Origin of the sequence: Gordonia namibiensis NBRC 108229 (assembly GCF_000298235.1) — a bacterium.
GTDB classification, from domain to species: domain Bacteria; phylum Actinomycetota; class Actinomycetes; order Mycobacteriales; family Mycobacteriaceae; genus Gordonia; species Gordonia namibiensis.
Window position 1 is genome coordinate 56,310 of record NZ_BAHE01000007.1, and the last position, 56,876, is coordinate 113,185.

A 56,876-nucleotide genomic window follows, 5' to 3' on the forward strand; every position below is an offset into this window, starting at 1 on the left:
CCGAGGGCCGCCAGTATCGGTGCGAACGGGAACGGGATGCCGAGATGGGTGTTGAGCACCGACAGCGAGTAGGCGCCGACACCCGCAAGGGTCAACTGCGCCAACGACACCTGGCCGGCGTACCCGGTGACCACGACCTGGGAGAGCGCGACGATGCCGAAGATCATGCTGGTGATGATCGCCGCGCGGTAACTGCCGCCGGTCACCAGCAGTGCGATGACCGCGGCCGCGATCGCCACGAGCGCCGGGAGTAGAACGTGGTCGGGGCGGGGCGCCCGGCCGAGTGCCGGTCGGGCGACCGCACCGCGGTCGGGTAGCGGCCGACCCCGGACGACGAGGAAGGCCATGATCAGGATGAGCGGGATCGCTTCGCCCATACCCGTTTTCGGAAGCCAGTCGAAGGAGTTCTGGAGGTTGGTGACCTCGGACTGCAGGGCGCCGATGGCGATACCGGCGATGACGGTGAGCCAGATCGACGAGAAGTTGCCGACCAGGGTGGCGGCGAGCGCCGGCACGATGAACATGGTGTAGGCCACCGGGTTCAGGGTGACCAGCGGTGCGATGAGGATGCCACCGAGACCCGCCAGCACCGAGGACAGCGCCCAGTTGCTGAACGCGATCCGGTCGGGCGACAACCCGGTCAGGTAGGCACCCTTCTCCGATTCCGCGGCCGCCTCGGTGGCGATGCCGAATCGCGTGTACCGGAAGACCAGTGTGGTGACCACCGCCAGGCCGACGACGCAGCCGGCGAGCCACATCCGGTCCGTCGGGGCCCGGCTGTCGCCGATGGTGATGGTCTCGATCGGGAAGATCGGCTCCACGAGCGGGATCTCGGTTCCCACCCGCTGCGCGATGAGCGCCTGGAGCACGATCATCAGACCGATCGATGCGACCGCCTTGGCGACCACCGAGGCGTTGCGCATCGGACGGAAGATCAAGGCGTAGAACAAGAGTCCGAGGACAGCGGCGATCACCAGGGCGATCGCCATGGCCGGGACGACCCCAAGAGGCCCACCGAGATGGACCGTCTTGGGGAGTCCCGGTATCGGGACCATCAGCTCCCCTGTCCTCAGCAGGACATAGGTATAGGCGGTGTACAGAGCCACGGCGCCGGTCGCGAAGTTGACGACGCCGGAACTCTTGAAGGTCATGACGAGCGCGAGCCCGATGGCCGCGTACACCGCCCCGTTGCCGAGGCCGAGTACGAGATAGGAGAGATGGTCGGTCATGAATTGTCCTCGTGTGCCGGGCTAGGCGGCCGGCTGCTGGCCGGCCAGCTTCAGGTCGACCGGCACGCCTTCGTCGTTGACGGTTCCGTAGAGCATCTGGCTGGAGCACAGCGCAGGCATCTGCGGGAACGCCTTGCCATTACAGGTCACCGTGATGCCGCCGCCGGCGGGCATCTCGACGTCCTTGGCGGCCTTGATCGCCGCACCCAGCGAAGCCGGGGTCACGTCACCCTGGACACCACCGGCGGTACGCACGAACCCGAGCAGCACCTGGTAGCCCGACGCACCGGCGCCGGTGATCGACAGATCGGGTGCGTACTGACCCAGGACCGATCGGTACAGCACCGAGTCCGGGTTGTCGGACAGGTAGTCGGTCGCGGTGATACCGACGTTGCCCTTGACCGCGTCGAGGCCGATCACCTTGGTGACGTTGGGGTCCAGGCAGGTGGGGATCAGGATCTTCTCGACGTTCGGGTCGGCGGTCTGGACGGCCTTCAGCACGCCCGCGCAGGTCGCCGCGTCGGCGATGATGCTCACGCCGTCGGGCTTCTCGGACAGACCCGCCGACACCATCGGGGTCGGATCCGGCACGCCGAGCGGCAGGGGCACGACCTTCAGGTCCACACCGTAGGCACCGAAGACGGGCGTTCCCATCTGGGTGATGACGTTGCCCATCCCGCCGCCGTCACTGGCGAACAGGGTGACCGACTTCATCCCCTTGTCCTTGGCCCCACTGGCCATTGCGGTCAGCGTGCCGGGCAGCCCCGCCGACAGCGCGGCGACGTCGGGCGACGTCAGCTCGATCGGCGACACCGCATTGAGGGTGACGTAGGGGATCTTGGCGCCGGAGATGATCGGCACGATCACCTGTCCCATCGAGGTGCCCGGCGACAGCACCGCTGCGACCTTCTTCTCGACCAGTTCGTTGGCGCACTTGGTGGCCGAGGTCGGCTCCTCCTGCTGCTTGCAGACCACGAGTTCGATCGGCCGGCCGGCGAGGCCGCCGGCATTGTTGTTGACGTACTGCACCGCGGCTTCGGCGCCTTGTCGGTACTCGGGAATCGACACCGCGGCGCCGCCCTCGGGTGAGACGAATCCGATCTTGATCGGTTCGCCGGACGCCGGCTCCGAGGGGAGCGATGACGTCGAGGCCGACGAGGCGCTGTCGCTGGTGGAATCATCACTGCCACAGGCGGTGGCGCCGAAGGTGGCGACCAGGGCCAGGGCACCGACGCCGACGATGGTCCGCCGGTGCCGAATCAGTCCGCCGAGTTTCATATCGGGCTTCTCCTTCACGAGATGTGCGAGAACCCGCACCGGACGAGACATCCGACACGCACAGTTCCTCGCGTGATGCACATCACCCTCCGGGTGGCGGCAGTGAATTATGTGCGTACCGCCACGTGCCGGCGATGAGGCGTTCCCATTGACTGGGAGGTCGGAAAATCCGAGCCTGGAACGTCGCGTCGTTTGGTCAGACGACCCGAAATCAGGCCTGCCGCAGCCACTTCAGTCAGCACCCACGACAACGACCCGATCGGACGAACGCGCCGCCATATTATTGACAGTCCTCGCCAAAAATGGTGATGTAGCTCTCATGACGCTCGCCCCCGGCATGCCCCGGCGCCGTGGACGGCCGTCTGTCCTCGACACCGACGACGTCGTCGCCAAGGCATACCGCCTCTGGTCGACGCACGGTTTCGCGGCCACGAGCTGGCAGGACCTGGCCGCCGCGACCGGAGTGAGCGCGCGGACACTGTTGCGTCACTTCCCATCCAAATCCGACATCGCCTGGCTGGGCGTCGAACCGGCGACCGAACGCCTCACGGCCGCACTGGCCGCCACCGCCGCCGATGTCCCCCTCGGCGACGCCGTCCGCCACGCGATCGCCGAGTCCGTCTCACACGAACCGCACGTCCAACGGGTGAGCGCCGACTGGTTGCGGCTGATCTCGTCCGAGCCCGAACTCGTGGCGATGGCCCCCGCCGCGTACCGGCCGTGGATCGACGAACTCGCCGGCTACATCGGCAGACGACTCCCCGAGGCGCCGGCCTCCGTGTGCCGCGCGATCGCCACGGCGTACCAGGCGGCCACCTTCGACGCCCTGCTCAGCTGGGCCGAGCTCGCCCCGGACATCGACTCGGCCGACGCGGTGGAAGAGGCGCTTCGCTGGCTCACGATCACCGTCCCGGCCCCGTGACACACCGGGGACCGACCCCACTCCCCCTCCGACCACAGCCCGATCCGAAAGGAACCTCCATGACCGTCGAGAACCATTCCCCCACCACTTCGTTGCCGATCACGGAGTCCACTCCACCCGCACCTCCGCATCCCGACCCGCTGGCCCCGGCGAGGATCGGGCCCGTGGAACTGCGGAACCGGGTGATCAAGTCGGCGACCTTCGAAGGCGTGACCACGAATGCACTGGTCACCGATGCCCTCATCGACTTCCATGTCGCCGTCGGCGAGGGCGGTGTGGGCATGACCACGGTCGCCTACCTCGCGGTGGCACCCGAGGGAAGGACCGAACGCGACCAGATCTACTGGCGACCGGAGGCGCTACCCGGCCTACGCCGGCTCACCGAGGCCGTCCACGCCACCGGCGCGAAGATCTCGGCGCAGATCGGGCATGCCGGGCCGGTGGCCAACTCCCGCTCCACCGGCCTGCCGTCGATCGGACCGTCGACCCGGCCCAACCCTCTTGCGATGGCCCTCGACCGGGCTGCGACACCGGCCGACATCGCGCGCGTCATCGAAGCGCACGCCCAGGCCACGCGATACGCCAAAGAGGTCGGCTTCGACGCGGTCGAGGTCCATCTCGGCCACAACTACCTGGCGAGTTCGTTCCTGAGTCCGAAGCTCAATCACCGCAAGGACTCCTGGGGCGGGTCACTGGCCAACCGCGCCGAGTTCGCGCGCCGCATCCTGGCGGCGGTCCGCGAAGCCGCCGGCGACGACATCGCGGTTCTGGCGAAGATGAACATGGCCGACGGCGTCCCCGGCGGATTGTGGCTCGACGAATCCCTCCGCGTGGCAACGATGTTCGAGGCCGACGGCCATCTCGACGCACTGGAGCTGACCGGCGGGTCGTCCCTGCTCAATCCGATGTACCTCTTCCGCGGCGACGTGCCCGTGCGCGAGATGGCGGAGACCCAGAAGGGCATCGTCAAGCTCGGGATGAAGATGTTCGGCAACGTGGTGTTCTCCCACTACCCCTATGAGCCGCTGTACTTCCGCGACTTCGCGCGCCAGTTCCGCGACGCGCTCACGATGCCCCTGGTCCTGCTGGGCGGGATCACCGACCTCGAGGCCATGAACACCGCGATGTCGGACGGTTTCGAGTACGTCGCCATGGCGCGCGCGCTGCTTCGGGAGCCGGACCTGATCAATCGGATCGGCAAGGATCGCGAAGCGACCTCACTGTGCATCCATTGCAATCTGTGCGCGGCCAGCATCTTCACCGGCACCAGGTGCCCGCTGGTGGTCGAGCCGGCCCACTGACCCACGGGAAACCGGGACCAAGTTGCGTGACCTGCTTCACAAGCACACTCCGCTGTGGCATATTCCTAATCGAAATAGCGATGTCAGAGCGTTAGCTGCTGAAGGAGTGCCGACATGACGACGCTTGCCGACCCCGCCCCGATCTCGTGCGACCGGCCGGTGACACCCGTGAACGACGCGGCCCCGACCGCCGTCCTCGATCGCTTGTCGCTGGTCCTGGAGGCGTTCGCCGGGCGGGAGACGCTCAGCCTCGCGGAGGTCGTCGTCCGCACCGGGGTACCGAGGTCCTCGGCGCATCGCATGCTGGACCGTCTGGTCGCGATGCGGTGGCTCCGACGACAGGGCCGTGACTACAGCCTGGGCATCCGCCTCGTCGAGCTGGGGTCGCTGGCAGTCCACCAGGATCGGGTGCACTCGGCGTCCGCCGATCATCTCCACCACCTGTACCGGATCACCGGCATGGTCGTGCACCTCGCAGTTCTCGACGGCGACGACATCGTCTATCTGGACAAGATCGGCGGCCGGCTCGCGGCTCATGTGCCGACCCGGGTCGGTGGTCGCCTGCCGGCCGAGCGGACCGCGTTGGGGAACGCCCTGCTCGCCTTCAACGGCCGCAACCTCCCCGGTGACGCACTGGTCCGGGAGCGCGGGTTCGCCACGCACCGAGACGGGGCGCTCCGCGGGTTCGGGTGCATCGCCGCCCCCATCGGCCCCGCCGGTGAGGCGACGACCGCCGTGTCGATCTGTGGACCGTTGCGGGACATGGCTTTCGACCATCGGATGACCAGCCCGGTACAGCTCGCGGCCGGCGCGATCTGGCGGAGCCTGTCGGCCGGGGTGCGGGTGACACCGACACTTCAGCGCCGCGATCTCCTGCGTTCGCTACCCACCGCCGCGAGCGTGCTGTCCGAGGGATAGCCGCCGACCTCGCGCAACCCGTCAGTCCTCGACGGTCGACCGCCAGGTCCCCGGGTCCCGCGGGATCGGCAAACCGTTCTCGCCGTGTGCGGCGGACTCGCGGTAGCGGGTCGCCGCCGCATCGATGTCGTCGAGAAGCTCTCTGGCCAAACGGATCTCGGACTCGAAGTAGCGCTGCGACCACCGCAGACTCATCTGCGAGAAGGCCCAGGCCGGTTCGTCGTCGGAGTGCTCGGCGTGGACCCCGGCGCGGCGGGCCTGCTCGGTGAGATTGTCAATGTGGGCGTGCACCAGCTCCTTGAGTTGTTCCGGTTCCTGCAGATGACCCATCCAGAGGCGAAGCATCACACCGTGTTTGAGAACCGGCAGCTCCACGTCGGCGTCACTGGACCAGCTCCGCAACGCCGACACCCCCGCGTCGGTGATGCCGTACAGGCGCCTTCCCCGCTCACCGTCACCGGCGACCATCCGTGAGGTCACGAGCCCACGATCCTCGAGCCTCTTCAGTTCGGTGTACACCTGGCTCACCGAGGGACTCCAGTAGAAGAACCCGATGCTCCAGTCGGCCCACTTCTTCAGGTCGTTGCCCGTCAGTTCCTCGCCGAACGACAGCATCCCCAGCACCGCCCAGCTGGTCGCCGGGAGGTGCGGATGAGCAGCGCGGTCAGGTCCCATGGTCGTCTACCTTACAAAGCGCACCATGTCCTCGCGGTGGGTCAGCTCCCGGCTACCGGGAACCGTTGTCCGGAGCGGTGATACGGGCACCTACCGTGGTCACATGCCCGACGCCACCATCTACATCGTCGATCAGGTCGTCGTCCGACCCGGCCGCGCCCCGGAGTTCATCGACGCGTACCTGCACGAGTACGCGCCGTCCGCCCGCGAACGCGGCCTGACACTCGACCGGGTCCTGGTGAGTCCGCCGGCGTGGATCGACGGGGAGAACAACACGGTGACGGCGACGTGGACCGTGTCCGGGCCCGGCGACTGGTGGGCCGCGGCGGTCCGTGGCCGGCACGACCCCGAACCGTCCCGATGGTGGACGTCCATGGAGCCACTGATCGTCGAGCGCACCCGTTCGATGGCGGCCTCCGCCGACGATGTGGAGAAGCTGAACGATGTATAAGGTCACCGCGCTCCTCCACCTGGCCGACCCAGGAGACGACCTCGAGACCGCGGTCCTCGTCAAACGTCTCCGCGGCGTCGCCGAAGAGTCTCGGGCGCAGCGCATCCTGATCGAACCGACCCTGCCCGGGGTCCGCAACGGCGGGGATCTGCTCGTCCATCTCCAGTTCGCCGACGCCGGGGACTGGGAGGACACACGGGCGGTGCTCGACGCGGCCCTCGGGCACAGCGCGGTGCGACATGTCGATGCGGTGGAGTACCTCGGTGCGGACGGTCCGGGCACCACCGGCCGACGCGACGACGGCCCCTCGCCCACCGTCTACCGGACGCTGCTCCTGCGGGTCGACGAGACCGCACCGGCCGCCGAGGTCGACCGCTTCGAGAACGCCACGCTGGCGATGCCCGATCACCTGTCGGGAATCAGGGCATGGCAGTTGAGCCCGGTGATCCGGGCACGTGGCGCGTCGACGTGGACCCACGTCTGGGAGCAGGAGTTCGCCGATGTCGACGCTCTCACCGGCCAGTACATGATGCATCCGGTCCACTGGGGACTGGTCGACCGTTGGTTCGACCCGGAATGCCCGGATCGGATCATCTCCGATCGTGTCTGCCACAGCTACTGCCGGCTGCGGGCCCCGGTCATCTGATCCACCGACGAGACGACCGGGACCCGCACCTCCCTAGCGGGCCAGGAACGCCAGGACCACCGACTCCCAGGCTTCTTTCTGCTCGATCATCACCCAGTGGCCGCAGTTCGGGAAGATGTGGATCTCACCGTGGGGGATCATCCGCATCGGCAGGATGGACATGTCGACCGGGCTGACCCGGTCGTCACGTCCCCACGTGATCAGCGTCGGGACGGACAGCTTGCGCAGGTTCGCCCATCCGGGTGTCGCCTCCGACGACCGCATCGCCTGCGCCATCCGGTCGAGTGCGGCCCGCCCGTACATGGCCCTCGAACTGGCCAGCGTGTCCGGGTCGGTGGCCTGCTCCCACCGTTCGTCGATCATCTGATCGGTGATCAGCGATCGGTCGTAGACCATCGAATTCAGCCAGGCCACCAGGGATTCGCGGGACGGGTTGTCGACGAACTCGCCGAGCCGGATGATGCCCTCACCCGGTTGCGGGCCGAACAGACTCGTCCCGGCACCGCCGACCGTCACCAGCTTCTCCACCCGCTCCGGATCGGAGAGCGCGAAGTCGGTGGCGACGAAGCCGCCCATGGAGTTGCCGATGAGTCGCACACGGTCGAGGCCGAGGCCGTCGAGGAGAGCCCGGACAGCGGTCGGGGCCGAGTGCATCGGGTGAGGCGCGCCGAAACTGTCGCTGACCCCGAAGCCGGGGAACTCCAGGACGATGGTCCGGTAGTGCCGGGCGAGAACCGGCATGTTGCCGCTGAAGTTGCGCCAGCCGGTCACTCCGGGGCCGGAGCCGTGCAGCAACAGCAGAGGTGGTCCGTCGCCGGCCTCCCGATATCGCAATGTGCCGTGTTCGGTGGCGAGTTCACGGAGTTCGGGGACGCCCGACGTCTCCGTCTTCTCGCTCGCTCCGGTTGTCTCGATCGCGCTGTCGGTCACCATACTCGCAGAGTCCCACCTCCGCGACCGGCGTGACGGCACCCTTCCCATTCACCGGGCGTCGTTCAGTGCAGACGCGGAACGTTTTGTCCCACAGGGAGTTCGATACCACTCTCGGTGAGGGATTGCTCCGCGAACGCTTGATCGATGGTGCGGAGGAGCTGCTCGCACCCGTGGGTGTTCGCGCCGAAACCGGCACCGCTTCCGGCGTTCTCACGGGCCGCGATGAAAGGGCACTCGCGTGCGTCGAACGGCCACTGGATCGAGGTGTGCGCCGCGCTGAACTTCTCGACCAGCACCTCCCGGCCGCACCCGTGGCACGAGATGGGTTGCATGGTCATACAACGCCTCCGGCCGGATCCTCCGGACGAGCGATCCGACCGTAACCGCCGCGGTAGAACAACAGCGGCTCCTGGTCGGACGCGCGGAGATGATGCGCCCGCGCCACGACGATGGTGTGATCGCCCGCTGCGTGCTCGGCATCGAGCTCGGCGTCGATCCAGGCCAGTGCACCCGTCAGGACCGGGGCGCCCGAGGGCGCCGGTGTCCAGTCGACGTCGCGGAACTTGTCCGCACCGGGTGACGCCAGACGACGACAGACCGCTTCCTGCGAGTCGGCGAGGATGTTGATCGTGAACCGGCCTGCGGCACGCACGAGAGGCCATGACGTGCTGGTCAGGCCCACGCAGAACGCCACCAGCGGCGGATCGAGGGACACCGAGGTGAACGAGTTCGCCGCCAGCCCGACCGGTTCCCCGGAATCGGGATGGATACCGGTGATCGCCACGACGCCGGTGGCGAAGTGGCCCAGCACATGTCGCATCGATGCGCCGTCGACGATCGGCCCGTCGGTCATCTGGCTCACCGTGTCACCCCGCGAGCCGGCCGGCCGCGCTCAGTGCGGCGATGTACCCGTAGACAAGGCCCTGTCCGATGGTCGCGCCCGCACCGGGGTAGGTCGCGCCGAACGCATTCGCCGCGGTGTTGCCGGTGGCGTACAGACCGTCGATCACCGATCCGTCCTCGCGCAGCACACGAGCCCGGTCGTCGGCCTGCAGACCGCCGCACGTCCCGAGATCGCTCAACTCCAGGCGTACGGCGAACAGTCCGCCGCCGAGCGCGCGGAGCGTGGGATTCGGGCTGATGGTCGGATCGCCGTAGTACTGCTCGTAGGCGTTGGTGCCGCGCCCGAACTCATGGTCGACGCCGACGGCGGCCGCCGCGTTGAACGCGTCGAAGGTGTTCCGGAACGCGGTCTCGTCGACACCCATGTGGATGGCCAGGTCACCCGGATCATCCGCGCGGACCGCGATGCCGTGCTCGTACCACGCTCGGGGCAGCGGCTGCCCGGGGAAGAGGCTGCCCGCCATGAGGTAGCTGTTGCGGTATCGCTGGTCGAAGACCAGCCACATGGTCCCGACCGGGTCGCCCGCCTGCTCCCGGGCGAGTACCCGCTGCCCGAAGGTCATGTAGTCGAGTGCCTCGTTGATGAAGCGGCGCCCGGACGCATCGACGATGAACGACCCCGGCAGTGACCGCTCGGCCAAGAGCACCGACGGCGACCCGCCGGGTACGGCCGCGACCGCGGGGAACCACCACGCCTGATCCATCGACGCCACCCCCGCGCCCAGGTCCTGACCGATCTTGATCGCATCGCCCGTGTTCGTCGTGCAGCCCAGGCTGCTGTTCGCCGACAACGACTCCGATTGGAACTTGTGCCGCATCTCCATGTCGTGATCGAAACCGCCGGCCGCCAACACAACGCCTCGGCGCGCCCGCACGGTGACGTCGACGCCCTCCCGGTTCACCACGGCCCCCACCACCCGGCCGTCCTCGACGACGAGATCGACCATGGGGGTGTCGGTCCAGATCGGGATGTCCGCGGCCAGCGCGCCCGCGAACAGCCCGGCGGCGATCGCCTGTCCGCCGGCGGCATACCGGCGCTTGACGACGAGCCCCCCGAGCCCGATACCCAATGCCTTCACGATGCGGCGGAGCGAACGACTCGGCGTGCTGCGCAACAGGTTCAGCCATTTGTAGTCGGCACCGGTGATGGGCATGGGCAGGGGTGATTCCATCAACCCCGGTCGCAGACGTGCCTGTTCGGGGCCGAGCGTGGCGACGTCGAAGGGCTTGCACTCGCAGGTGCGGCCGACGGCGGAACCGCCCGGCTCGTCGGGGTGGTAGTCGGAGTAGCCGCGCGCCCACATGAACGTCATCGGCGTCGTCCGCTCGAGCATCGCGATGGCCTCGGGACCGTGTTCGAGGAAGGCGGCACCCCTCTCGGCAGGGGCGCTGTCGCCCACCACCGCGCGCACGTAGTCGGCCGCGGCCGCCGGGCCGTCGTCGGGTTGCTCACGGCGCAGGATCGGATTGCCAGGCACCCAGAATGCCCCGCCGGAGCGCGCCGTCGAACCCCCGACGTACTCCGACTTCTCCACCACCAGCGTCGACAGGGCTAGTTCGTGGCCGGCCAGGGCGGCCGCCAGTCCGGTACCCGAGCCGACGACCAGGAGATCGACGGTCGCAACGGTCTGTCCTACGGTCTCGCTCATGACCGGACCGCCTCGGCGGCTGGACTGCGGACGGTGGCGTCGACGAACGTCAGATCCTCGGGGTGTGGTTCTCGCAGCATCGTCCAGTAGTCGACGAGACGCCACGGGCACGGCACCACGGCCCGGCCGGCACTGTTCCGGTAGTAGCTGTTGACCTGACCTCCCGGATGCATCCACACCGTCTCGTCGAGCGCTTCGTCCACCCGCGCGTTGTACTCCGCGAGCGCCTCGGGTCGCACATCCATGGACTGGTGATCGTTCTCGATCAGGTACTGCAGGCACTCGACGATGTAGTGCACCTGCTCCTCGCTCGTGATGTTGTGCCCGGCACCGTGATTGGGTCCGGAGTTGGGTCCGGAGGTGACGAACAGGTTCGGGAATCCAGACACCTGCACGCCCAGGTATGCACGCGGGTCCTCGCCGCCGTCCCACACCTGCGCCAGGCTCCTGCCGTCGCGGCCGACGATGTCGATCGCGGTGGTGAACTGCAGTTTGAACCCGGTGGCCAGGATGATGACGTCGGCCTCGAGGAACTCCCCCTCGGTGGTGCGCACCCCGTCGGCGGTCACCTCGGCGAACGACGCGCGATGCAAGGAGACGTGATCGCGTTTGAGGGCCGCGTAGAAACCGGGGTCCTTGACGATCCGCTTGGCGTAGGGCCGGAAGTCGGGGGTCAGCTTCGCCATGAGTTCGGGATCGTCGGCGAAGTTGTCCTGCAGATACTTCTGCGCGTTGCGGAGCACCATGTCGTTCTCGGCCGAGGCCGAGAAATGCGTCGCCGCCCATTCCGGGTCCACTCGCGGCAGGCGGTACAGGTTGTCCGACGCGAACCAGTAGGACCGCAACCGGAACCACTCGTGGTAGAAGGGCAGGTGAGCGAGGGCCCACCGTTGTTCTGCGGCAACGTCGTTGACGACTGCTCGCTCCGGAACGATCCAGTGGGGGGATCGTGCGACGACGTCGAGAGAGGCGACCTGGTCGACGATGCTCGCCACCACCTGCACCGAGGTGCACCCGGTGCCGAGAACGATCACCTTCTTGCCGGCCAGATCCAGCGCCGGATCCCATTGCGCGGTGTGCACAACCGTCCCGGCGAAGGTGTCGAGGCCCGGGACGTCGGGGATGTTGGGTGCGTTCAACATGCCGAGTGCACTGACCACCGCACGCGCCGAACGCGTCGAGATCGTGCCCGCGGCATCGCGGATGACGACCTGCCACCGCTGATCACCCTCGGACCAGGTCGCGGAGACCACCTCGGTGTTCAGCCGGATGTGTTCGCGGAGGCTGTATTTGTCCACCACGGACAGCAGGTACCGCTGGTACTCGGGTCCGGTCGGGTAGTACCGGGTCCACTCGGGGTTGAGTTCGAACGAGTAGGAGTAGTAGTGACTCGGCGTGTCGACCGCTGCACCGGGGTAGAGGTTGCGGTGCCAGGTGCCGCCGATGTCGCTGCGCGCCTCGAACACCGTGTAGGAGAAGCCGGCCTCCCCCAGCTTGATCGCCGCGTTGATACCCGTGATCCCGGCGCCGATGACGATGACATCGAAGTCGGCGGGAGGAGCCACCGTCACCGGGACGTTCCGCCGGTCGCTGACGAATCCGGCCTGCTCCAAGAGGAGAGGGACGAACTCATCGTCGACCACCTGCGAGGTCGCCACCCGAGCCATGTCGGCGAAGACCTCGTCCGGCGGCACCCCCATGACGGCGGTCAGGTCGGAACCGACGAGGAGTTCGACGGCGCGTTCACGGATGTCGGCGACCACGTCCGCGGGGTACACGCCGGCAGGCAGGGCGTTGCTGTTCGCCGTCTGGTAGTGCGTTCCCGGTACGGAGATCTCGAGCCTGGACCCGAACTCCTCGAGCAGACCCAGATCGCCGGTCACGTGGATCAGTGACATCAGCAGGGGCGCCGGATCACAGTTCGCGATCGCGGCTCGCAGGGCTGCCTCGTCGACGGATGCCGAATCGGCGGCGCCTGAGTGGGTGGTCGCAGATACTGCGTTGGTCATCATGCACCTTCCGGTACTGGCACACCCATTCGGGTGAGCATGTCTCGTGGGTCGGCGGGCGGGGCGAGGTCGAGCAGTTGCCGGCCCCGCCGATGCGCTGCGGCCATGCACATCTCGTCGTCGGAGTGGATCCAGAACTCACCGGCCGCGATCTGATCGAGCATGTGGGCAGCGGCGTCGAGGGGATCGAGTCCGCGTTCGACGTTGTCGCGCTGCATCGCGGCGAACACCGCGTTGGCCGTGGGATTGTCGGTCGGGGCCTCGCGCAGTGCCGACCGGAAGATGTCGCTGCGGATCGAGTGCGGTATCACCGCACTCACCTGGATCGGTGCGCCGACGATGGACAGGTCCTGGTGGAGGCACTCGGTCATCGCCAGCACAGCATGCTTGCTGACGATGTACGGGGCCTGCACCGCAACGGCATTCAGGCCGCCGACCGAGGAGAGGTTGGCGATGCACGACGGGGTCCCGGCCGCGATCATCCGCGGCACGAACGACTTGATGCAGTAGAAGACACCGTCGACGTTGATCTGCATGAGCCGCCGCCACCGGGCGTCGTCGATCTCCCAGATCAACCCGGCCGATTCGATCCCGGCGTTGTTGATCAGCAATTCCACACTGCCGTGGCCCTCGAACACCGCGGCCGCGAACTCCTCGACCCCGCGGGGGTCACCGACGTCGACGGCGTAGGCGCTCGCCCGACCGCCGGCAGCACCGATGCCGTCGGCGACGGCCGCGGCGCGATCGCGATCGATGTCGGCCACCACCACGTGCATCCCGAGAAGGCCCACGCGACGCGCGAATCCCTCGCCGATACCGGCCGCGGCACCGGTGACCACTGCAGTCCCCGACGAAAACCGCTGTGCTGCTTCGTTGGTCATGATTCCTGTCTCGCTCGATTCTGATCGTGGCCCGTCACGTCTGTTCGGCGTTCACACGCCGGCCGGCACGATGTGGGGGTTGGCCCAGGACGGTGGTTCGAGTGGCGGGAGCTGGGTGCGGCCGTCCACCGAGAACACCGGTGTCCCGGTGGCCCACGGATAGTGGAGGCTGAAGGCGACGAGGCCTGTGCGCTCGGCGGCCGGGAGCGTGCACATCTCCAGGACGGTCTGTGCCAGATAGTCCACCGGCTCGGTCTCGTAGCCGGCCGGCAGCAACGCCTCGGCGCCGGGGGTCATGATCGCCGTCGACGGTCCGACCGCGTTGACCGCGATGTTGTCGTCGAGCAACTCGGCCGCGAGGCCCTGGGTGAACCGGTGCTGCGCCGCCTTGGCCGATGCGTAGATCACGTCGCCGGAGGTCTTGTTGTACTCCCGGAACGGCCGGATGGGGCTCAGCCCGGTCGAGGAGCCGATGTTCACGATCCAACCCGCACCGTTGCGCCGCATGTGCGGGATCGCCTTCTGGGACAGGAGGAACGGCACCTTGAGGTAGTGCTCGATCGTCCGGTCGAAGGTCGCCACGCTCATGTCCTCGACGGACGAGTAGTCGGCGAAGCCGGCGTTGTTGACCAGGATGTCGATGCCGCCGGCGGCCTCGACCACCTCGTCGACGAGGCGGTCGCGCTGTGCGGGATTCTCGAGATCGGCGGTGATCGCGTGGGCGGTTCCCCCGGCCTCCTCGATCAGGTGCACGGTCTCGTCGAGGGTTCCGGAGATCAACAGCTTCTCGCCGTTGCGGATCGACGGCGACGGCGTCGAGGATCGCGCGGTCACCACGACGGTCGCCCCGGCGCTCGCGAGCCGCCGGGCGATGCCGCGCCCGATCCCGCGGCTGCTGCCGGTCACCAGCGCGACCTTGCCGCTCAACTGCTGTGTCCCCGACTGCTGCGGTGTCACGGTGCGCTCCTGACATCGTCGTCCGCAGGAGTCGCCGCGAGAACGTCGCGGATCATCTGCCAGACCTTCTCGCGAGCGGGTGGCGTGAGCGAGAGTTGCGGAAAGGTGAGGAAGCCGTGGAAGAGTCCGTCGAATCGATGAGCGATCACCGGGACACCGGCGGCCTCGAGCAATCGGGCGTACTCCTCCCCGGCCGAACACGGCGGGTCGAGTTCGGCGGTGGCCACCACCGCCGGGGGCAGACCGGCCAATGTGTCTGCGCTGGTGGGGATCACCAGGGCGCTGTGCCGCCCCTGGGGTGCGTACTGCTCCCAATACCACCGCATGGCCTTGGTCGTGTTGTAGTACCCGACTCCGTAGTCGCGGTACGACGCGGTGTCGAAATCGTCGTCGATCACCGGGTACAGCAGGACCTGGGCGCACACCTTCGGCCCGTTGCGGTCGCGGGCGGCCAGACTGGTCGTGGCGGCCAGGTTTCCGCCCGCGCTGTCGCCGGCGAGCGCGATGCGGTGCGGGTCCCCACCGAACCCGGAGATGTTCTCCGACGTCCAGCACAGTGCCCGATAGACATCCTCCATCGCTGCCGGGGCCCGGTGTTCGGGCGCGAGACGGTAGTCGACCGCCACCACGACCGCACCCACTTCCGCCGCCATCGATCGACAGAACTCGTCGTGGCTGTCCAGGTCGCAGAAGACGAACCCGCCGCCGTGGGCGAACACGACGACCGGCAGACCTCCGCTCCTGTCCGCGTCGTCGGAATCGCGGTGCGGCACGAACACTCGCAGCGCCAGGTCGCCGCCCGGTCCGTCGATCGTGAGATCGCGGGCGGTCGCCATGTCCGGCTGTCGGGTGAGCGGAGCACGCCGAGACACGATGATCTCCCGCAGCTCGCGGGGATCATGTTCGGTCACGTCGGGGAATCCTGCTTCGAGGGCGGTCAGCATCGCTTCGACGTCGGGATGCAGGTCGCTACGACGACTCATGTCGGTGTCCTATCCGTCGGTGTTCCATCCGTCTGGATGGTGTGGGATCGCGTCATCGGGTCAGGTGATCTCGAAGCCCTTGTAACCGGCCTCGGCCACCTCGGCGCACACGTTCGCGTAGTTCCCGAACCCGCCGATGTACGGCATGAAGACGCGGGGTTTACCCTCGATGTTGGCGCCCATGTACCACGAGTTCGCCGAGGGGAACAGGGTGCCGGCCGCCTTGGCCGAACACTCGGCGACCCAGCTGTCGACCGCGTCGTTCTCCGCCTCGATGGTCGCCGAATTGTGTTCGTCGAGATGACGGATGGCGTCGGCGACCCAGTCCACATGCTGTTCGGCACCGAGGACCATGTTGGCCAGGACGCTCGGGCTCCCCGGCCCGGTGAGGATGAACATGTTCGGGAAGCCGTGCACCGCCAGGCCGAGGTAGGTGCGGGGCCCCGCGGCCCATTCCTCGGTGAGAGTGCGTTCGCCACGTCCGCGGATGTCGATGCGGGACAACGATCCGGTCATCGCGTCGAACCCGGTGGCGAAGATGAGCATGTCGAGCTCGATGTTCTCCCCCGAGGTCCGGACCCCGGTCCTGGTGATCTCCTCGATCGGGGTCTCGCGCAGGTTGACCAGGGTCACGTTGCTGCGGTTGAACGTCTCGAAATACCCACTGTCGGTGACGATCCGCTTGGTGCCGATCGGGTGATCCGTCGGGATCAGGATGTCGGCGACGGCCGGGTCCCGGACGATCTCCCGGATGCGCGCCTCGACGTATTCACGCGCGGTGTCGTTGGCCGCGAGGTTGGTGGTCTGGTCGGGGAACGCCTTGGCGAACAGATAGCCGCCGCGTTGCCACCACTCGTCGTAGACGCGGGTACGTTCCGCCTCGTCCACCTCGAGTGCACCCTTGGGGTACGGAGCGTTCGGGGTCCCTCCCCCGCTCATCCGGGAGAGCCGGCGGCGTTCGGCGTAGTTGGCCTTGACCTCGGCGATGGTCTCCTCGGACAGCGGCCGGTTACCCGCGGGGATGGAGTAGTTGGGACTGCGCTGGAACACCACGAGGTGTTCGGCACTCTCGGCGATCACCGGGATCGACTGGATGCCCGACGACCCGGTGCCGATGACACCCACGCGTTTGCCGGCGAAATCGACGTCGTGATGCGGCCATTCACCGGTGTGGTAGGTCTCACCGGCGAACAGATCACGGCCCGGGATGTCGGGTTTGTTGGTCGCGGAGAGAACGCCGGTCGCCATGATCAGGAACCGCGCGGTCACGGTGGAGCCGGTGTCGGTGCTCACCGACCACTGCGCGAGTTCCTCGTCGTAGGTGGCCGCGGTGACCCGTGTGAGGAAGTCGAAGGCACTTCGGAGGTCGAACCGGTCCGCGACATGACGCAGGTAGGCGAGGATCTCCGCCTGCGTCGCGAAACGCTCGGTCCAGGTCCATTCCTGTTGCAGGTCTTCGTCGAATGAGTACGAGTAGTCGATGCTCTCCACATCGCACCGCGCCCCGGGGTACCGATTGTGGTACCAGGTTCCGCCGACGTCCGCGGCGGACTCGAAACCGTGCACGTCGAGGCCCTCGCCGCGGAGCTTGTGGACGGCGTAGAGGCCGGAGATGCCCGCGCCGATGACGATCACGTCGTGATCGGTCGTCCGCGCCCCCTGCGTGTCTGAGATGGTCACGATGCTGACTCCTTGGCCTGCCGGGCCCACATCCACTCGTGGCCCCAATAACTGTCGGCGGTGATTTCTTCTGCGGTGTAATGAGTTTCGTCGACCAGCATCCCGCCGGTGCCGTACTCGATGTCCCAACCACCCGGTACCCGGACGTAGAACGAGACCATCTTGTCGTTGGTGTGCCTGCCCAGAGTCGATGAGACCGGGAAGTCGCGGGCCATGACCTGGTCGTACGCCCGGCCGACGGCGTCGAGTTCGTCGACCTCGACCATCACGTGGATGAGCCCGGGGTCACGCCCTTCCAGCGCCGGCATTATGGCGAGGCTGTGGTGCCGCTGGTTGATCCCGAGGAAGCGGATCCTCGACGGCGGCATCCCGGGCGGCGTGGGCATCCGGAACGCCCCCCGCGGCAGGAATCCCAGTGTCTCGGTGTAGAACACGTAGGACTCGTCGAAGTTGGCCGTCGGCATCACGACGTGCCCCAGCCCCTGGGGGCCGGTGATGAACTTCTGTCCGTACCTGGTGAGAACCGGGCTGTGGTCGAGCACCGGGCCGTGGAAGATCTCGAGCGGCGTTCCGCCGGGATCCTTCAGGCTGATGCCGGCCTCGATCCGTCGGTGATCACACAGGTCCTGGTCCATCTCCGAGTACGGGGTCCCGGCCTCGTCGAGCACTCGCCGGAGTTCGGCGAGTGCGAGGTGGTCGCGCACCTCCCAGCCGACTGCCGTGACCCGGTCGGCATTGCCTCGTTCCACAGTTATCCGAGCTGTGCGCTCGTCCATCCGGAAGTGAAGCGCATCCTCTTCGGGTCCGGTCCCCGGCGCGAATCCTAGTACCTCGAAACCCAACTCGCGCCACCGATCGATGTCGGTGGCCATCACCCGTACGTAGCCGAGCGCTGCGATCAGACCCATCGTCGTGATCCCCCGGCTCAGATCATCACCCGCAGGGGACCTGCGGGGACCTCGACACCCAGGGACGCCAGCGCGGCGGCGTGATAGGTGGTGCTGGTGACATGGATCGCGTGGTGCAGTCCGGCGTGCGCGTCCCGCCAGAACCGCTGCAACGGATTGTCCATCCGCAGCGCGTTGCCGCCAGACCGATCGAAGATCTCGTCGGCCGCGCGGACCGCGCGCCAGGCGGCACGGATCTGATTGCGTCGCGAGGTGGCCCGCATCTCGAAGTCGATCTCGGTACCGGCGTCGACGAGGTCGTAGATGCGATCGACGTTGCCCAAGAGCTGTTGCCGGGCGGCGTCGATCTCGGCGGCCGCCTCACCGAGTGCGTGCAGGACGTAGGGGTCGTCCTTGATCGCGCCACCCGTTGCGGCCACCCGATCGCGCTGATAGGCGATTCCCGCTGCCAGCACACCTTCACAGATACCGATGGTCGCCGAGGTGATCCCCAGCGGGAACATCGTCGACCACGGCATCTTGTAGAGCGTCTCGGTGACGCCGTACTCCTTCGCCGCAGTGCCGTCGATGACGTCCCCGGAGCGCATCACACGATGTGCCGGGATGAAGGCGTCCTCGACGATGATGTCCTTGCTGCCGGTTCCCCGGAGCCCCACCACATCCCAGGAATCCTCGACGATCTGGTAGTCCGACCGCGGCAGGATGACATGCAGACCGACCGGCGGCATCAGCGGTTTGCCGTCCGCGTCACCGGTGAAGGCGCCGAGGAAGATCCAGTCGCAGTGGTCGGTGCCGGAGGAGAACTGCCACCGCCCCGTCATCCGGTAACCGCCCTCGACGGGTGTTGCGACACCACCGGGCATGTAGGGCGACGCCTGCCAGGTGTCCGAGTCGCCGCCGAGCACTTCGTCCTGGACCCGCGGGTCGGCGAAGGCCAGCTGCCACGGGTGGACGCCGACGATCCCGCCGATCCATCCGGCCGACCCGTAGATGCCCGCCGTCCCCATCACGGTTTCGGCGAACTCCCTCGGGTGCGCCTCGTACCCGTCGTAGGTCTTGCGCTGGAGCAGCCGGATGATGCCGGATTGCTTGAGTCCCTTCGCGACATCGTCGGAGAGTCGTCCGAGTTTCTCGGACTCCTCCGCACCCGCGCGCAGTTCGTCGGCCATGTCCATGACCTTGTCGAGCACTTCGTGGCTCATAGGTGTTCTCCTCAGAAGTGAGCGCCGGCGGCGCTCGGTGTTGTCGATGGGGTCAGGACACGGACTGGCCGGCGCCCTCGCGGTTCGGTGCCGAGGCCGGGTTCTGCGCCAGGGCGCTTCGCCCGGCGGCGAGGTTCTCGTCGACCTCGGCTTGCCAGCTCTTCAGTGCGCGTTCGGTGTCGATCTGGTACTCGAATCGATTGACCATCTCCGGCGCGATGTCCTCGACGTCGACGTAGAACTGCTCGTACCAGCGCCGGAGCTGGTAGACAGGCCCGTCTTCTTCGCACAGCAGAGGATTGTCGATGCGCGACTTGTTCTTCCAGATCTGCACGTCCTGTTCGAAGCCGATGGCGACTCCCTTCGCAACGGCCTGTGCGATCTGGTTCGCCTGCTCGTCGGCCATCCCCGCGGGCTTCTCGACGAGCACGCCGTACTGCAGCCGGAACGATGTCGGCGAGATCGGATAGTGGCAGTTGACCAGGTAGATGTTCGGGTCGCCGTCGTGATCACGGCCGCCGCTCCAGAGCTTGTCGATCATGTACGAGGGTCCGAAATACGATGCGTCGGACTGGCTCTCGGTGCTGTAGTTGGTGCTCTGGCTCACCCCGGCCGCATCCGCGCGGGGTCGCGACCGCATGACCTGACTGGCGATGTGCCCCTCGAAGACGTTCTTGAAGTAGGTCGGCATGCCGTAGTGCACGTAGAAGAAGTGCGCCATGTCGACGACGTTGTCGACGATCTCGCGGCAGTGCGATCCGGTCACGTCGATCGAGTTCCACACCCAGTCGGTCCAGCCCTCGTCGCCGTAGGTCGGGATCTCCGGGATGGCGAGCTCGGGGGGCGGAACCGATCCCTGCGGATCGTGCCAGACGAACAGCTGGCCACTCACCACCGTGGACGTCCAGGCCCGTGTTCGCGCAATGGGCGGAACCCTTTTCGCGTACGGGATCCCGGCGCACTTGCCGTCGCCGCGCCAACGCCAGTCGTGGAAGGGGCAGGCGATCGTGTTGCCCTTGACGGTTCCGAGCGCCAGGTTGCCGCCCATGTGCCGGCAGAAGGCGTCGAGCACGTTCAACGTGCCGCCCTCGCCGGCGAAGACCACGAGTTCGGTACCGAACGCGGCCACCTGGTGCGGAGCTCCGTCGGCGAAATCGCGAACCAGTCCGAGGCAGTGCCATCCCCGGGCGTAACGCTGTGGCGGCGCACCGGTGTCGATGTCCCTGACTTCGCCGCTGGGTTCGATGGTCGTACTCACAACGCCTCCTGATCGGATGATCGCGACCGTGCCACTCGTCGCGGTGTCCTCAGCTTGGCAACCAGGGCGCCCGGTGTGACGTGGGTCTCCCATCGAGTGGGAGGGCTTTTCGGCACCACCGCGAGTTCAGTACTCGATCGTGATCTTCTCGCCCACCGACTCGGCCTGGCAGGCCAGGATGTATCCCTCGGCGATCTCGTCGTCGGACAGAATCTCGTTGTGCGCCAATCGAACCTCACCCGAGGTGAGACTGCAGACGCACGCGCTGCACGCCCCTTCCCGGCAGGAGAACGGCGCATCGAGACCCGCCTCCAGCAGCGCGTCGAGGAGCTTCTTCCGGCCCCTCCAGGGCACCACGTGCGATTCGCCGTCGAGGTGGACCTCGACCGAACACCCCGGATCGTCGTCGTCCTCGGGCGCCTCGTCCCCGACGGGGCCGGCGGCGTCGAAGGGGTTGCCCTGCAACGAGACGAACCGCTCCGCATGAACCCGACCACGCTCGATGCCCAGCGCCTCGCACACCGAGGCGACGAGGTCCATCAGCGGCGGCGGTCCGCACACGTAGACCTGCCGGTCGAGGTATGGCTGCAGCAGAGCAGACAGGCCCGCACCGGTCGGCCGCCCCTGGACGGAGTCCAGCAGGTGGACGACGCTGAACCGGGTGCCGTGGCGATCCGCGAGCTCACGCAGCTCCTCCGCGAAGACGACCGACCGCTCGTCGCGGTTGGCGTAGATGAGCGCGACGTGTCCGGAACCCGCGACGAGGATCGACTTCGCGATCGAGATCACCGGGGTGATGCCGCTCCCGCCGGCGATGAGCACGACCGACTCGTCGAGCGACTTCGGGCCGAACGTACCCGCCGGCGGGAGGACCTCGAGTTCATCCCCCGACGTGATCGTGTCGCAGACCCAGTTGGAGCCGTGACCGCCGTGCACGCGTTTGACCGTGACCTTGAGGGTCGTGTCCACGTGAGGCGAACTCGCGAGCGAATAGCATCGCGCTCCCCCTCGGCCCTGGTCGGGCACCCGGATGGTCAAGAACTGGCCCGCGGAGTAGCCGAACGCCGCAGTGTCCTCGGGCGCGGGTTCGACCAGCAACGACCTGGTGTCGTGCGTCTCGTCGACGACACCGACGACCCTGACTCTCCGGCCGCGCCGATCGTCACGGCCGTCAATCCTGTCCCAGATCATGGTGCCCACCCATCCGATGTGTCATGTACCGTTTCGACATCCGATCGAGTGACCCAGGCCACTCGAAGCGCCGAACAGACGGGAATCATACGAATCGGCGCCCCCGATTCCGGCGGTCGTTCCGCTGGACGGGAAGCCCATCGGCGGAGGCCGTCCGCCGGGGCGAAGATGGGCAACCGGACCAGCACCCCGTGGCGAGAGCCACAACACGCGGGGTACTGTGACGAGCATCACGGAGGAGGATTGGTGAGGACGACACAGACGAGCGACGGACCCATCTCGGTCGTGGATCGGATCTCGGCGGTACTCGAGGCGTTCAACGGATCGGCCCCGATGACACTGGCGCAGGTCACTGCGCGCACCAAACTACCCCGATCGTCCGTGCATCGGCTGCTCGAGCAGCTCGCCAGTGCCGGCTGGCTGGCCCGGTCACCGGAACAGACCTACGAGCTCGGGGTCAAGGCCTATGAGATGGGCCAGGCCGCACTCAACCAGAATCGTCTGCTCCGAGCCGCACGGCCGGTGATGCACGCATTCGCCCAGCGGACGGGTTACACGATCCAGTTGGGCGTCGTCGACGGCGGTGACACCGTCTACCTCGCGAAGGTGAACGGGCGGCTCAGCGGCCCGACACCCACCGCGGTGGGCCAGCGGGTTCCCGCCCATCTGACCGCCCTCGGGAAGGTCATCATCGCGTACGCGGAGGTCGCCCCGCGGCAATCTCCCCGGGGTCTGCACAAGCTCGACGACGGCACGCTCGTCAAGCAGACCGCCCTGTCGATCACGAGCCCCGCCCAGTTCGACGCCGAGCTCGCCCAGATCCGGGACCGCGGTGCAGCTTTCGACCGCGGTGAGGCCTTCCCCGGCGTCGCCTGCGTGGGCGTCTCGATCGGACCGCACGATCACATCTACGGCAATCTCGCCGGCCTCTCGGTCTGTGCTCCGGTGGGCGCGGTTGATCTCCGAAAGCTCATGGGGCCGGCCCGTATCGTGGCCGGTGAGATCTGGGAACGTTGCGTCGCAGCAGATCTCACCGACCACTGAGGACCCTCTACGTGGTGGTACCCGGGGCGCCGGCCAGATGGGCCGCCATGTCGGCGACGGCACGGTAGGCGAACACCATCCCCGATCCGAGTGGTGTACCGGGCCCCGGATAGACCTCACCCGAGACCGAGGCCGAGGAGTTCCCCGCCGCGTACAGACCACGGATCACGCTGCCGTCTGCTCGACACACCGCGCCCTCGGTGGAGATGACCGCACCACCTTTCGTACCGAGGTCACCCAGCACCAGGCGGACCGCATGGAATCGCGAACCGTCGAGGGACGGCAGGCACTGTGCGGCGTCCTGCGCCCCGACGAAGAACCGGCCGTAGGGATCTTCTCCGCGCGCGAAGTCCTCGTCCCGGCCCGCTACGGCGAAGCCGTTGTACCGATCGATTGTCGCCGTGAGCTTCTCGACGTCGAGGCCGGTGGCCGCCGCGAGCTCTCCCACGGTCGAGGCGGTGTGCCACAGGCCCGCCTCGGTCATCGCGGCGCGCTCCGGCGCGGGCACGCAGATCGCCGGGAGTTCGTCGCCGAACCGGTTGTCGAAGACGAACCAGAACACCTCGCCGGCCCCGTCGCGCATCCGCTGCAACATCGCCCGGCCCATCTGGTCGTAGGGCAACATCTCGTTGGCGAACCGCTGCCCCGTCGAATCGACGATGATCCCCGCCCGGACCCCGAGGGTGAACGCGGCGCGGCCGTTCGGGAACAGAGTGGCGGGACACCACCAGGACTGGTCGAGCAGGTCCACCTGCGCCCCCACCTCCGACAGCATCCGCAAGGCGTCACCGCTGCCGGTGTCCGGATGGGACGCCGACCAGTCTGCGGTCGGCATCTGCTGGTGAACGCGCCGCAGTTCGGCGTTGCGCTCGTAACCCCCTGCGGCAACGATGATCCCGGCCCGGGCCCGGATCGTCCGTCGGTGTGCGCCGGCGCTGACCTCGAGCCCAACGACGTCCCCCGCGTCGTCGACGATCAAACGCTCCGCCGCCGTGCCGAGATGCAGGTCGGCACGGCCCGACTCGTCGAGCGCCAGCACCATCCGGGCTATCCAGGCCTGGCCACCGTCGAGTACGGAGCGGTCGACCTCCATGCCGAACTGATCGGCAGGGACCGGCGGCCGGATGTCCCGCAGGCGGTCACCCAGCTCGTCGGCCGAGATGGAGGCCGCGAAGATGCTCCGGCCGTGGTCCTTCCGGCCGGGGGCCGCGTAGTAATCCGGAAATGGGCGGTGCTCCAGGGGGATTCCCACCTCGTCCTCCAGGAAACGCGCCACCTCCGGGCCGGTTTCCAGGAACGTCCGCTGCAGGGCCTCGGCGGTGCGGTCGCCCACGAGTGACCGAAAATAGGCCAGCCCGTTTTCGACGGAATCGTCGACACCCTGCCGTTCCAGTACGTGGTTACCCGGTAGCCACACGCTTCCACCGGAATACGCCGACGTACCGCCGAAGTACGAACTCTTCTCCACCACACACACCGACAGCCCGCGCTTCACCGCGGCCAGCGCACCGGCGAGCGCGGCGCCACCCGAGCCGATCACGACGACGTCGTAACTGCTGTCCCACTGCTGATCATCCACGGCCATCAGGCGCCACACCCCTGCTCGGAATCATCGCCGATCGCGCATCGATCGGCGCCACATCACGAGACGCTAGCCGCGGCGGCCGCAACCCACGTGGGGGTCTCCCGCTCAGAGGGAGCCGTTCCTGGAGACCAGCTCCAGGCGGTGGCCGTCGGGGTCGGCGAGGACGCCGATCGCCATCCCGTAGGAGGCGTGCTCGACCACCGGGGACACCTCGGTCCCGCCGCAGTCGACCCCGCGTCGCAGGGCGGCCGCCGCGTCGGCGACGTTCAGGACCAGCTTGTTGAACATGTTCCCGTGATCGGGTTTTTCCTCCCCCGCGGCACCTTTCGGGCGGATCAGCTCGATCCCCGCCGTGCCGGCGCGCAGGATGACCGCATCGAATGCCGGAGTGGCGAATTCACGCTCGACGACGAATCCCAACCCGCGAGCGTAGAAATCGGTCGATCCGCGCAGGTCGGACACCCGAACCGCGGCGAGCGACAAGACGATCCCAGTCTCGTTCGGGGCCGCTGGGCTCGGGTTCATCGGGTTTGGGACCCGCCGTTGAAATCGAGTGTCTGGCCGGTCATCCCGCCGGCCTCGTGAGAGGCGAGGTACGCGCAGAAGGCACCGACCTCGATGGGATCCCCCAGCCTCCCGATCGGGATCTGGGTGAGGATTCGTTCGATCATCTCCGGAGGCATCTTGTCCTCGAGATTCTTCTGATGGCCGAGTGCCACGATGTTCGCGGTGACCCCGTACTGGCCGGTCTCGGCTGCGAGGTGCCGGATGAATCCCTCGATCCCGCTCTTGCCCGTGGCGTACATCGTCTGGTTGATGTTCTGACCGGTCCGTGCCGAGCCGGAGGAGATCTGCACGATGCGTCCCCAACCGTTGTCGCACATACCGTCCAGGACGACCTTGATGCAGTTCATGGCGCCGAAGATGTTGAGGTCGATCGGCGCACGCCACTCCTCCGGGGCGAGGTCACGGAAGGGCTTGATGACCCGACCCTCGGCCACACCGGCGTTGTTCACGAGGATGTCGACGTGCCCGCCGAGTTCGGCCTCGGCCGCCCGCACGGCCTCCGCGGTGGCGTCGATGTCGGTGACGTCGAAGGCGGCGGCGATCCCGCGATTGCCCTCCTCGGCGATGGCCGCGGCGACCTTCTCGGCCCGGTCGGCATGCAGGTCGTTCACGATCACCGAAGCGCCTTGGCGTGCCAGCACTTTGGCGATCCCCTCACCGACGCTCTGTCCGGCACCACTGACCAATGCGATATGTCCGGTCAAATTGAACAAGGAAGTCTCCTTCGAAGAATGGAATCGGCCAGAGGGTCTCGCGGCGGTGCGCGGAGACGACGATCGGCTCGTGCAGTCAGTTCACCGCAGTCGCTCCGGCAAGTCAATGATTTTGGATCGCTTTTTGAATCCAATCAGCTACGCTCCCCTGCATGACGTCCGATACAGCTCCCAGCGCGCAGCCTTCCGACGACGAAGCAGCGTCGATCATCACGTCGTTCACCGACGGCGTCGCCCGGCTGACCCTGAACAATCCGCGTCGCAAGAACGCCATCACCCTCGACATGGCCGCCGCCATCGAGCAGTTCTGCGACCAGGTCGCCGCCGACGACAGCATCGGCGCAGTCGTCGTCGACGCCGCGGGCACCTACTTCTGCAGCGGTGCCGACACCCGCATCCTCGCCGCCGCCTCCGCCGATCCCGCCTCGCCGGAGTCGGTCGTGCAGTTGTCCGCGGTCTACAAGGCCTTCATGCGCGTGGGTTCGCTGCCCGTGCCGACCGTCGGCGTGGTGGTCGGCGGGGCGGTGGGCGCGGGCCTCAACCTGGCACTCGCGGTCGACCTGCTCATCGCCACCCCGGACGCCAAGCTGGACAGCGGTTTCCTCGCTCGGGGTATCCACCCGGGAGGCGGGCACATCACTCTGCTGAACCGGGCGATGGGACGGGCGAACACCATCGCGCTCGCCGCGTGCGGTCAGTCACTCACCGGCGAACAGGCCGTCGAACGCGGTCTGGCCTACGCCGCCGCCCCGATCGAGGACATCCCCGCGATCGTGGACGGACTCACCGCACCCGCCGCACGTGATCCCGAGTTGACCCGCCGCGTCATGTCCAGCGTGCGACTCGAGCTCGGTCCGCCCGCGGTCACCTGGGACTCGGCGGTCGAGATCGAGCGCGGTACCCAGATGTGGTCGATGGCCCGCAAGGGGCAGAACTGGTCGTCGCGCGGACCCGGCCGGTCATGACCGCCCTCCACGAGACCCGCGGCTCGTCGGTCGGGGTCGACGACGCCGCCCTGGAGGCTCTGCGCACCGAGGTCCGCGAGTTCCTCCGCGACGAGATCGCCCGCGGCGCATTCGTTCCCGACGTCGACAGCTGGATGACCGGCTTCGACCCCGCGTTCAGTCGACGACTGGGCGACCGCGGATGGCTCGGCATGACGATGCCGACCGAATACGGCGGCCGGGGACGCACCCCCGTCGAACGATTCGTCATCACCGAGGAACTCCTCGCCCACGGGGCCCCGGTCGCCGCACACTGGATCGCCGACCGGCAGATGGCCCCGGGCATCCTCGCGAACGGCACCGAAGAGCAGAAGCGCCGCTACCTTCCCGGGATCGCTTCGGGCGAGATCTATTTCGCGATCGGGATGTCCGAACCGGATGCCGGTTCGGATCTCGCGAGCGTCCGCACCCGGGCGAGGGACACCGGTGACAGCTGGACCGTCAGCGGCACCAAGGTCTGGACCACCGGCGCCCACATCTCCCACGCGATGGTCCTGCTGGCACGCACCGACGGCACCCCGGAGGATCGGCAGCAGGGCCTGTCCCAGATCCTCGTCGACCTGTCCCATCCGGACATCGAGGTACGCCCACTGCGGAGCATCGACTGCCAGGCCCACTTCAACGAGGTGATCTTCCACGATGCCGTCGTCGACAAGTCGGCACTGCTCGGGCGCCGGGGCAACGGGTGGCAACAGGTGATGAGCGAGTTGGCCTTCGAACGTTCCGGCCCCGAGCGATACCTCAGCACACTGCCGCTCTTGCGGGCATGGGCGGATCATCTCCGCGGGACCGGGGCGACCCCCGCACAGCGCCGTACCCTCGGCACCCTCACCGCGCAGGCGTGGGCGTTACGACAGATGTCCTTACGCGTGGCGGCCGAACTGTCTGCCGGCGGCAAACCGGATGTGCTGGCCGCCATGGTCAAAGACCTGGGCTCGACGTTCGAGGGCGAACTCGTCGATGCTGTTCGCAGCGCGTCGGGCGTCATCGCACGAAGGAGCGGAGGCACTCCGCTGGAGCGTCTCCTCGGCCAGAGTGTGCTGCACACACCCGCTTTCACCCTCCGGGGCGGAACCAACGAGATCCTGCGCGGCATCGTGGCGCGGGGAATGGGGATTCGATGAGCGAACTGGCCGCCGAACTCGTCGCGGCGACGACCTCGATTCTGGACCGGGTCACCGTCGGCACCGAGACACCGCCGACGGGCATCGACACGGAACTGTGGGCAGCCCTGGCGGATTCGGGCTTCACCAATCTCGATGTTTCCGACGCCGCCGACGGGCAGGGCGCCGATCTCGAGGACGCGCTCGCCGTGCTGTCCGCGGTGACCGCAGCCGGGGCGATCACCCCGTACGTCGAACATGCGCTCCTGGCCGCATGGCTCGCCGGCGCAGTCGGAAAGTCACCGGAGGGGACCACCGCGACGATCGCGGTCGCCGACGCCCTCGACTCGCGTCTCGACCGCACTGCCGACGGTGAGGACCGCCTGATACTCAACGGGATCGTGCGCGACGTCGTCCACGCGACCTCCGCCGACTCCGTTGTCCTACTCCTACCCACCGCCGACGGACCTCTGGTGGCGATCGTCGACCTCGGTGATCCCGGGGTGAACGTCGCAGACGGCACGGACCTGCTCGGGGTGTCGTTCGGCGACATCCGATTCGACGAGGCGGTGGCCGACTTCCACGCCGATTCCCCGTTCGAGGCCGCCGATGTCCGGTTGCGAGGCGCGCTGGCGTATTCGACGGCACTGGCCGCAGCCGCACGCACCGTCCACGACCTGACCGTGCAGTACGCCTCGGAACGCATCCAGTTCGGCCGACCGCTCGCCAAGTTCCAGGCCATCCAACAGCGACTCGCGGTGATGGCGGCCCGGACCACCATGATGGAGACCGCGACACGAGTCGCCGCCGAGGCGACCTCGCACGATCCGGGCGGCGCCCGGGCCGCGGTGGCCGCGGCAAAGGTGGTGACGTCGGCATACGCCGACGAGGTGGCCGCGGCCGGACACCAGATCCACGGTGCGATCGGCTTCACCGCGGAGCACCGGCTCGGCCGGTCGACGACGGCGCTCTGGACATGGCGCGACCGGCACGGGACCGAAGCCGAATGGGCCGATGTCCTCGCCGGGCGGGTGCTCGACGGTGGCGCCGACCCGTGGGAGATCATCACCGGGACCGAAGCGCCGGAAGCCTCGCCGGAGAGTGCCCGATGAGCGCGGATCTCGTGGGTGACGAGAAGACCGGGGTCGATCCCCGGGCAGCGTGGCGTGCCGCCGAGTCGGCCGTCGACCACGGAATCCTCAGCGGTCTGCGGGTTCTCGACCTGAGTCGGGTCCTGGCCGGCCCCTACACGGCGCAGATCCTCGCCGATCACGGTGCCGAGGTGATCAAGGTCGAGGCGCCCGCGGGTGACGAGACCCGAGGGTGGGGACCCCCGTTCGAGGACGAGGGCGCCACGAGCGCCTATTACCAGAGCCTCAACCACAGCAAGGAGAACATCTGCCTCGACCTCCGAACCGACGCGGGACGGGAGGTCCTCGCCGATCTCCTGGCCGGTGCCGACATCGTGACCGAGAACTTCAAGGCCGGCACGATGGCGCGGTGGGGTTTCGACTACGACACCGTTCTCGCCGAGCGGCACCCTCGGATGATCTATTGCCGCATCACGGGTTTCGGCGTCGACGGACCGATGGGCGGGCTACCCGGATACGACGCGGTCCTCCAGTCGTTCGGCGGTCTGATGAGCGTGAACGGTTACCCCGATGGCAATCCGCTGCGCGTGGGCATCCCCATCGTGGACATCGTCGCCGCCAACATGGCGGTGAGCGGCATACTCCTGGCGCTGTACGAGCGGGACCGGAGCGGCCGCGGGCAACTGGTGGACATGACACTGCTCGACTCGGTGATCTCCATCCTGCATCCGCATGCCGCGAACTGGGTCTCCGGCGGTGCGATACCGCAGCGCACCGGCGACTTCCACCCGACCGTGGTGCCCTACCAGGTCTTCTCCGCTCGAGACGGCGACTTCTTCGTCAGTGCGGCCAACGACCGTCAGTTCCGTTCGCTCGTCGAGGTTCTCGGGGTGCCCGGGCTCGCCGACGACCCGCGGTTCGTGCACAACGGCGAGCGGTCGCAGCATCGCGTCGAGTTGACCACCCTTCTGGGCGAACGTATCGCGCAGTGGGACCGGGACGATCTCGCGGAACGGCTCGAGCGCGCGGGAGTCCCGGCGAGCCCGGTCAACAATGTCGCGGAGGCACTGACCTCGCTGCAGGTCCGGCATCGGGAGTTGTTCCTCGACACCGACGAGTATCGCGGCGTCGGTGTCCCGATCTCGTTGAGCAGGTCGACTCACCGCTCACCCCGCCCGGCGGTACGTCGCGGCGAGCACACCGAGGAAGTCCTCGCCGCCCTGGGCTACGACCCGAGCCGGTTGGCCGAGCTCCGGTCGTCGGGCGTGTTCGGCGACGGGTAGGAAGGACACCATGGGACGCAACACGACCGCGCCATCCGAACCCGCACAGTCGCGGTCGGTCAGACGTGTCGTCGCCGAGATCGAGCGCATGATGGCGACCGGTGAGCTACTTCCGGGACAGCCGATCCGACAAGAGTGGATGGCCGAGCGTCTGGGTGTCAGCCGACTCCCCATCCGGGAGGCCCTGCGCGAGTTGACCGCTCAGGGGTTGGTGGCCCACCGGCAGAATGTCGGGTACACCGTCGTGCGGTTGGACCAGGACGAGTTCGACCAGATCTACCTCATGCGTTCGGCGCTGGAGCGCGAGGTCCTCGGTCGGCTCCCCCGGTTCGACGCCGCGGCACTCGACGAGATGCACGTCATCGCCACGCGGATCACCGAGGCCGCGGACCGCGGTGACATCGTCACGATGCGCACCGAGAACCAGATCTTCCACTTCGCGATGTTCGAGCGCTCCGGGCTTCACCTGGTGGTCGCCGAACTGCGCCGGCTCTGGAAACTCGCCATGCCCTATCACGCTGCGTACCTGTACGACCCGGCCGGACGGCAACGTGTGTGCGGGGAACACGAAGAGATGATCGACGCCCTGGCCGAGGGTGACAACGCCCGCCTCATCGAGCTGATGAACGAGCACCGGCGCGGCGGCGAGGCCAACACCGGGATGATCCTGGGTGGTGGCCGGCCGTGACATCACCGTGGGATCCCGACCTGGCGGCCATCGTCGACCGGATGGCCGCTGCCGGCGCCAAGTCGGTTCGCGAACAAGGTGTGGCCGGCATCCGGAAGAGTCTGGAATCGATCGTGCGCCCACCCGGCCCGGACATGTTCTCGGTCACCGACGCGGTCGCCGATGGCCACGGCGCCCCGGTCCCGGTCCGGATCTATCGCCCGCATGCCGCTCCGAAGACCGGTGCGGCAGCGCTGGTCTGGTATCACGGCGGCGGGATGATCATGGGATCGCTGAACTCCTTCGACCGCCTGGCCCGCGACCTGGCCGAGGCCACCGGCGCCGTCATCGTCAACGTCGACTATCGGCTCGCGCCCGAATACACCTATCCCGCAGGAAACGACGACGCGTACGCGGCGCTCGTGTGGACCCACCGGGTCGCGGCCGACCTCGGCGTCGACCCGTCGATGATCGGCGTCGGGGGCGACAGTGCGGGAGGCGGACTCGCCGCCGCAACTGCGCTGCGCAGCCGAAACGAGCAGGGACCGGCCATCGCCCAGCAGGTTCTGTTCTATCCCGGTGTGGAGCGGCGTCGTGATCGGCCGTCGATGCGCGAATTCGGTGACAGCCCGTTCCTCACCGCCGAGGACATCGACTGGATGAAAAATCTCTACCTCGGCAGCGATTCCTCACTCGACGACGAGTACGGGACACCTGCGCTCGCCGCCGACCTCTCCGGACTCCCGCCTGCGATCATCGCGGTCGGACACGGTGATCCGCTGCGCGATGGCATCGAGGAATTCGGAGAGCGTCTCCGCGAGGCCGGTGTGCCCACCGCCCAGTTGCGCTATCCCGGTGTGGGACACGGGTTCGCGATGCAGGCGCCGTCGGTGGCGCGGGGTCGTGCGGCGCTCGCCGAGGTCGGCGCCCTGGTCGCCGCGCGCTTCCGCCATCCCGTGCCCGCGGCGAAGCACTGATCCCCGCGCTCAGGCGCGGGCGGGCGCCAGCAGCTTCTTGATCGGGACGCTCTCGTCCGCGAACAGCTCCGGGGGTGGACGGTGACCGCGATTCAGTGCGGTCCGCAACGTCATGAAATCGGCCGGCGAGTTGAGGCACTCCGCGGCGACCAGCCGGCCGCCGGAGAAGTACAACGACACCTGACGGTCGGGCCGCTTCGGGTCGGTCCGGTGCACCACTTCGCTGTGCCCGCCGGACAATCCGACGATCTGGAGCTTCTGCGCCCCCTGGTCGGACCAGAACCACGGCGTGGGTCGGGTCGCCGGTTCGGCGCCGAGAAGGATCGCCACCGCCGTATTCGCCTGCTCGGTGGCATTGTCGACGGATTCCAGCCGGTAGCGCCGCCCACTCGCGGACACGTGGATCGTGCAGTCCCCGATCGCGAGTGTCCATCCGTCGGAGGCCAGACAGTTGTCGTCGACGACGATCCCACCGTCGCACTCCAGTCCGAGCATCTCCCCGAGTTCGGTCCGTGGTTCGGCACCTATCCCGACGATCACCGTCGCCGCGGGAACGACCACGCCGTCATCGAGACGCACGCCCCGGATGCGGTTCGGGCCGCCGTCGTCGGTATCGGTGTCGGAGCGGACGATCTCGACAGGTCGCCGGCCCAGCAGGACGACGGTTCCCATCGACTCGTGCGCGTTGAGAAGCGCTGCTGCGGTATGGGTCCCGACCGCACGGGCCAGCAGACGATCGGCCGTCTCGATGACCGTTACGTCGCTACCGGCGGCACGGAGACCCGCGGCGACCTCGAGACCGATGAAACCGCCGCCGATCACCACCGCCGGACCGGCGGTGGCCCGCTCCCGGAGCAGATCGGCATCGTCGAGGTCGCGGAGGACGAGGACGTCGGGATGGTCCGCACCCGGCAGTGCAAGGCGACGGGCTCGAGCGCCGGTGGCGAGGACGAGTCGATCGAAAGCCTCGCTCCGACTACCGTTCTCGTCGGACAGATCCAGCACCACACCATCGTTGGTGCGATGCACACCGGTGACGCGGGTCCGCCGATGCAGCTCGATGTGCTGATCGTCGAAGTAGGACTCCGCCCGCAACGACAGCGTCGAGGGATCGATCGCGCCCTTGAGCAACCCCTTCGAAAGCGGCGGCCGATGGTAGGGCACGTGCGGTTCGTCGGTGAACAACGCGATCCGGCCGGTGAAGCCGTCCGTGCGCAGCCGGTCCGCGAGATGAACTGCAGCGTGCGACGCACCGACGACCGCGACGCTGTGTGGCGTCACCTCAGACCTGTTCATCGGGGATGGTGACGTGGAGGTCGGTGTCGGCCAGGGTGAGCTGGCACGACAGACGCGAGGTGTCCTCGCGATCCGACGACGTGCAGTCGAGCATGTCGTCCTCGTCCTCGCTGATCTCGGGGAACAGGTGGGCTTCTTCGGGATCGAGGTAGACGTGGCACGTCGCGCAGGACAGGGTGCCGCCGCACTGGCCGACGATCCCGCTGACCCCGTTCTTGACCGCGGTCGCCATCACCGAGTCGCCCGCCGTGCCGTCGATCACCTTCACCGCCCCGTCGGGCTGTGTGTAGAACACCTTGGGCATGCGGACCTCCTACCAGCTGACCGGGAGATCGACGATCGGCTGGGTCAGGTTGTCGTTGTTGATGACCGGGTCACCGGCGAGCTGCAGGCCGGGAAGGCGGCGGAACAGCTCGGCGATGGCGACCTGCATCTCCATCCGGGCCAGCGGAGCGCCCAGGCAGTGATGCATGCCGTAACTCAGTGTCAGGTGTGGGTTGGACTGCCGGCGGATGTCGAACGTGTCGACGTGGTCGATCGCCGCCCCGTCGTGGTTGGCCGACGCCGGGTCGCCCATGATCGCCTCACCCTTGCGGACGAGCTGGCCGTCGAGCTCGACGTCCTCGGTGGCCACGAAGGGCACCAGCCCGCTGGGTCCGCCGACCTTGCCGTTCAGCTCGAAGCGCCCATGACGCAGGATCTCCTCGACCGCGGTGGGCGTCACCCCGTCGATGTCCTCGAGCAGCACTCGGAGCTGGTCGGTGTTGTGCAGGAGCGACAGGACCCCGGCGCAGATGAAGTTGGCCGTGTTGTCGAAGCCGCCGATGATGAGAACCAGTGCCACGGACAGGATCTCACCGTCGGTGAGGGTGTCGTCCTTGTCCTGCGCGCTGGTGAGGTCGCTGAGCAGATCCTCCCGCGGATTCTTCCGGCGCTCCTCGATGAGGGCGAACATGTACATGACCAGCTCGGTCATGTTGGCGGTGGCTTCCTCCTCGGGCATGTTCGCGACCGCGAGCGTCGCCGAGCTCCACTTCTGGAACTTGGGTCGATCCTCCGGCGGCACCCCGATGAGGTTGGCCAGCATCTGGATCGGCAACGCCACCGCGTAGTCGTCGACCAGGTTGGTCGGCGCTCCCTTGGCGAGCATGTCGTCGATCAGCTTGTTGGCGAACTCGACCGCCGAGTCCCGCATCGCCTTGACCCGTTTCGGCGAGATCGACTTCTGCACGAGCTTGCGCAGCTTGGTGTGTTGCGGCGGGTCCTCGAACTGCAGTGTGGTCTTGAGGAAGTCGGGGAACTCCACGAAGTAGGGCACCACCCGCTCTCCGGTACGGAAGGGCTCGCGGACGAATCGGGGGTCGCCGAGCATCTCGCGCGCCACGGCATTGCGGTGGATGATCCAGGCCTCGCCGCCGTAGGGCATGGTGATCTTGGTCATCGGCCGGTCCTCGGCGATCGCCTTGTAGCGCAGGGCCGCCTCGGACGGGGACACCGGCGAGAACGGATAGACCGTGTAGGCCTCGTCCAACTCGGCTGCGCCGGCAGTGGTTTCGGTACTCATGTCAGGACTCCAGGGCTGTGGGAACGTTCGGTGGCGGTCAGACCGGCATCTGTGCCGGGGCGACGACCTGCGGGATCGCCTCGGGCGTGATCGACATGATCTGGTCCCACTGTTGGGCGACGGTCTCGACGGTGAGGGCGGGGTCGTGGATGCCCGTGGTGTTGACCAGTGCGAGCCGGTTGACGATCCCACCCGCGACGTTGAAGACCTCGCCGGTGACCTCACAGGACGGGTGGACGAGGAACGCCGCGACGGGAGCGACGTGCTCCGGCCGGAGCTGAGTCCGCATGTACTCCATGATCTCCGGCGACAAGGTGTCGGCAGCGGCCTCGGCCATACGGGTGCCTGCGCCCGGTGCGATCGCGTTGACCTTCACGCCGGCTTCGAGGCCCTCGAGCGCGAGATTTCGGGTCAGGCCGAACAGTGCGCCCTTCGAACCGCCGTAGTGGGCCATTCCCGGGTTGCCGAGCATCGCCTGCGAGATCGTATTGACCACGCGCGGCGCCGGCGACTCGAGCAGATGGGGCCACGCGGCACGGAGCAGACGCATCGGTCCGAGGAAGTGCACGTCGAGGTGGCGCTGGTATTCGGCGTCGGGCACCTCGCGGAAGGGCGCCGCCCGGACGATGCCCGCGTTGTTGATGACCGCGTCGATCCGTCCGAAGTTCGAGATCGCCGCGTCGACGAGCGCTTGCGCGCCCTCATCGGTGGTGATGTCGGAGGCGACCGCCACCGCTTTCCCGCCGGCGGCGGTGATCTCCGCGGCGACGTCGGCGGCCGGGTCACCCGCCTCGACACCGGAGCCGTCGGTGGTCGAGCCCAGGTCGCCGACCACGACCGAGGCGCCGCGCGAGCCCAGGAGAAGGGCGTGTGCACGGCCGATGCCGCGGCCCGCGCCGGTCACGATCACGACGCGATCGGTGAAGTCGAGTTGTGCTGTCATGTTGTCGTCCTCGAATCGGTTCAGAACAGGTGGGTGGTCGGAGCTCAGGGGCGCGTCTGGCCGCCGTGGTGCTTGACGTCGGCGACCCAGATGGTGCCCAGTGCTTCACGTGCGGACTTCTCGAAGTCGAAAACCTCGTAACCGACCGTCATGTAGAGGGTGCTGCGATCGGGTCCGCCGAGCAGGCAGGCCGAGGCGATCCCGCCTTCGAGCGGCATCGGCACCGCGTCCGTCAGGCCGTCCTCGGTGAAGCGTGCGACGTAACCGCCCCCGGGCATCGCTGCCCAGACGCCACCGTCCTCGTCCAGGCCGATGCCGTCGGGCATGAACGGGCAGGTGGCGAAATCCCGTGCGTTCGACAGTGATCCGTCGGCGGCGCGGTCGATCACGGTGATCTTCTGCGCCATGACCTCTGCGACGTAGACCTTGGAACCGTCCGCACTGATACCGATTCCGTTGCCGCAGTTCAGCTCCGGGATACCGGCCGGCACGTGCGCGGTACCGTCGGGTTCGACGACGATCAGCGGCGAGGTGATCGGGGTCTCGCCCTGGAAGATGTCGAAACCCAGCTGGGTGATGTAGGCACGACCGTCGGCGTCGACGACCATGTCGTTGACGGCCTTGATCGCGAACTCGCTGACATCGGCGTACACGGTGAGATCGTCGATGCCGTTGCCGCCGTGGACGAGCACCTTCTGCTCGTGCATCGAGTTCACGATCAGCCGACCGTCGGGCAGCCAGCCGAAACCGCCCAGGGTGATCGGGACATCGGTGTCGGCCGCGCGTCCGTTCGCGTCGATGACCACGGTCGCGTTGCCGTCTGCGTCCAGGGTCTTGAGCGTCCCGGTGTACATGTCCGAGAACCAGAGTGCCCCGTCGTGCCAGCGCGGACATTCCGGCCAGGAGAACCCCGACGCGATCTTGCGGGCCTCGAATGTGGGTGCGTCCGCGGCGGCTACGGCAGCTGCGACGGTGTCGACTGGAGTGGTCATCGGTGAACCTTCCGGAACGTGAGGTGCTGAGTTACGTTGTGCGACAACGTGGTGGGCGGCCATCCAGGCTCGTCGTGAGCTGGATCACAGGGCCGCGTACAGAGGTACGTTAAGTGTTCGACGGCGGGGCGGTCGGGACCTTCCCATTCAGTGGACCACCCCGCCCGAACGGTCAGTCGGGGACGGTCTCCGGGTACACCGCGGCGAACCACGCCCGCTGTTCGTCGTCGAAGGTCCCCAGCTCCATCGCACGACGCCCCCACGCCTTGATGAGGTCCAGGAAGGTCGTCACGTCGTAGACGTCCCGCTGCTGGGAGAACTTCCCGTCACCGGCGTAGTCGAGGACGCTGATGTGCGGGGCCGCGAACCGGCTTCCGTCACCGGGATCGCTCATCACGTTGTCGAGGCGTGCGACGATCGTCCCCTTGGTCTCGTCGATGACATGCCAGTGCTCGGGAAAACTCTCGGTGTGCGAGCCGGGGAACTGCGCCAGGCTGGGCTCGGCCCACGCCCAGATGCCTTCCCTGCCCTTCAGCTCCCCGGCCATCTGCTCGTGATAGACGACGTCCTCGGTGAACAGGTCGAGGAAGTCCCGCCAGCTCCCCTCCCCCGACCCCGCGCGGTTGATCGTGGTGAACCACCGCTGATACGCCTCTTCGAGTTCCTGCCTGGACCATGTGTTGTTCGCCATGGGCGGCACGTTAGGCTCGGCCACCGCCGTGGGAGTGGGGCCGTTTCCGCTCAGCGGGAGGTAGGGACCTCGAACCGGACGCGGGCTGTCAGTGTTCGACCATGCCCAGTTCGACCGTGCCCAGTTCGACCGCGCCCACCGTGTCCGATCACATCGACACCGCCGCCCTGGTGTCGCGTTACCTCGCGACCATCTCGACCGGAACCGCAGCCGAGATCGCGGAGCTCTACGCACCCGACGCCCGGCTCGAGGATCCGGTCGGCTCCGAACCGCGTATCGGTCGTCCCGCGATCGAGGAGTTCTACCGCGGCCTGGACGGCACCGACAGCACCGCCGAGCTCCTCGTCGTACGCGCGGTCGGCGGCCAGGCAGCCTTCCACTTCCGGGTGACCACACGCCTGCCGGGGCGCACCATCGTGATGGAGCCGATCGACATGATGACCTTCGACGACTCCGGGCTCATCACCTCGATGCGCGCGTTCTGGGCGCCGGCCGACATGACCGTGCAGGTCAACGCCTCGACCTGACGGTTTCCGGTAAATGAGGCGACTGACCCTGGCGGCACGTTTCTGTAACGTGTTCTAATTCAGGTAGAACACGTTACAGCTGCGCGCACGAAGGGGACCCCATGGCCGGCTCGTCCGATCCACAACAGACCAGCACCGAACCCGAGACCTACGACGTCATCGTCGTCGGTGCCGGTGGTGCCGGTCTGGCCGCCGCGATCACCGCGGCCCGCAAGGGCCTCAAGACCGTTCTGATCGAGAAGTCGCCCTACTGGGGCGGTTCGACCTCCCGGTCCGGCGGCGGCGTGTGGATCCCCAACAACTCGGTGCTGAAGCGCGACGGCGTGAGTGATACGCCGGAGAAGGCCCGTGAGTACGTGCACGCGATCATCGGCGAGCACGCACCGGCCGACCGTATCGACGCCTACATCGATCGCGGACCCGAGGCCCTCGACTTCCTGCTCGAGCACGCACCCCTCGACCTCGAGTGGGTGAAGAACTACTCGGACTACTACCCCGAGGCACCGGGTGGACGTCTCGGCGGCCGGTCGATCGAACCGCGGCCGTTCGATGCGCGCCGGCTCGGCGACGATCTCGAAACGCTGCACCCGCAGTACACCAAGGCCCCGCTCAACATGGTCGTGCTGCAGTCCGACTACCGCTGGCTCAACACCGGCCTCCGCCACTGGCGCGGACCGCTGCGCATGGCCAAGGTCGGCAGCCGCTTCTTCTGGGCCCGCAGCCGCGGCAAGAAGCTGATCGCGATGGGTGCGGCGCTGGCCGCCGAGCTGCTCATCGGCGTGCGCGAGGCCGGGGTCCCGCTCCGCCTCAACACCGGCCTCGTCGACCTCATCACCTCCGACGACCGGGTCGTCGGCGTGATCGCGGAGTCGGACGGCAAGCAGTTCGAGATCCATGCGCGTCAGGGCGTGATCCTCGCCTGCGGTGGCTTCGAGCACAACGAGGAGATGCGCAAGAAGTACCAGCGCGAGCCCATCGGGTCCGACTGGACCACCGGCGCACCGAGCAACACCGGTGACGGCATCAACGCCGGACTCAAGATCGGCGCCGCGGTCTCCCTCATGGACGACGCCTGGTGGGGTCCGACGATCCCGCTGCCGCGCGGACCCTGGTTCGCACTGTCGGAGCGGTCGGTCCCCGGCACCTTCATCGTGAACATGCGCGGCAAGCGCTACATGAACGAGTCGCTGCCGTATGTCGAAGCGGTGCACCAGATGTACGGCGGCGAGTTCGGTCACGGCGAGGGCCCGGGCGAGAACGTGCCGTCGTGGCTGATCTTCGACCAGCGGTGCCGCAACCGCTACCTCTTCGCCGGTATCACTGCGCGCCAGCCGCTTCCGAAGAAGTGGTACGAGTCGGGCGTCGTCGTGAAGGCGGACAGCATCTCCGCGCTCGCCGAGAAGATCGGTGTCCCCGCCGAGTCGCTCGTCGAGACCACCGAACGCTTCAACGGCTTCGCCCGCAACGGCATCGACGAGGACTTCGGCCGTGGCGCAAGCGGTTACGACCACTACTACGGAGACATCACCAACAAGCCCAACCCGAGCCTCGGCGAGGTCAGCAAGGGCCCGTTCTACGCGGTCAAGATGGTTCCCGGTGACCTCGGCACCAAGGGCGGCATCAACGCCGATGCCGCGGGTCGCGCACTCCGCGCCGACGGGTCGGTCATCGAGGGCCTGTACGCCGCCGGCAACACCAGCGCCCCGATGATGGGCCACACCTACGCCGGTCCCGGCGCCACCATCGGCCCCGCGATCGTCTTCGGCTACCTCGCCGCCAGCGACATCGCCGCCAAGGCCTCGGCCACCACCCCGACGTCCCAGACAGGAGCCTGAACCATGCCGATCGATCCCGCCGTCGCCGTCGGAGCGGAACTGCCCGAGGTCTCGTTCGAGTGGTCGGCATCGGATATCGCGCTCTACCACCTCGCCGTGGGGGCCGCGACCGACCCGATGAACACCGAATCGCTGGCCTATGTCCATGATTCGGCGCCCAAGGTCCTGCCGACCTTCGCGACCGTCGCCGCCGGTTTCCACACCACCGAACCGCCGAAGGTCTCCTTCCCGGGCGTCGACATCGACCTCGCGAAGGTCGTCCACGGAAGTCAGAAGGTCACCGCGCACCGTCCGCTTCCTCCGAGCGGCAAGGCGACCACCCGTACCCGCATCGCCGAGGTCCAGGACAAGGGTTCGGCCGCCGTCATCATCCAGGAGTCGGTGACCACCGACGACGCCGGTCAGACGCTGTGGACCGCGCGGTCGTCGATCTTCGCCAAGGGCGAGGGCGGCTTCGGCGGGGAGCGCGGCACATCGGAGAAGGTCGAGTACCCCGACCGCGAACCCGATCACAAGCTGCGGATCCCGACGCTTCCCAATCAAGCGCTTCTCTACCGACTGTGCGGCGACCGCAACCCGTTGCACTCCGACCCCGAGTTCGCCTCGCGCGCAGGCTTTCCGCGCCCAATCCTGCACGGTCTGTGCACCTACGGCACGGTCGCGCGCGCCATCGCCGACGAACTGCTCGACGGAGACGTCGCCGCCGTCGCGGAGTTCTCCGCATCGTTCGCCGGCGTGGTCTTCCCCGGCGAGACCCTCGAGGTCGCGGTCTGGGACGACGGCGCCCGTTTCCTGGCCACCGCGAGTGTCATCGAACGGGAGGGCGCGAAGGCCCTCGCCAATGTGGTGTGCGCGCGTAACTGAGTCGCCGGCCGGTCAGCGGCGGCCAGTACGCTCTACACGCGGACCGGGAACGGCCGGTCCGCGTGAACCACGTCGCATATTCACAAGGAGACCGCATGAGCGATTCGCTGACGCCCCTACTTGCCGACAACCGCAGCGCACTGGTGACCGACCTGGTCGGTGTCATCGATGCCGAGGTGGCCGACCAGTCGGGTCTGAGCGGCGCCGCTGTGAAGACCGCCTACTCGGCGGTCCAGAAGGTGAAGCCCGGCGTGGTGCGCAGTGCCACGGATCAGCTGGCCGAGGACTTCCTGACGGCCCTGGCGCCGTTCTGGGACACGAAGCCTGCTGGTGTCGCCTTCGGCGATCATCTCTCGGCCAACGGCGATGCCGCGGCCGAGGCACTGCTGGCGGTCACCGACGCCCAGGCCGATTCGGCCAAGCCCGGATTGGCGAAGGCCTACAACTCGCTGCGCGGGAAGGCCAAGAACTATGTGGTCGCGGCCCTGCCGCGACTCGGCGCTGCCATCGAGAAGCACGCCGGGTAACCACCCGGTCACGCGTCGTCGGCGGTCACACCGCCGACGACGCGATGACCACCAGCGTCACGATGACGCCGATGAGCGCCGCCAGCATCGTCAGCACACGCCAGATGTGGAGGCGCGCAGGCGAAGCGTCGGTGGTGTTCGGAGAAGCGATCGGGGTCGCGCCGGTACTGGGTCCTGCAGCGGCGGACGCGACTGTGTTCGACGCAATGTGGGGTGAGGCCATGACCTTTCACCACTTTCGATTGTCCGGGGCCAACTTCGACCATGACGGCCTGCGGTTCACAGACCGGAGCGGACTCGCCCGGTTCTGGTACTGCAGTGATAAATGTGTCATAAGTTACCCACGTTGCGGTGGTTCCCCTCACGCGTGTCGCGATAACGAAACCGCAACGCGGCGGACGGCAACCCTGAGATCCTACGAGTCACACATCGAAGTCGGGGGCGGAAGATGAAATTGCCGAACGGATTCCGGATGGATGCGCGCTCCGCGTGGCTCGTCCTCGTCGCGTGCTTGTCCGTGAGCATGGTGGTAGCAGCGATGGCGGCACTCAACACGGCACTGCCCGACATCGCCGTCGACACCGGTGCCGACGCCGGTCAGATGACGTGGATCGTCGACGGCTACACGCTCGCCCTCGCCGCCCTCCTGCTGCCCGCCGGTGCGATCGGTGACCGCTTCGGACGGCGCGAGGTCCTCATCGTCGGTCTGGTGCTGTTCGGGCTCGCGTCGCTCGCCGCGATCTGGGTCGACGGCCCGGAACAACTGATCATCACCCGCTGCCTGGCCGGCGCAGCCGCCGCGCTGATCATGCCGACGACGCTGTCGCTCATCACCTCCGGGATGCCGGACGGCCAGCGAGCCGTCGGCATCAGCATCTGGTCGGCGATCGCCGGTGGCGGTGCGATCGCCGGTTTCCTCGTGACCGGCCTCCTGCTCGAGTTCTTCTCCTGGCATTCGATCTTCATCACCTTCGCCGCGTCATCGGGCGTCTCGGCGCTGCTGTGCTTCACCATCGGCACGTCGAAGGACACCGATCCCGGCCGCTTCGACATCCCGGGCACCCTGTGCTCGGTCCTGGCGATAGCCGGCGTGGTCTTCGGTCTCCTGGAGGCGCCCCACCGCGGGTGGGCCGATCCGTTGGTACTCTGCTGCCTCGTCGGTGGTCTCTTCCTCGCCGCACTGTTCGTGGTCGTCGAGGTGCGTTCGGCCTCCCCGCTCTTCGATGTCCGACTGCTCCGCAACCGGGCCTTCGGTTCGGGATCGCTGTCGGTGGCGGTGCAGTTCCTCGCCTCCTTCGGCATGTTCTACCTCGTCCTGCAGTTGCTGCAGCTGGTGTTCGGCTACTCCCCGCTGCAGTCCGCCGTGGCGCTCATGCCGTTCGTCGCCGGCGTCGGGATCTTCTCACTCCTCTCCAACTGGCTGGCGGTGCGGCTGGACTCGCTCAAGTTCGTGATCGCCGGCGGCGCCCTGCTGTCCGGGATCGGCCTGACCCTCATGGGTCTGATCCGGGTCGGCGACTACTGGACACTGGCCGCGATCCTGGCGGTGGTCGCCATCGGCATCGGCCTCGCTTCCGCCCCGGCGACCACGGCCATCATGTCCAACACACCCCTCGACAACCAGGGCGTCGGTTCGGCGATCAACGACACCGCTCGCGAGATCGGTGCGGCCATCGGTATCGCGATCGCCGGTTCCATGGTCGCCGCCGGCTACAAGGCACGGATCGGACCGACCGCGGACCTCGCCCGCGAGCAGCTCACCGCCGCCGGACAGCAGCAGATCGCCGCGGGTGACCCGACCGGCGGTCAGGCCACCATCGCCCAGGCCGAACAGGCCGGAACACTCATCGAGCGTTCCCTCGCCGAGGCGAGGGTCGTCGTCGACAATCTGTCCGCGCAGTCCGGCGAGCTCGCCGACGAGATCGCCGACGGCAGTCAGGCCGCCTTCGACGTGCCGTTCGAGCACGCGTCGTTGATCCTGGGCGGCATCATGCTCGCCAGCGCCGTCGTCCTGTTGTGGATCACTCCGCGTCGCGTCGTCGAGGGCCCGGTCATCACGAGCCGGACCGGCGACTTCGAACCCGATCCCGACCTCGACGACACCTACGCCCGCGACTGACGCGTAGCCGGTCTGCGCGTACTCTTTCTGCGGTGCTCACCGTGGACAGTGTCGCCGGCTGCATCGTCAGCATCGCCGGCCTCGTCGTGGTGATCGTCGCAACCCTTGCCGCGCAGCGTGTTCCGGCCGTCGTGGTGGCGGCTCCGGTCGCCGGGTTGCTCATCCTGCTCGGTCTGACCGACCTCGACGCCGCGGCCGACGAGGTCATGACGATGGCCCCGACCATCGGCTTCCTCGCCGCGATGCTGGTGGTCGCGGACGTGTGCGCCCGCGAAGGCGTCTTCACCTGGGTCGGGACGGTCCTCGCCGGCTGGAGCCGAGCCTCGCCATACCGGCTGCTGCGCATCGTTTTCGTGGCCGCGGCGGTGACCACCGCCATCCTCAGCCTCGACACCACGATCGTGCTGCTGACGCCGGTCGCCGTCGCCACCGCGCGCCACATCGGCGCACGGGTGACCCCGATCGCCTTCTCCAGCGCCCATCTGGCGAACACCGCGTCGACGCTGCTGCCGGTCTCCAACCTGACCAACCTGCTGGCGTTCTCCGCCACCGGGTTCGGCTTCCTCGGCTTCACCGGGGTGATGTTGGCACCGTGGATCGCGGCGATCCTCGTGGAGTACCTGATCTTCCGGTGGTACTTCGCCGGCGCACTCGGCAGTCCCACGCCCGGCGATCCCGCGCCTCGACCCCCAGACGCACAGCCCCGGCCGGACGCGCCTCGGCCCACCCTTCTGCTCGTCGGCCTGGCCCTGTTGCTCGTCGCGTTCGTGGTCGCCGAACCGTTCGGTGTACCGCTCGCCGCAGTCGCCGGGGTGGGCGCGGTGCTCTTCACGCTGCCCGAGCTGCTCCGCTCCCCGATGGCCACGCTGCGCAGCACCGTCACCGCGGTGAACATCCCGTTCCTGGGGTTCGTCGCCACGCTCGGCGTCGTCATCCTGCCGGTCCGCGACGGCCCGCTCGGCGACTGGATCGGCGGACTCATACCGTCGTCGTCGACGCTGCTCGGCATCCTGGCGGTCGCCGTTCTCGCCGCGGTCCTCGCGAACTTGGTCAACAACCTCCCGGCGACGCTGCTGCTGATCCCGCTGGTGGCCCACGACCCCGGTCTGGTCATGGCGATGCTGCTCGGCGTCAACATCGGCCCGAACCTGGCCTACTTCGGGTCGCTGGCCAACCTGCTCTGGCGGGAGATCATGCACCGCGACGTCGCCGCCCCGACCTCACGCGAGTACCTGAGGCTCGGCGCGCTCACCGTCCCCGCGACGCTGGGTGTCGCCGTGCTCGCGCTGTGGGCGAGCCTGCAGCTCACCTGAGCGCCCCCTCCGCTCCCGAGGTGCGGGCGAAGCACGTCTCCGCTCCCTGATCCGAAAGAGCGTGACGCACCCAGGTCAGATGCCTGAGGTGCGAGCGCAGCACCTCTCCGCTCCCTGAGGTGCGAGCGAAGCGAGCCACGAAGGGCCTGGCGAGACAATGTCACCAGGCCCTTCGTGGCTCGTCGCTATCGCTCCTCGCACCTCAGGGAACGAGAAGGTCCACGCGCTGTCGCTCCTCGCACCCAGGGAGCGAGAAGGTCCGCTCGACTAGACGGGAGTGCTCTCCTTGGCCGCCTCGGCCTTGGCCCAGCGATAGTCGGCCTTGCCGGCCGGCGTGCGCTTGACCTCGTCGACGAACACGACGGTGCGCGGGACCTTGTAGCGGGCGAGGGTCTCGCGGCAGTGTTCCTGGATCTCCTCGAGCGTCGGCTCCTCGGCTCCCTCGGCGAGCGAGATCACCGCGGCGACCCGCTGGCCGTACTTCTCGTCGGGGACCGGGACAACCAGCGCGTCGGCGACGGCCGGGTGCCCGTGCAGGGTGGCCTCGACCTCCTCGGCGTAGACCTTCTCGCCACCGGTGTTGATGCACTGCGAACCGCGGCCGAGGAAGACGATCGAGCCGTCGGCCTCGACGGTGCCCATGTCACCCAGGATCGAGATGCGGGTGCCGTCCGGCAGCGTCGGGAAGGTCTTGGCGGTCTTCTCCTCGTCCTTGTAGTAACCGAGGGGGACGTTGCCGATGCGCGCGATGTACCCGACGTTGCCCGAGCCCGGCTCGATCTTGTTGAGGCTCTCGTCGACGACCATCATCTTGTCGGTCGGCGGCACCTTGAGGTTGCCGTTGTCGTCCATCATGATCTCGCCGTCGTTGCCCGACTCCGACGCGCCGAAGTTGTCGCGCAGCACCAGATCCGGCTTCACCGCGAGCATGCGGTCGCGCACGTGCTGCGACCAGATGGCGCCACCGGAGGTGATGGAGAACATCGACGACAGGTCGACCTCGTCCTTCCGCTTCTCCAGTTCCTCCACGAGCGGCATACCCATGGCGTCGCCGACGATGAGGACGATGTTGACCTTTTCCTTCTCGACCTCGGTGACGATGGCCTCCGGGTCGAAATCGCGCTGGATCACCAGGCGACCGCCGAGGGTGAAGAACGTGAACAGCGAGTACGACGCCGCGCCGTGCATGAGCGGGGCCGCGAGCAGGAAGGCGATGGACGGGAAATCCTTGACCGCTGTGCCGATCTCCTCGAGGTCCTTGCGGGCCTCGCCGTAGGGGTTACCACCCGAGAGCGGCTTGCGGAAGAAGTCGTCGTGCTGCCACATGACGCCCTTGGGGTAACCCGTGGTGCCGCCCGTGTAGAGCAGGTACAGCTCTTCGCCGTTGCGCGGCTCGAAGTCGCGGTTGTCCGGCTTGGAATGGGCATCGGCGAAGGACACGATCTCGACCGTGCGCCCGTCGGGCAGGTCGGCTGCCGCCCGGGTGAGCTCCTCGACGACGTCACCGATGACGAACACCGTTCGCACGGTGGGCGTCTCGGCGAGTAGCGTGGCGACGCTGCGCTGGTGTTCGGGGAGCTCGACGATGATCGCGCGCGAGTCGGAGTTGTCGAAGATGTACTGCAGTTCGGCGTTGGTGTACCGGTAGTTGATGTTGACCGGTACCGCGCGGACCTTCAGCAGGCCGAGGAGGCTCGTGACGTGTTCGACGCTGTTCTTGAGGAACAGGGCGACGTTGTCGAAGGCGCCCACTCCGGCACCCGCGAGCAGGTGTGCCACCTGGTTGGACAGCTTGTCGAGTTCGGCGTAGCTGATCTGGCGGCCCTGATAGCTGAGCGCGATCCGCTCGGGCACCGAATCGGCGACCGTCTCGAAGACATCGGCGAGGTTGAACTTCATTCTGCGCGCTCCTCGTTCTCAAGAGTGTTGTTGCACTGGACTGGCTGGTCGGGACTGATGTGGGTGCGTACGGTTCCGGTCATGCGGTGAGCACCAACCCGCTTGTGGGAACGCCGGTTCCGGCGGTGACGACGACCTTCTCGGCGTCGTCGACCTGGTTGACGGAGGTTCCCCGGATCTGACGGACGGCTTCGGCGATGCCGTTCATGCCGTGGATGTAGGCCTCGCCGAGCTGACCGCCGTGGGTGTTGAGCGGTAGGCGGCCGCCCACCTCCAGGGCACCGGGTTCCCGGACGAAGTCCTTGGCCTCCCCGCGTCCGCAGAAGCCCAGCTCTTCAAGCTGGAGCAGCGTGTACGGGGTGAAGTGGTCGTAGAGGACGGCCATGTCCATGTCCTCGGGACCGAGGCCGGACTGCGACCACAGCTGCCGTCCGACGAGCCCCATCTCGGGTAGGGATGCCAGTTCGTCACGGTAATAGCTGGTCATGATGAACTGGTCGGCCGCCGAACCGGCTGCGGCCGCGGCGATCACGGCCGGCGTGTGCGGCAGGTCCTTGGCCCGCTCGGCCGACACGATCACCAGGGCGACACCGCCGTCGGACTCCTGGCAGCAGTCGAGCAGATGGAGCGGCTCGGCGATGTACCGCGAATTCTGGTGGTCTTCCAGGGTGATCGGCTTCTCGTAGAAGAAGGCGTCGGGATTGACCGCGGCATGCTTGCGGTCGACGACCGCGATACGGCCGAAGTCCTCGCTGGTGGCGCCGTAGTCGTGCATGTACCGCTGGGCGATCATCGCGACGAACGCCGCCGGCGTCGACAACCCGTGCGGGTAGCTGAAGGCGTTCTCCGTGCCCGAGGAGTTCTCCTGATTGGCGACCGCCGAATTCACCTGTCCGAACCGTAATCCCGATCGCTCGTTGAACGCGCGGTAGGCGACGACGACGTCGGCGACCCCGGTCGCCACCGCCATCGCGGCCTGCTGCACGGTCGCGCACGCTGCGCCGCCGCCGTAGTGGATCCGCGAGAAGTAGGTGAGCTCGGGGATTCCGACGGCCCGGGCGACCGAGATCTCACTGTTGGTGTCCATGGTGAACGTGACGAGACCGTCGACGTCGGCCGGCGTGAGACCCGCGTCGGCGATCGCCGCCGACACCGCCTCCGCCGCGAGCCGCAGCTCGCTGCGCCCGGAGTCCTTGGAGAACTCGGTGGCCCCGATGCCGGCGATCGCCGCCTGTCCGGACAGCCCGCCCATCAGTGCCCCTCCCCTTGCGTCGCATCCGAGGCGCCCTCGCCGATGGTGAGGGTCACGGTCGAGATGACGTGCTTGCCCAGCGAATTGGTTCCCGTGACCGCGACCGTAAACAGACCGTCGTCGGCGACCTCGGTGACCTCACCGGTGAAGGTGACCGAGTCGTAGGCGTACCACGGCACGCCCAATTTCAGTGCGATCGAACGGATTCGGGCGGTGGGCCCGGCCCAGTCGGTGACGAATCGTTCGACCAGACCGGTGTCGGTCAGGATGTTGACGAAGATGTCCTTGGACCCCTTGGCCTGCGCGAGGTCGCGGTCGTGGTGCACATCCTGGAAGTCGCGGGTGGCCAGTGCCGTCGCGACGACGAAGGTCGGGGTCGCGTCGATGACCAAGGGCGGCAGTGTGGTTCCGACGCCCACCGCCGGAGTGGCGACACTGGTCATGCTTCTCCCCCTTCACTCACCGGTTCCCAGGCGTACAGCGTCCACGCCGGCGTTCCGGCCTCATCGCGGGCCGGGAAGTCCAGGAACGTCGCCCGGACCGACATCCCGATCTCGACGTCCTCCGGTTCGACGCCACGCAGTTCACCCAGCATCCGCACACCTTCATCGAGCTCGACAAGTGCCACGACGAACGGCAGCTGCCGGCCGGGGACCTTGGGTGCACGATGAACGACGTAGCTGTAGACGGTTCCGGTTCCCGAGGCGACGACGTAGTCGGTCTCCGGGACCGATCCATCGGCCTCTCGTGGCTTCCAGGTAGCCGGGACCGGCGGATGACGCAGGGCGCCCTCGCCGTCTCGCTGGATGCGCAGTTCGTGTGCGGCGACACCTTCCCAGAAGAAGGCGGTGTCCCGCGAGACGCTCGGCCTCAGCAGACGCGCCGGGTCGAGATCGTCGGGCACCGACGAAACCGGCTCGGGTGCAGCATCCTTGGCGGCCGGGCGGAACTTCAGGATGCGGAACCGCATCTCCGCGACGACCTCGTCCGCACCGTTCTCGTCGGGCACCGACCACACGTTGCGGGTCGTGAAGAACCAACCCTCACCGAGCGCGGTGTTCTTCGGTCCGGCGATCTCGACGAGTTCGGCCGACAGCGACACCTGCTCACCCGGCCGGGTGTAGCGGTGATAGACGGTGTCGCAGTTGGTCGCGACCACCGAGGTGAAGCCCGCGTCATCGAAGAGCTGTGTCGCACGCCCGAGCGGATCGTCGGCCGTGCGGACGCCGTTGAGACCGCGCATGGTCCACACCTGGGCCATCGCCGGCGGTGCCACCACACCCGGATGTCCGGCAGCACGCGCCGCGGCGGCGTCGACGTAGATGGGATTCTCGTCGCCCATCGCCTCGACCCAGTTGTTGATCATCGGCTGGTTGATCGGGTCGCGCCCACGCACCGGTGCGCTCGCACCGTCGTCCATGATCGCCTGCGCCGCAGCGCGGATCGCCTCGTCCCCGGTCAACTCGGTCCCGGTCATCTCGGGCGCGCTCACCGCTTGGCCCTCGGGAGTCCGAGGCCGGCGGTGGCGATCATATCGCGCATGACCTCGTTGACCCCACCGCCGAAGGTGATGACGACGTGACGCTTCTGCTGGACGTCGAGCCAGTCCACCAGGGCGGCGGTCTCGGGATCGGTGAAATCGCCGTAGCGACCGATGATCTCGTTGGCCATCCGGCACACCGACTGGATGCGTTCGGTGGAGAACACCTTCGTCGCGGCGGCGTCGGCCATCGAGATCGCCTCGCCGGTGGAGGCGACCTGCCAGTTCAGGAGTTCGTTGATCCGGCCGTAGGCGTCGATGGTGGCCAGGGCCCGGCGCACATCGGGATGCTTGGCGATCACGGTGCCGTCGGGACCCGGACGCTGCGCCCAGGCCCGCAGCCGTGCCGCCAGACCGTCGATGCGGCCGGCCGGTCCGAGCATGACGCGTTCGTGGTTGAGCTGGGTGGTGATCAGCTTCCAGCCGTCGCCCTCCTCGCCCACTCGCATCGACACCGGGACCTTCACGTCCTGGTAGTAGGTGGCGTTCACGTGGTGGGCACCGTCGGCGGTGATGATCGGCGTCCATCTGAACCCCGGATCCTTGGTGTCCACGATGAGGATCGAGATGCCCTTGTGCTTGGGCGCGTCCTTGTCGGTGCGCACGGCCAGCCAGATGTAGTCGGCGTCGTGACCACCGGTGGTGAAGATCTTCTGGCCGTTGACCACATAGTGGTCGCCGTCGAGCACGGCGGTGGTGCTCAACGACGCCAGGTCGGTACCGGCCTCGGGTTCGGTGTAACCGATGGCGAAATGCACATCGCCGGCCAGGATCGCGGGCAGGAACTTTCGCTTCTGCTCCTCGGTGCCGTGGACCTGCAGGGTCGGGCCGACGGTCTGCAGGGTGACCGACGGCAGCGGGACGTCGGCACGAACGGCCTCGTTGGTGAAGATCTGCTGTTCGATCTCCCCGAATCCCTTGCCGCCGAACTCCTTCGGCCAGCCCACACCGAGCCAGCCGTCGTCACCCATGCGCTTGATGACCTTGCGGTACGTGGGTCCGTGCCGCTCGGTCAGCATGACTTCCGCTTCTTCCGGGGTCACCAGGTCGGCGAAGTACTCCCGGAGTTCCTCCCGCAGCGCGCGCTGCTCGGGCGTCAGATCGATGAACATGCTCACCCCTGTGCTCGGTCGGCCGGGGCAGCGCCCTCGGTGATGTCGGCGAGTTCGTCGAGCCGCACGGCGGCCCCGCCCACCAGGCGGGCGAGGTCCTTGGCGACGGAGAAATACCGGTGCAGCGGATAGGTGATGTCCACGCCGATGCCGCCGTGGAGGTGGGTCATCGTGCGCAGCGTCGGCGGGATCTCCTCGGCGAGCCAGTATGCGGCGACGCCGAGATCCGTTGCGGCGTCGAGGCCTTCGGAGAGTCGCCACGCCGCAGCGGTGGTCGAGAGCTCCATCGACCGACCGACGACGTAGATGTCGGCGAGCTGCTGGCCGACGGCCTGGAACAGCGCGATCGGCTTGCCGAACTGTTCGCGGGTCGAGACGTGGTCGGCGGTGAGCCGGGTGGCCCCGGCGACGAGACCGTCGGCATAGGCACACAGTGCCAATCGGTAGCGGTCGCGCAGGACCGACAGCTCACGACTGATGACGTCGGCATCGTCGACGGCGACGTCGTCGAAGGTGACCGTGTACTCGCCCCAACCGCTCGACGACGGAGTACGCGTGAGCGTGACGCCGTCGGCCGACGGCGAGACGGCCACGACGCCGGCATCGGACGTGACGAGCAGAACCGAGGCCCCCTCGGCGTGCAGGACCCCGACCTTGGTGCCGTTGAGCTTTCCGCCCCGAACGCTCGTCTGCGGGGTCGGCGTCAGCGGGTCGCCGTGTTCACCGATCGCGATCGCGGCCCAGCGGCCACCGGTCAGGGAGCCGGCCCAGCGCGACCACACATCCGCACCATCGCCGGCGGCCTTGGCGAAGACGAGCGCGGCGGTCAGAGTGCCGAGCGCCGGGGTCACCGCGGCCGCCCGCCCCATCCGACGGAACAGCGGCAGCAGTCCAGACTCGTCGACCTCGTCACCGTCGTGGTGCGCCGGCAACGGCAACGCGAGCAGCCCGGCGTCGACGAGCGCCTGCCAGGTCTCGGCGTCGAAGCCACCGACCTGATCATCTGCTCCCGACCCGCCGGAATCCCCCTTGCCGAAAGTCGACTCCCAGTCGGGTTGTCGTCGTGCGAACACGTCCTCCGCGACGTCGCGAACCGCGATCGCCGTGCCGTCCAGGGCAAAGTCCACCCTGTGTCTCCTCACCGTGCGCGAACTACAGAACTAGAACTTGTTCTAGTTGTATCAGAGTCGGCCCATCGGAGGGTAGAGATCCGGTTTTATCTGCGGTTTCGTACGGCCGCGAACGGTCAGCCGCGCGGCAAACCGAGAATGCGTTCCGCCGCCGCGGTCTTGAGGATCTGGGTCGTACCACCGGCGATCGACAGGCAGCGGTTCTGCAGCACGGCGTCGGACGCATCGGTGGCCGCGAGGCCCTGCACGCCGAGGAGCTGCAGGGCGAGATCGGGTACCGACTGGCGGTGCTGCACGCCGATCAGTTTGCGAACGCTGGACAGCGCCCCCGGGTCGAGTCCGGCGAGCTGCTGGGTGGCGGCGCGGGCGTCGAGAACCCGGCCGACGTGTGCGTCGGCGAACTGGCTGCCGAGTGCGACGCGTTCGGCGTCGGAGAGGTCGCGCGTCATGCCCTGCACCTGCCGCAGCAGCGACTCCATCTCCTTGCCGAGTCCCGACCCGCCCATCGCCACGCGTTCGTTCGCGAGGGTGGTGCGGGCGAGCCGCCAGCCGTTGTTCACCTCGCCGACCACGCAGTCGTCGGGCACCACGACATCGTCGAGGAAGACCTCGTTGAAGTTGGCGCGACCGGTCAGCTCGCGGAGTGGCCGGATGTCGATGCCCGGCGAGGACATGTCGACGAGGAAGTAGGTGATCCCCTTGTTCTTGGGAGCCTCGGCGTCGGTGCGTGCCAGGCAGATGGCCCACTGCGCATTGTGCGCCTGCGAGGTCCAGATCTTCTGGCCCGACAGTTTCCAGCCGCCGTCGACGCGTTCGGCCTTGGTACGCAGCGCGGCGAGGTCGGAACCGGCCTCGGGCTCGCTGAACAGCTGGCACCACATGATCTCGCCGGCGAGGGTCGGGCGGACGAAGCGTTCGCGCTGGGCATCGGTGCCGTGCGACAGGATCGTCGGGATCGCCCAGGCGCCGATGACGAGGTCGGGGCGGACGACGCCGGCCGCGTCGAGCTCGGTGTCGATCAGCAATTGCAGGGCAGCATCGGCCCCGAGTCCGTACGGCGCCGGCCAGTGCGGGGTGAGGTAACCGGTCTCGGCGAGGACGCGCCGCTGGTCGTCGGCGTCGGCCTCCGCAGCGATGCGGGCGACCGTCTCACGGACCTCGTCGCGCTGGTCCTCGACCTGCGACAGATCAAGCGCGAAGCGTCGGCGCGCACCGGCGAGCCCACGGTCGGCGAGCGCGGTGGCGGCCGCATGGGCGTGGTCCAGGGCGGCCTGCGCGGCGAGCGCGGACCGCAGGTAGAGATGCGCGTCGTGTTCGAAGGTGAATCCGATCCCGCCGAGCACCTGGATGCAGTCCTTGGCCGTGGCCACCGGCGCTTCGGCCACCACGACGTCGGCGGCGAGCCTGCTGATCTCGAGTTGCTCACGCGCAGCGGCCAGTTCATCGGGGGACGCACCGAGCACCTCGTCGACCGCAGCGGCCACGTCCCATGCGACGGCGGTGACCTCCTCACTGCGGCAGAGCATCTCGGCGCAGATGTGCTTGATCGCCTGGAACGATCCGATCGGCGCACCGAACTGCGTGCGGACCTTGGCGTAGTCGACGGCGGTGTCGAGCGACCAGCGCGTCACACCGCTCTGATACGCCGCGAAGGTCGCCGACAGCAGCCCCTCGACGAGCGGCGCGTCGGGAAGTTCGACGAGGTCGTCGGCGGTGACACCGGTCAGTCGTACGCGCGCCACCGAGGTCGTGCCGTCGAGCGGGGCCTCCGGCGCGATGTCGGCGCTGCCGACGTGCGGCGGGATGATCCACCAGCGACCGTCCCGACCGGGGATATCCAGCGCCGCGAGGACTGCAACACCCTCGGAGTGACCGCCGACGAGACCGAGATCGAGGACATCGGTCAGCGTCGTGGTCGCCCCACCTGCGTAGCTCACGACGGGCGTCACGACGGGTACCGCACCTTCGAGAATCTGGTCGAGGAGCGCCTGCGCCCGGGCATCGGTGCTGGTGGAAAGTGCGATGGCGGCGGTCACCGTCGGCGCGATGGGCCCCGGCACCAGCTCGATGCCGCATTGCTCGATCATCGCCGCCACGTCGACGAATTCCGCTCCGAGCCCGCCGGACGCCTCCGGCACCGCGGCTGCGAACACGCCGAACTCCGCAAGCTGACCGAACAGCTGTGTCCACTGGTCGCGCGGTTTGTCGATGTCGGAACGGACGAGTTCGGTCACCTTCGCGGCGCGCGCCCAGGACTCGATGCTGTGGCATACGGCTTGCTGTTCGGGAGACGTGGCGATTGTCACGAGCGATCCTCTGTATGTCGAGTTGTGAGGAATAATTAGAACCTGTTCTAATATGCCATGGGTGGAGGTGATCGGGTAGCCACCCGTGAATCCCCGCCTCCCCGGTCGCCGATCACGTGAGGATGTTCGTAAACACATGGCCCGCTCTGCACCAGGCAACGCCGCGGTCGACGCCCCAGCCGGGGCCACGACCCCTGCCGCGTCGCCCGAAGCCGGTTCCACCGCGCAGCGCGAACGCCGCCGCCGCATCCTCGACGCGACGCTCGCACTGGCCTCCAAGGGCGGCTACGACGCCGTCCAGATGCGCACCGTCGCCGACAAGGCCGACGTGGCGGTCGGCACGCTCTACCGCTACTTCCCGTCCAAGGTCCACCTGCTGGTCACGGCGCTGGCGCGCGAGTTCGAACGCGTCGAGTCGAAGGTCGACCGCTCACAGTTGCGGGGCGACACCCCGGTCGACCGGCTGCGCCACGTCCTGGACATGATCACCTTCGCGATGCAGCGCGACCCGCTGCTCACCGAGGCCATGACCCGCGCCTTCATGTTCGCCGACGCGTCGGCGACCGCCGAGGTCGATCAGGTCGCCGGCATCATCGACCGACTCCTCGCCGGTGCCATCGTCGGCGTGGGCGAGCCCACGGAAGAGGATCTTGCGATCGCCCGTGTGCTCTCGGACGTGTGGATGTCGAACCTCGTGCAGTGGCTGACCCGGCGCGCGTCGGCCACCGACGTCACCAACCGCCTCGAACTCACGGTCCGGCTCCTGCTCAAGGACCGCGCCAACTGAGCTTATTCAGTCGTTCCGGTCGGCCGGCAGAGGGGTGCCGGCCGACCGAGCGTGTACGTATGCCTCGACGACGGTCCGCATCACCGGTTTGCCTGCTTCGTTCACCAGCTCCGAGGTAGACGTCACCAGCGCGCGATCACGGTTGTCGAATTCGACCGAGTTGATCGTCATCGAGCCGGTCAGGACGTCGCCCGGACGCACCGGCCGCAGGAACACGACGTCGGCAAGTCGCTTGCCTGCGATCACTTTCCAGCGGTACAGGACCCCGGTGACCGCCAGCTTCTGGTAGATCGACATCGTGTGCAGGCCGCTGGCGATGAGTCCGCCGTAGGCGCCGGCTTCGGCCGCGGCCTTGTCCGTGTGGAAGTCCTGCGGGTCCCACGCGCGGGCGAAGTCGAGCAGTTCGTCCTCGGTCACATGGTGAGTGCCGAATCCGAACACCTGCCCGACCTCGAGATCATCCGCCCACAGTCGATCGGCGTCGCTCACTTCAGATCTTTGGCGATCATCGGCCACGTCGTCTTGAGGTCGCGCTCCCAGTAACCCCAGGAGTGGGTGCCGTCGGGCCGGAACAGGACCTTGTGCGGAACCTTCAACGCGCGCATGCGTTCTGCCATTTGCTTGGTGCACTCGTTGACGGCGGCTTCGATGACACCGCCGAGGACCACCTGGTTGGCCAGCGTCAACGGGTCACCGGCGATCAAAGGTGCCTCGAGGCGGTCGTACCAGCCGGGGAGGCCCGTGCCGCTGGTCATGTAGACCTTGGTGCCCCGGAGCTTCGCGGCGTTGACGTACGGGTCGTTCTTGCGCCAGCCCGCCGAGTTGACCGGGCCCCACATGTTGTCGACATTGCCCATGCCACGATCGGCGACGACCATCCGGATGTAGGTCTGGCCCAACGGATCACTGGTTCGAGCGCAACCGCTGTAGGCGGCCACCGACTTGTAGAGCTTCGGGGCGGAGATGGCGAGGTTCAGCACCGAGGTGCCGGCCATCGAGATGCCCGCGATCGCGTTCTTGCGGGTGGTGTTGAATTCCTTGTCGACCAGCGGCGGCAGTTCTTTGGTGAGGAACGTCGTCCACTTGTTGCGGCCGAGCACCGGGTCGTCGCGCTGCCAGTCGGTGTAGTACGAGAACGCGCCACCGATGGGCGTCACGACGTTGACCTGCTTGTCGCGGAAGAACTTGGAGTACTGCGTCTTCGCCGCCCAGGTCGCGGAGTCCTCGCCACCACCGGCACCGTTGAGGAGGTACAGGGTCGGGCGCGGCTTGGTGAGGTCCTTGGGGCGCAGCACGTTGACCGGGACCAGCCGGCGCATCGCGGCCGAGTAGACGATCAGGGTCGTCTGCTGGGCCGAGTCGTGGATGACGGTGTCGATCCGGGCGCGGTTGGGGTCGGGGGCCGGCGCAGCAAGAGCCGCCGGTGCCCATCCGGTCGCCGCCACTGCAACGGCACACGCGACGACGCTCAGTCGCCTCTTCCACGAGGAACGCACCAATAGCCCCTTTGGTTAACAATATTCTCAGACTTAACAAAGGTAACCGGGATCGATGAAGCACCCCAAGCCGAGACGGTCGTCGTTGTGCTTTTGTGATGTGGGGCAAGTGCACAGTGCGGCAACCTCGGTCAGCGCGGCTGAAACCGCTGTGCACCGTCGAGGCGCACGATCTCGCCGTTGATGTAGCTGTTCTCCAGCAGGTGCTGCGCCAGCGCGGCGAATTCGTCGGGAAGACCGAGACGCTTGGGGTAGGGCACACCGGCGGCGAACTTGGTGAGCGCCTCCTCCCCCATCGACTCCATGATCGGCGTCCGCATCGTGCCGGGAGCGATGGTGTTCAGGCGCACGGCAACCGAGCCGAGGTCGCGCGCGCCGGAGAGGGTGAGACCCATGACCCCGGCCTTGGCGGCCGCGTAGGCGGTCTGCCCGATCTGCCCCTCGTAGCCGGCGATCGAGCTGGTCATCACGATCGCGCCGCGCTCTCCGGACTCCTTGGGTTCACCGGCCGCCAGCTTCGCCGCGGTCAGCCGCAGGACGTTGTAGGTGCCGGTGAGATACAGGTTCAGGGTCTTGACGAACCCCTTCATCTCGGCGGGCGATCCGTCACGGCCGACGAGCCTCTGCGCCACACCGAATCCGCCGTGTGCGATGACCGCGTAGCGCAGGTCGCCG

At 67.7% G+C, this 56,876-nt stretch carries 55 protein-coding genes (2 of these 55 cut by a window edge); 19 read left to right on the forward strand and 36 right to left on the reverse strand.

The window, feature by feature from the left end:
* A protein-coding gene (locus tag GONAM_RS03540) for a branched-chain amino acid ABC transporter permease/ATP-binding protein (protein ID WP_006865403.1) crosses the window boundary here: on the reverse strand, positions 1-1,229 show its beginning. It extends 1,549 nt beyond the left edge of the window; 1,229 of the gene's 2,778 nt are visible here — the first part of the coding sequence; its start codon is at positions 1,227-1,229; its stop codon lies beyond the left edge, outside the window.
* A gap of 21 nt (positions 1,230-1,250) precedes the next feature.
* Positions 1,251-2,507 carry an ABC transporter substrate-binding protein gene (locus GONAM_RS03545; RefSeq protein ID WP_006865404.1) on the reverse strand — a complete coding sequence of 419 codons (1,257 nt, stop codon included), beginning with the start codon at positions 2,505-2,507 and terminating at the stop codon, positions 1,251-1,253.
* 319 nt (positions 2,508-2,826) lie between these two features.
* Between GONAM_RS03545 and GONAM_RS03550 the strand changes: the two genes are divergently transcribed.
* From GONAM_RS03550 to GONAM_RS03560, 3 genes are all read left to right on the forward strand, one after another.
* A complete protein-coding gene (locus GONAM_RS03550) occupies positions 2,827-3,429 on the forward strand; it encodes a TetR/AcrR family transcriptional regulator (RefSeq protein ID WP_006865405.1) in 603 nt (200 codons plus the stop codon).
* A 59-nt stretch (positions 3,430-3,488) separates the two neighbouring features.
* A complete protein-coding gene (locus tag GONAM_RS03555) occupies positions 3,489-4,730 on the forward strand; it encodes an NADH:flavin oxidoreductase (protein ID WP_006865406.1) in 1,242 nt (413 codons plus the stop codon).
* 114 nt (positions 4,731-4,844) lie between these two features.
* Entirely contained in the window at positions 4,845-5,648 is an 804-nt protein-coding gene (locus GONAM_RS03560; RefSeq protein WP_006865407.1) for an IclR family transcriptional regulator, read from the forward strand.
* Between the two features lie 21 nt (positions 5,649-5,669).
* Here the strand turns inward: GONAM_RS03560 and GONAM_RS03565 are convergent, their stop codons facing one another.
* Positions 5,670-6,323: a PadR family transcriptional regulator gene (locus GONAM_RS03565; RefSeq protein ID WP_006865408.1), complete on the reverse strand. Its 654-nt coding sequence runs from the start codon at positions 6,321-6,323 to the stop codon at positions 5,670-5,672.
* Positions 6,324-6,426: 103 nt separating this feature from the next.
* Here GONAM_RS03565 and GONAM_RS03570 point away from each other — a divergent pair, with 103 nt between their 5' ends.
* Both GONAM_RS03570 and GONAM_RS03575 read left to right on the forward strand, forming a co-directional pair.
* Complete coding sequence (locus GONAM_RS03570; protein WP_040535266.1) at positions 6,427-6,774, forward strand: hypothetical protein; 348 nt, start codon at positions 6,427-6,429, stop codon at positions 6,772-6,774.
* Positions 6,767-7,420 carry a Dabb family protein gene (locus tag GONAM_RS03575; RefSeq protein WP_006865410.1) on the forward strand — a complete coding sequence of 218 codons (654 nt, stop codon included), beginning with the start codon at positions 6,767-6,769 and terminating at the stop codon, positions 7,418-7,420. Before GONAM_RS03570 ends, GONAM_RS03575 begins: the two co-directional genes overlap by 8 nt.
* 33 nt (positions 7,421-7,453) lie before the next feature.
* Here GONAM_RS03575 and GONAM_RS03580 read toward each other — a convergent pair whose 3' ends face one another.
* From GONAM_RS03580 to GONAM_RS03640, 13 genes are all read right to left on the reverse strand, one after another.
* The gene (locus GONAM_RS03580) at positions 7,454-8,353 is read right to left on the reverse strand and encodes an alpha/beta fold hydrolase (protein ID WP_006865411.1); all 900 of its coding nucleotides are present in this window, start codon (positions 8,351-8,353) and stop codon (positions 7,454-7,456) included.
* Between the two features lie 62 nt (positions 8,354-8,415).
* Positions 8,416-8,649, reverse strand: a complete 234-nt coding sequence (locus GONAM_RS03585) for a hypothetical protein (protein WP_245548564.1) — start codon at positions 8,647-8,649, stop codon at positions 8,416-8,418.
* A gap of 38 nt (positions 8,650-8,687) precedes the next feature.
* Positions 8,688-9,206 (reverse strand): flavin reductase family protein, encoded by a 519-nt coding sequence (locus GONAM_RS03590; protein ID WP_040535269.1) that lies wholly within the window; start codon positions 9,204-9,206, stop codon positions 8,688-8,690.
* A 13-nt stretch (positions 9,207-9,219) separates the two neighbouring features.
* Positions 9,220-10,905: a 3-ketosteroid-delta-1-dehydrogenase gene (locus tag GONAM_RS03595; protein WP_006865414.1), complete on the reverse strand. Its 1,686-nt coding sequence runs from the start codon at positions 10,903-10,905 to the stop codon at positions 9,220-9,222.
* Positions 10,902-12,914 carry a flavin-containing monooxygenase gene (locus tag GONAM_RS03600; RefSeq protein WP_006865415.1) on the reverse strand — a complete coding sequence of 671 codons (2,013 nt, stop codon included), beginning with the start codon at positions 12,912-12,914 and terminating at the stop codon, positions 10,902-10,904. The genes GONAM_RS03595 and GONAM_RS03600 overlap by 4 nt, the downstream gene beginning before the upstream one ends.
* Positions 12,914-13,795, reverse strand: coding sequence for an SDR family NAD(P)-dependent oxidoreductase (locus GONAM_RS03605; RefSeq protein ID WP_006865416.1), 882 nt, complete (start codon positions 13,793-13,795; stop codon positions 12,914-12,916). Before GONAM_RS03605 ends, GONAM_RS03600 begins: the two co-directional genes overlap by 1 nt.
* A 51-nt stretch (positions 13,796-13,846) precedes the next feature.
* On the reverse strand, positions 13,847-14,752 hold the full coding sequence (locus tag GONAM_RS03610) for an SDR family NAD(P)-dependent oxidoreductase (protein WP_006865417.1): 906 nt from the start codon (positions 14,750-14,752) through the stop codon (positions 13,847-13,849).
* On the reverse strand, positions 14,749-15,735 hold the full coding sequence (locus GONAM_RS03615) for an alpha/beta hydrolase (RefSeq protein ID WP_006865418.1): 987 nt from the start codon (positions 15,733-15,735) through the stop codon (positions 14,749-14,751). Before GONAM_RS03615 ends, GONAM_RS03610 begins: the two co-directional genes overlap by 4 nt.
* Before the next feature lie 60 nt (positions 15,736-15,795).
* A complete protein-coding gene (locus tag GONAM_RS03620) occupies positions 15,796-17,415 on the reverse strand; it encodes a flavin-containing monooxygenase (protein ID WP_006865419.1) in 1,620 nt (539 codons plus the stop codon).
* Entirely contained in the window at positions 17,412-18,323 is a 912-nt protein-coding gene (locus GONAM_RS03625) for a VOC family protein (RefSeq protein WP_006865420.1), read from the reverse strand. Before GONAM_RS03625 ends, GONAM_RS03620 begins: the two co-directional genes overlap by 4 nt.
* A gap of 17 nt (positions 18,324-18,340) precedes the next feature.
* Entirely contained in the window at positions 18,341-19,525 is a 1,185-nt protein-coding gene (locus tag GONAM_RS03630) for an acyl-CoA dehydrogenase family protein (protein ID WP_006865421.1), read from the reverse strand.
* A gap of 52 nt (positions 19,526-19,577) precedes the next feature.
* Positions 19,578-20,783 carry a 3-ketosteroid-9-alpha-monooxygenase, oxygenase component gene (locus tag GONAM_RS03635; protein ID WP_006865422.1) on the reverse strand — a complete coding sequence of 402 codons (1,206 nt, stop codon included), beginning with the start codon at positions 20,781-20,783 and terminating at the stop codon, positions 19,578-19,580.
* Positions 20,784-20,909: 126 nt separating this feature from the next.
* Positions 20,910-21,974: a ferredoxin--NADP reductase gene (locus GONAM_RS03640; RefSeq protein ID WP_051992464.1), complete on the reverse strand. Its 1,065-nt coding sequence runs from the start codon at positions 21,972-21,974 to the stop codon at positions 20,910-20,912.
* A gap of 246 nt (positions 21,975-22,220) precedes the next feature.
* Here GONAM_RS03640 and GONAM_RS03645 point away from each other — a divergent pair, with 246 nt between their 5' ends.
* The gene (locus GONAM_RS03645) at positions 22,221-23,018 is read left to right on the forward strand and encodes an IclR family transcriptional regulator (RefSeq protein WP_006865424.1); all 798 of its coding nucleotides are present in this window, start codon (positions 22,221-22,223) and stop codon (positions 23,016-23,018) included.
* A gap of 7 nt (positions 23,019-23,025) precedes the next feature.
* Here the strand turns inward: GONAM_RS03645 and GONAM_RS03650 are convergent, their stop codons facing one another.
* The 3 genes from GONAM_RS03650 to GONAM_RS03660 all read right to left on the reverse strand — a co-directional run bounded on the left by GONAM_RS03650 (position 23,026) and on the right by GONAM_RS03660 (position 25,883).
* Positions 23,026-24,603 carry an FAD-dependent oxidoreductase gene (locus tag GONAM_RS03650; protein WP_006865425.1) on the reverse strand — a complete coding sequence of 526 codons (1,578 nt, stop codon included), beginning with the start codon at positions 24,601-24,603 and terminating at the stop codon, positions 23,026-23,028.
* A 105-nt stretch (positions 24,604-24,708) separates the two neighbouring features.
* Positions 24,709-25,128, reverse strand: coding sequence for a VOC family protein (locus GONAM_RS03655; protein ID WP_051992458.1), 420 nt, complete (start codon positions 25,126-25,128; stop codon positions 24,709-24,711).
* Positions 25,125-25,883 carry an SDR family NAD(P)-dependent oxidoreductase gene (locus GONAM_RS03660; protein WP_006865427.1) on the reverse strand — a complete coding sequence of 253 codons (759 nt, stop codon included), beginning with the start codon at positions 25,881-25,883 and terminating at the stop codon, positions 25,125-25,127. Before GONAM_RS03660 ends, GONAM_RS03655 begins: the two co-directional genes overlap by 4 nt.
* 152 nt (positions 25,884-26,035) lie before the next feature.
* Here GONAM_RS03660 and GONAM_RS03665 point away from each other — a divergent pair, with 152 nt between their 5' ends.
* From GONAM_RS03665 to GONAM_RS03690, 6 genes are read left to right on the forward strand one after another with little or no spacing between them, the layout of a single operon-like run.
* A complete protein-coding gene (locus GONAM_RS03665; RefSeq protein ID WP_006865428.1) occupies positions 26,036-26,848 on the forward strand; it encodes an enoyl-CoA hydratase-related protein in 813 nt (270 codons plus the stop codon).
* Positions 26,845-28,011: an acyl-CoA dehydrogenase family protein gene (locus GONAM_RS03670; RefSeq protein WP_006865429.1), complete on the forward strand. Its 1,167-nt coding sequence runs from the start codon at positions 26,845-26,847 to the stop codon at positions 28,009-28,011. Before GONAM_RS03665 ends, GONAM_RS03670 begins: the two co-directional genes overlap by 4 nt.
* Positions 28,008-29,102 (forward strand): acyl-CoA dehydrogenase family protein, encoded by a 1,095-nt coding sequence (locus GONAM_RS03675; RefSeq protein WP_006865430.1) that lies wholly within the window; start codon positions 28,008-28,010, stop codon positions 29,100-29,102. Before GONAM_RS03670 ends, GONAM_RS03675 begins: the two co-directional genes overlap by 4 nt.
* Positions 29,099-30,364, forward strand: a complete 1,266-nt coding sequence (locus GONAM_RS03680) for a CaiB/BaiF CoA transferase family protein (RefSeq protein WP_006865431.1) — start codon at positions 29,099-29,101, stop codon at positions 30,362-30,364. Before GONAM_RS03675 ends, GONAM_RS03680 begins: the two co-directional genes overlap by 4 nt.
* A 10-nt stretch (positions 30,365-30,374) precedes the next feature.
* Positions 30,375-31,052 carry a GntR family transcriptional regulator gene (locus GONAM_RS03685; RefSeq protein WP_006865432.1) on the forward strand — a complete coding sequence of 226 codons (678 nt, stop codon included), beginning with the start codon at positions 30,375-30,377 and terminating at the stop codon, positions 31,050-31,052.
* Positions 31,049-32,008, forward strand: coding sequence for an alpha/beta hydrolase (locus GONAM_RS03690; protein ID WP_006865433.1), 960 nt, complete (start codon positions 31,049-31,051; stop codon positions 32,006-32,008). The genes GONAM_RS03685 and GONAM_RS03690 overlap by 4 nt, the downstream gene beginning before the upstream one ends.
* Before the next feature lie 9 nt (positions 32,009-32,017).
* Here GONAM_RS03690 and GONAM_RS03695 read toward each other — a convergent pair whose 3' ends face one another.
* The 6 genes from GONAM_RS03695 to GONAM_RS03720 form a co-directional block, all read right to left on the reverse strand.
* Positions 32,018-33,304: an NAD(P)/FAD-dependent oxidoreductase gene (locus GONAM_RS03695; RefSeq protein ID WP_040535272.1), complete on the reverse strand. Its 1,287-nt coding sequence runs from the start codon at positions 33,302-33,304 to the stop codon at positions 32,018-32,020.
* Positions 33,291-33,608, reverse strand: a complete 318-nt coding sequence (locus tag GONAM_RS03700) for a 2Fe-2S iron-sulfur cluster-binding protein (protein WP_005194384.1) — start codon at positions 33,606-33,608, stop codon at positions 33,291-33,293. Before GONAM_RS03700 ends, GONAM_RS03695 begins: the two co-directional genes overlap by 14 nt.
* 9 nt (positions 33,609-33,617) lie before the next feature.
* Positions 33,618-34,868, reverse strand: coding sequence for a cytochrome P450 (locus tag GONAM_RS03705; RefSeq protein WP_006865435.1), 1,251 nt, complete (start codon positions 34,866-34,868; stop codon positions 33,618-33,620).
* A gap of 37 nt (positions 34,869-34,905) precedes the next feature.
* Positions 34,906-35,811: an SDR family NAD(P)-dependent oxidoreductase gene (locus GONAM_RS03710; RefSeq protein ID WP_006865436.1), complete on the reverse strand. Its 906-nt coding sequence runs from the start codon at positions 35,809-35,811 to the stop codon at positions 34,906-34,908.
* A gap of 44 nt (positions 35,812-35,855) precedes the next feature.
* Positions 35,856-36,803, reverse strand: a complete 948-nt coding sequence (locus tag GONAM_RS03715) for an SMP-30/gluconolactonase/LRE family protein (RefSeq protein WP_006865437.1) — start codon at positions 36,801-36,803, stop codon at positions 35,856-35,858.
* A gap of 172 nt (positions 36,804-36,975) precedes the next feature.
* Positions 36,976-37,494 carry a nuclear transport factor 2 family protein gene (locus GONAM_RS03720; RefSeq protein ID WP_006865438.1) on the reverse strand — a complete coding sequence of 173 codons (519 nt, stop codon included), beginning with the start codon at positions 37,492-37,494 and terminating at the stop codon, positions 36,976-36,978.
* A gap of 101 nt (positions 37,495-37,595) precedes the next feature.
* Between GONAM_RS03720 and GONAM_RS03725 the strand changes: the two genes are divergently transcribed.
* From GONAM_RS03725 to GONAM_RS03740, 4 genes are all read left to right on the forward strand, one after another.
* Entirely contained in the window at positions 37,596-38,021 is a 426-nt protein-coding gene (locus GONAM_RS03725; protein ID WP_006865439.1) for a nuclear transport factor 2 family protein, read from the forward strand.
* Positions 38,022-38,122: 101 nt separating this feature from the next.
* Entirely contained in the window at positions 38,123-39,856 is a 1,734-nt protein-coding gene (kstD, locus tag GONAM_RS03730; RefSeq protein WP_006865440.1) for a 3-oxosteroid 1-dehydrogenase, read from the forward strand.
* A gap of 3 nt (positions 39,857-39,859) precedes the next feature.
* Positions 39,860-40,720: an enoyl-CoA hydratase ChsH3 gene (gene chsH3, locus GONAM_RS03735; protein WP_006865441.1), complete on the forward strand. Its 861-nt coding sequence runs from the start codon at positions 39,860-39,862 to the stop codon at positions 40,718-40,720.
* Positions 40,721-40,815: 95 nt separating this feature from the next.
* Positions 40,816-41,247, forward strand: coding sequence for a DUF6918 family protein (locus tag GONAM_RS03740; protein ID WP_005194399.1), 432 nt, complete (start codon positions 40,816-40,818; stop codon positions 41,245-41,247).
* A 25-nt stretch (positions 41,248-41,272) separates the two neighbouring features.
* Here GONAM_RS03740 and GONAM_RS03745 read toward each other — a convergent pair whose 3' ends face one another.
* The gene (locus tag GONAM_RS03745; RefSeq protein ID WP_006865442.1) at positions 41,273-41,470 is read right to left on the reverse strand and encodes a hypothetical protein; all 198 of its coding nucleotides are present in this window, start codon (positions 41,468-41,470) and stop codon (positions 41,273-41,275) included.
* A 225-nt stretch (positions 41,471-41,695) separates the two neighbouring features.
* Between GONAM_RS03745 and GONAM_RS03750 the strand changes: the two genes are divergently transcribed.
* Together GONAM_RS03750 and GONAM_RS03755 are read left to right on the forward strand one after the other, a co-directional pair.
* Positions 41,696-43,366: an MFS transporter gene (locus tag GONAM_RS03750; protein WP_040535275.1), complete on the forward strand. Its 1,671-nt coding sequence runs from the start codon at positions 41,696-41,698 to the stop codon at positions 43,364-43,366.
* Between the two features lie 32 nt (positions 43,367-43,398).
* Positions 43,399-44,679 carry an SLC13 family permease gene (locus tag GONAM_RS03755; protein ID WP_006865444.1) on the forward strand — a complete coding sequence of 427 codons (1,281 nt, stop codon included), beginning with the start codon at positions 43,399-43,401 and terminating at the stop codon, positions 44,677-44,679.
* Positions 44,680-44,946: 267 nt separating this feature from the next.
* On the opposite strand, the gene GONAM_RS03760 is transcribed toward GONAM_RS03755, so the two are convergent.
* From GONAM_RS03760 to GONAM_RS03790, 7 genes are all read right to left on the reverse strand, one after another.
* Complete coding sequence (locus GONAM_RS03760; RefSeq protein WP_006865445.1) at positions 44,947-46,578, reverse strand: acyl-CoA synthetase; 1,632 nt, start codon at positions 46,576-46,578, stop codon at positions 44,947-44,949.
* A 79-nt stretch (positions 46,579-46,657) separates the two neighbouring features.
* Positions 46,658-47,830 (reverse strand): lipid-transfer protein, encoded by a 1,173-nt coding sequence (locus GONAM_RS03765; RefSeq protein ID WP_006865446.1) that lies wholly within the window; start codon positions 47,828-47,830, stop codon positions 46,658-46,660.
* The gene (locus GONAM_RS03770; RefSeq protein ID WP_006865447.1) at positions 47,830-48,273 is read right to left on the reverse strand and encodes a MaoC family dehydratase; all 444 of its coding nucleotides are present in this window, start codon (positions 48,271-48,273) and stop codon (positions 47,830-47,832) included. The genes GONAM_RS03765 and GONAM_RS03770 overlap by 1 nt, the downstream gene beginning before the upstream one ends.
* Positions 48,270-49,322, reverse strand: a complete 1,053-nt coding sequence (locus GONAM_RS03775; protein WP_040535278.1) for a bifunctional MaoC family dehydratase N-terminal/OB-fold nucleic acid binding domain-containing protein — start codon at positions 49,320-49,322, stop codon at positions 48,270-48,272. The genes GONAM_RS03770 and GONAM_RS03775 overlap by 4 nt, the downstream gene beginning before the upstream one ends.
* The gene (locus GONAM_RS03780; protein WP_006865449.1) at positions 49,319-50,482 is read right to left on the reverse strand and encodes an acyl-CoA dehydrogenase family protein; all 1,164 of its coding nucleotides are present in this window, start codon (positions 50,480-50,482) and stop codon (positions 49,319-49,321) included. Before GONAM_RS03780 ends, GONAM_RS03775 begins: the two co-directional genes overlap by 4 nt.
* A gap of 2 nt (positions 50,483-50,484) precedes the next feature.
* Positions 50,485-51,609, reverse strand: a complete 1,125-nt coding sequence (locus GONAM_RS03785) for an acyl-CoA dehydrogenase family protein (protein WP_006865450.1) — start codon at positions 51,607-51,609, stop codon at positions 50,485-50,487.
* 119 nt (positions 51,610-51,728) lie between these two features.
* Positions 51,729-53,918 carry an acyl-CoA dehydrogenase family protein gene (locus GONAM_RS03790; RefSeq protein WP_006865451.1) on the reverse strand — a complete coding sequence of 730 codons (2,190 nt, stop codon included), beginning with the start codon at positions 53,916-53,918 and terminating at the stop codon, positions 51,729-51,731.
* Between the two features lie 136 nt (positions 53,919-54,054).
* Between GONAM_RS03790 and kstR the strand changes: the two genes are divergently transcribed.
* Positions 54,055-54,705 carry a cholesterol catabolism transcriptional regulator KstR gene (gene kstR / locus GONAM_RS03795; protein ID WP_006865452.1) on the forward strand — a complete coding sequence of 217 codons (651 nt, stop codon included), beginning with the start codon at positions 54,055-54,057 and terminating at the stop codon, positions 54,703-54,705.
* 6 nt (positions 54,706-54,711) lie between these two features.
* Here kstR and GONAM_RS03800 read toward each other — a convergent pair whose 3' ends face one another.
* From GONAM_RS03800 to GONAM_RS03810, 3 genes are all read right to left on the reverse strand, one after another.
* Positions 54,712-55,194 (reverse strand): MaoC/PaaZ C-terminal domain-containing protein, encoded by a 483-nt coding sequence (locus GONAM_RS03800; protein WP_006865453.1) that lies wholly within the window; start codon positions 55,192-55,194, stop codon positions 54,712-54,714.
* Positions 55,191-56,201 (reverse strand): alpha/beta hydrolase, encoded by a 1,011-nt coding sequence (locus tag GONAM_RS03805; protein WP_006865454.1) that lies wholly within the window; start codon positions 56,199-56,201, stop codon positions 55,191-55,193. Before GONAM_RS03805 ends, GONAM_RS03800 begins: the two co-directional genes overlap by 4 nt.
* Positions 56,202-56,332: 131 nt before the next feature.
* A protein-coding gene (locus GONAM_RS03810; RefSeq protein ID WP_006865455.1) for an SDR family NAD(P)-dependent oxidoreductase crosses the window boundary here: on the reverse strand, positions 56,333-56,876 show its 3' portion. 227 nt of this gene lie beyond the right edge of the window; 544 of the gene's 771 nt are visible here — the last part of the coding sequence; the start codon falls outside the window, past its right edge; the stop codon is at positions 56,333-56,335.

Coding starts and splice junctions, on each gene's coding strand:
- GONAM_RS03710 (WP_006865436.1), bottom strand. CDS start 35,811: ATGACAGCACAACTCGACTTCACCGATCGCGTCGTGATCGTGACCGGC.
- GONAM_RS03615 (WP_006865418.1), bottom strand. CDS start 15,735: ATGAGTCGTCGTAGCGACCTGCATCCCGACGTCGAAGCGATGCTGACC.
- kstD (WP_006865440.1), top strand. CDS start 38,123: ATGGCCGGCTCGTCCGATCCACAACAGACCAGCACCGAACCCGAGACC.
- chsH3 (WP_006865441.1), top strand. CDS start 39,860: ATGCCGATCGATCCCGCCGTCGCCGTCGGAGCGGAACTGCCCGAGGTC.
- GONAM_RS03570 (WP_040535266.1), top strand. CDS start 6,427: ATGCCCGACGCCACCATCTACATCGTCGATCAGGTCGTCGTCCGACCC.
- GONAM_RS03765 (WP_006865446.1), bottom strand. CDS start 47,830: ATGGGCGGGCTGTCCGGACAGGCGGCGATCGCCGGCATCGGGGCCACC.
- GONAM_RS03650 (WP_006865425.1), bottom strand. CDS start 24,603: ATGGCCGTGGATGATCAGCAGTGGGACAGCAGTTACGACGTCGTCGTG.
- GONAM_RS03600 (WP_006865415.1), bottom strand. CDS start 12,914: ATGACCAACGCAGTATCTGCGACCACCCACTCAGGCGCCGCCGATTCG.
- GONAM_RS03575 (WP_006865410.1), top strand. CDS start 6,767: ATGTATAAGGTCACCGCGCTCCTCCACCTGGCCGACCCAGGAGACGAC.
- GONAM_RS03565 (WP_006865408.1), bottom strand. CDS start 6,323: ATGGGACCTGACCGCGCTGCTCATCCGCACCTCCCGGCGACCAGCTGG.
- GONAM_RS03675 (WP_006865430.1), top strand. CDS start 28,008: ATGAGCGAACTGGCCGCCGAACTCGTCGCGGCGACGACCTCGATTCTG.
- GONAM_RS03715 (WP_006865437.1), bottom strand. CDS start 36,803: ATGACCACTCCAGTCGACACCGTCGCAGCTGCCGTAGCCGCCGCGGAC.
- GONAM_RS03725 (WP_006865439.1), top strand. CDS start 37,596: ATGCCCAGTTCGACCGTGCCCAGTTCGACCGCGCCCACCGTGTCCGAT.
- GONAM_RS03720 (WP_006865438.1), bottom strand. CDS start 37,494: ATGGCGAACAACACATGGTCCAGGCAGGAACTCGAAGAGGCGTATCAG.
- GONAM_RS03745 (WP_006865442.1), bottom strand. CDS start 41,470: ATGGCCTCACCCCACATTGCGTCGAACACAGTCGCGTCCGCCGCTGCA.
- GONAM_RS03560 (WP_006865407.1), top strand. CDS start 4,845: ATGACGACGCTTGCCGACCCCGCCCCGATCTCGTGCGACCGGCCGGTG.
- kstR (WP_006865452.1), top strand. CDS start 54,055: ATGGCCCGCTCTGCACCAGGCAACGCCGCGGTCGACGCCCCAGCCGGG.
- GONAM_RS03545 (WP_006865404.1), bottom strand. CDS start 2,507: ATGAAACTCGGCGGACTGATTCGGCACCGGCGGACCATCGTCGGCGTC.
- GONAM_RS03555 (WP_006865406.1), top strand. CDS start 3,489: ATGACCGTCGAGAACCATTCCCCCACCACTTCGTTGCCGATCACGGAG.
- GONAM_RS03605 (WP_006865416.1), bottom strand. CDS start 13,795: ATGACCAACGAAGCAGCACAGCGGTTTTCGTCGGGGACTGCAGTGGTC.
- GONAM_RS03580 (WP_006865411.1), bottom strand. CDS start 8,353: ATGGTGACCGACAGCGCGATCGAGACAACCGGAGCGAGCGAGAAGACG.
- GONAM_RS03760 (WP_006865445.1), bottom strand. CDS start 46,578: ATGAAGTTCAACCTCGCCGATGTCTTCGAGACGGTCGCCGATTCGGTG.
- GONAM_RS03595 (WP_006865414.1), bottom strand. CDS start 10,905: ATGAGCGAGACCGTAGGACAGACCGTTGCGACCGTCGATCTCCTGGTC.
- GONAM_RS03665 (WP_006865428.1), top strand. CDS start 26,036: ATGACGTCCGATACAGCTCCCAGCGCGCAGCCTTCCGACGACGAAGCA.
- GONAM_RS03625 (WP_006865420.1), bottom strand. CDS start 18,323: ATGGGTCTGATCGCAGCGCTCGGCTACGTACGGGTGATGGCCACCGAC.
- GONAM_RS03670 (WP_006865429.1), top strand. CDS start 26,845: ATGACCGCCCTCCACGAGACCCGCGGCTCGTCGGTCGGGGTCGACGAC.
- GONAM_RS03590 (WP_040535269.1), bottom strand. CDS start 9,206: ATGACCGACGGGCCGATCGTCGACGGCGCATCGATGCGACATGTGCTG.
- GONAM_RS03680 (WP_006865431.1), top strand. CDS start 29,099: ATGAGCGCGGATCTCGTGGGTGACGAGAAGACCGGGGTCGATCCCCGG.
- GONAM_RS03750 (WP_040535275.1), top strand. CDS start 41,696: ATGAAATTGCCGAACGGATTCCGGATGGATGCGCGCTCCGCGTGGCTC.
- GONAM_RS03630 (WP_006865421.1), bottom strand. CDS start 19,525: ATGAGCCACGAAGTGCTCGACAAGGTCATGGACATGGCCGACGAACTG.
- GONAM_RS03695 (WP_040535272.1), bottom strand. CDS start 33,304: ATGAACAGGTCTGAGGTGACGCCACACAGCGTCGCGGTCGTCGGTGCG.
- GONAM_RS03740 (WP_005194399.1), top strand. CDS start 40,816: ATGAGCGATTCGCTGACGCCCCTACTTGCCGACAACCGCAGCGCACTG.
- GONAM_RS03705 (WP_006865435.1), bottom strand. CDS start 34,868: ATGAGTACCGAAACCACTGCCGGCGCAGCCGAGTTGGACGAGGCCTAC.
- GONAM_RS03770 (WP_006865447.1), bottom strand. CDS start 48,273: ATGACCAGTGTCGCCACTCCGGCGGTGGGCGTCGGAACCACACTGCCG.
- GONAM_RS03685 (WP_006865432.1), top strand. CDS start 30,375: ATGGGACGCAACACGACCGCGCCATCCGAACCCGCACAGTCGCGGTCG.
- GONAM_RS03780 (WP_006865449.1), bottom strand. CDS start 50,482: ATGTTCATCGATCTGACGCCCGAGCAGCGCGCGCTGCGGGAGGAACTC.
- GONAM_RS03640 (WP_051992464.1), bottom strand. CDS start 21,974: ATGATCTGGGACAGGATTGACGGCCGTGACGATCGGCGCGGCCGGAGA.
- GONAM_RS03550 (WP_006865405.1), top strand. CDS start 2,827: ATGACGCTCGCCCCCGGCATGCCCCGGCGCCGTGGACGGCCGTCTGTC.
- GONAM_RS03655 (WP_051992458.1), bottom strand. CDS start 25,128: ATGAACCCGAGCCCAGCGGCCCCGAACGAGACTGGGATCGTCTTGTCG.
- GONAM_RS03700 (WP_005194384.1), bottom strand. CDS start 33,608: ATGCCCAAGGTGTTCTACACACAGCCCGACGGGGCGGTGAAGGTGATC.